Below are 56,002 nucleotides of genomic sequence, written 5' to 3' on the forward strand. Positions count from 1 at the left end.
CGCTGCCCCTGGTCCGGGTAGTGGTGGCCCTCCACGTAGGGCGCGAGCACCGATCGCTGCGCCTCCTTGATCTGAAGGAACAGGGGATCGTTCGCGTTGTCGCCGACGAACAGCGCCATCAGGCACATCGTCCCGACGGATCCGACGCCGACGACCTTGCGGGCGATGTCCTGGAACCGGTACCGCTGCACCAGTTGCCGCCGATCCGGAGCAAGCGTCTCGAGATAGTCCGAGTAGGCGTCCGTCAGCAGGCGGGTGGCCTCGACGTGCCGCTCGTAGGGCAGCCGCACGATCAGCGGCGGCTCCTCCTTGATCCGCCACCCGACTTCGGTCTGCTGCGCGAACCGTTTGAGTGCGCCGAGCTGGGTGCGCCGCTCGGCCTTGGCGAGCGCCGCATTCGCGACGCTGAGTCTGGACTTCTTGTACTCCCCGCGCACGGACTCCAGCGCCGCTTCGACCTCGATCCGCGCGTACCAGATGTCGAGGGCCGTCATGGTCGCCGCGCGGCGCATCAACTCGCTGTACGACTGGACGGCGGATTGGACAGCGGATCGGGCGTCGGCGACGGTGTGACCGTTGTCGAGAGCGGCGATGACGAGCGAGGCCGCGAGCCGCTTGACGTCCCATTCGAACGGTCCCCGGTGCACCTCGTCGAAGTCGTTGAGGTCGAACACGAGTCGCCGGTCGGGGGCGGCGAACAACCCGAAGTTGGCGAGGTGGGCATCACCGCAGGCTTCGACGAGCAGGTCGGTACGGGGCCCGTGCGCGAGATCCCACGCCATGATCCCGGCGGACCCGCGGAAGAACGTGAACGGCGAGACGAGCATCCGCTCGTAGCGCAGCGGAACCAGCTCCTGCACGCGCAGCGTGTTCTGCTGTTCGAGTACGACGACGGGGTCCGGGCGGTCGGCCGCCGGCTCCCACTGGGCATGGGACGTCCGGGGAACAGTCGCGCGCATGGCCTTACCGGCCTTGCGGCGCTCGTCGACGGGGACTGGATGTGCGTACGCCGGACCCACCATCGACAGAGGATACCGCCGCCGCCGCGTTCCGCGCCTGTTCGGCCACGGCGGGTCACCCGGCCAGTGCCACGCCCCCGGTCGAGATGCGCAGCGCGGTGACGAGGTCCCGGTACAGCTCGTCGGAACCCATGAGCTCGGCGTGCGTGCCACGGGCGCGGATGCGTCCGTTGTCCATCACGAGGATGGTGTCGGCGTCGATGACCGTCGAGAGCCGGTGCGCAATGGTGACGACGGCACCGGTCTGCGCCAGTTCGTTGATGACGTCCTGGATCGCGGCCTCGGTGCGGCCGTCGATCTGCGCGGTCGCCTCGTCGAGCAACAGCACCTCGGGCTGCCGCACGATCGCGCGGGCCAGTGCGATGCGCTGCCGCTGACCACCGGAGACGTTCGTCGAGGTGAGGTCGGTGTCGAGCCCGTGCTCCATCGCCCGGACCGTGTCCTCGAGGTGGACGGCGCGCAGCGCCGCCCAGATCTCGTCCTCGGTCGCTTCGGGGTAGGTGAACTGCACGTTGGAGCGGATGGTGCCCGGCACCACCGGAGTCTCCTGCTCGACGTACGCGAGCCTGGCGCGCACCTGGTCGAACGGCAGCTGACTGTACGGCGTGCCGTCGAGGAGGATCTCACCGTCGTCGGGATGGAGGAAACGCAACAGCAGGGAGAACATGGTCGTCTTGCCGGCACCCGAAGGTCCGACGATGGCGGTGTGGCCGCGTGCGGGAATCGCGAGGCTGACGCCCTGCAGGGCCGGCTCGGAGCCCGGCGCGTACCGGGCCGTGACGTCGACGAATTCCAGTACCGGAGGCCCGGATTCGGCGTCGCGGACCGGCAGCGCGACGACCACCGTGTCGCCGTCGCCGGATTCCTCGACCTCCATGTCGTGGACTTCCCGGATGCGTGCTGCTGCGGCGATGCCGGCCTGGATGGTCGCGAGGTCCGCGGCGAGCTGCGCGACCGGCGGAGCGAGCTGGAACGCGTACAGCAGGAACGCGATCAGCCCGGACACCTCGAGCGCGCCCGCGCCGACGCGCCACGCACCGAACGCGAGGCTGCCTGCGATGGCGAGTTGCATTCCACCGCTGACGACTGCCCACACCACCGCACCTCGGCGAGCCGCTCGCACACTGTGACGTCGGGACTCGCGGGCGTCGATCATGATCCGCTCGGCCTCGCGGGACTCCGCACGGGACGACTTGACGGTGCGAATCGCATGGAGCGCGCCCTCCAGTCCGCCGCCCAACTTGCCGACCGATTCCTGGGACAGCCGCTGCGACCTGCCCATCGCGGGCATCAGTACCGCAGCCGCGGTTCCGACGATCACCAGTCCACCCAGCGTGACGAGGAACAGCACCAGGTCCAGCGTGGCCATCAGGACGAGCGTGCCGACGATCGACACCGTCGCGAGGACGAGCTGGGCGAGTGCAGTGGAGGTGGCTTCTCGCAGCAGGACGGTGTCCGAGGTGACGCGGGTGACCAGTTCACCGGAGGGCCGCTTCGCGATGCTCGCGACGGTGGCACGGAAGTAGCGCCGGACCATCGACTCCCTCGCCTCGAACACGACGCGCGCGGCGAGCGCACCCATCAGATTGTGGTAGACGAAGCCGATGATGCCCGCCGCCGCGAGTACCGCTCCGAGGATCACGGCAGGCGTCACGATGCTCTCGCCGCGCGCGAGTGCGTCGAGGATGACCTTGATCAGCATCGGCATCGCGAGGCCCGCGGCGGCGAACAGGAGTCCGAGGATCATCCCGACCAGGAGCGACCAGCGGTTCGGCCGGATGAACGTCCACAGCAGCCGAGCGTTCGGCCAGGATCGCTTCGCGGATGAGTCAGACATACCCATAGTGGTACATCAGTGTCCCATTTGAGTCAACAGATGTTTCTTTTGGAACCTTTCCACTGCTAATGTGAATTCATGACGACCTCGGGAACGACCGAATCGGGCACCAAGGCCCGAACCCGGCGAGCCATTCTCGACGCCGCCGTCGACGTATTGAGCAAGAACCACGCCGCCCCGCTGAGCGAGATCGCCACCGCCGCCGACGTGGGACGCAGCACCCTGCACCGCTACTACCCGGAGCGGGGCGACCTCGTCGCAGCACTCGGCGATCACGCCCTCGACCAACTCGACGCCGCGCTCGTCCGCGCTCGCCCCACCGAGGGACCGGCGGACGCCGCCCTTCGGCGAATGAGCCACGAGTGCTTCGAAATCGGTCCTACGCTTGCACTCGTGTACGGCGACCCCCAGGTGTTGTCGAACGCGGCGTTCTGGATCCGCCTCGACAGCGCCGACCAGCCGCTCATCGACCTGCTCGAGCGTGGTTTCGCCGAGAACACCTTCACCAGCGACCTCCATGTCCGCTGGATCCGACGGATGCTGTGGTGGTGTCTACTCACCGGGTGGGAGGCGTTCAATCACGAGCAGTACTCCCGGACCGAGGCGCTCGAGGCGATCGACGAGACCGTCGCCCGTCTCACCGGCACCCGGTAGGGCCCTGCCGGGCGAGATCCGTTTCGTGCCAGCGGTTCGCACGAGGACGTTGCACTCCACGCGGAGCGCTGGCTTAATCTGAGTACGCGCGTAGTCAGAATGGGCCGCGGCGCCGGAACGGGGGGACGATGCGGAGGATCGAGACGTTGGGAGACCTGCTCTCCCCGTTGGGGAGCACGATCAACTCGGCGAACGTGGTCATGCAACTGTCGCTGGCCGGGGTCGGCCAGGGCGTCGTCGACAGCACCGTCGACACCGGGCGCGCCGACCTGCACCCGGTGAAACGGGCACGTACCACGTCGGTGTACCTCGCCGTCGCGCTGTACGGAACCGAAGCCGACCGCGCATTTGTGCACGATGCGGTTCGCGCGATCCACACCCGCGTCGTCTCGGAGCCGGAAGCCTCGGTCGCATACAGCGCCAACTCGCCGAAACTCCAACTCTGGGTGGCGGTGTGCCTGTTCAAGTACTTCGTCGACCAGTACGAGTTCCTCCACGGACCGCTCACCGACGACGAGTTCGAGCGAGTCCTGCGTGCCGGGCACACCCTCGGCACCACCCTCAACGTCCGGCCCGAGCAGTGGCCGTCGACCCGGCTCGAGTACGACGAGCAGTGGAAGATCGGCCTGGACACCATCTCCATGACCGACGAGGTCCGCGACTACCTGCGTGACCTGTGCAATCTGAAGTTCCTCGAGGTCCGCCTCGGACCCCTCGGCCGCGCAATCCATTCGGTGCTCGGCCGACGCTTCGAACTCATCACCCGCGGGGCGCTGCCGCCGGAGTTCCGCACACTCATGCACTACTCGTGGACGGATCGCGACCAACGCGCCTTCGACGCCTACCTCCGGCGGATGCGGATCCTGCATCGCCTGACGCGCCCGTTGTGGCCGTTGCCATGGCAGGTGTACCTGCTCGACATGCGACTTCGTCGCAGACTCGGCCGCCCGGTGTTCTGACGGCCCGGTCCACGGTCGGGACTCAGCGGTTCCAGTCGCCGAGGCCGTCGGTGCCGCTGAGGGTGCCACCCGAGGTGTTGACGACGATGACCGGATCGCCCTTGCGTGCGTTCTCGAAGAACCAGCGCCCGTCCTCGGTGCTCACGTTGAGGCACCCGTGGCTGACATTGGAGTATCCCTGCTGCTGCACCGACCACGGTGCCGCGTGCACGAAGATGCCGCTGTAGGAGAGGCGCGTCGCGTACTCCACGTAGGTGCGGTAGCCGTCCGGCGAATCGACCGGCACCCCGTACGTGGACGAGTCCATGTACATGTCGCGGTGCTTCTCCCCGACGATGTACGTGCCGTTCGGCGTTTCGTCCCCGGGCTTGCCGAGCGAGGTCGGCATCGTCTTCACCACCTCACCGTTGCGGGTGACGGTGATCTGCTTGGTCGCATCGTCCGCGGTCGTCACCACCGCGTCACCGATCGAGAACGCGGACCGCGAACCACCGGCCTCGACGACGACCTCGGTGTGCGCCGGCCAGAACTCTGCCGGGCGCCACCGGACCTGACTGTTGCTCGTCCAGTAGAACTGCCCGTCGACCTTCGGCGTGGTGGTGATCCGGATGGCACGTTCGGCGACCGCCCGATCGCCGATCGACTCGTCGAACGTGACGATGATCGGCTGCGCGACGCCGACCACCTCCCCTTCGGAGGGGTTGAGCCGTGGCGCGCTGAAGTTCGCGGGCCCGATGGTCGGCTCCGCCGGAGCGGGCGCAGGCAGACCGGGGATCTGCGGCAGCGTCACACCCGGCTGACCCGGGATCTCGGTCGGCAGTTCGAATGCGGGCAACTCCGGACCACCAGGGAACAGGGGAACCGCCGCGGCGGGCGCCGCGACCGCGACCGTCATCGCCGTGACACCGACCATGGTGGCAGCGAACCGCCGTCCCCGGCGACCTGCGGCGGCGTTCCGACCGAGCGAGCGTGTGCGCATTGAATCCCATCCCCGTGCAGCAGTTCACGGCTCCGCGTTGCCGGAGCGGACCCATTAACACACGGTGGGACGGCGTTTGGCGAATAAGGTGACCCGGATCCCACGTTCCCGGCGGTGCAGAACGCGGAACCCCGGAAGGTCAGCCGTCAGGCGACGCCTGCCCGCCGGGCAGCGGACCGGACCTGGAAGGCGCCGACGATGAACAGCACGCCGAACGCGAGGGCGAAGATACCGACCAGCCACATCAGACCCGTGATGCCGGAACCGGGCCAGATCACCAGGATCAGGCCGAAGATCAGCGCGATCGCGCCGGCGACCATCGCGCCGATCCACTGTCCACCGTTCGCCATCACCTGGAACGCGCCGATGATCTCGAGGATGCCGACGAGGATCGCCCAGAAGCCCATCAGGTAGGCGAACGCGAGGGCGGTGAGGTCGGGCCACACGAACAGGACGACACCGGCGGCCACCGAGACCAGAGCACCCGCCAGCCACCAGACCCAGCTCATCACGACCTTGCGGGCCTGGATCGCGCGGACCGCGGAGATGACGCCGTCGACGATCCAGAAGATGCCGACGACGACGATCAGCGCCTTGACGGTCACGTCGGGCCACACGAGCGCGACGATGCCGAAGATCACGGCGATGATGCCGCGGATCAGCAGCAGCCACCACACGTCCTTGGCGATGCGCAGAATCGCCTCGTTCGTGCCGACGGTCGGATTTTCAGTCATGGAAACCTCCGCGCGCCTGGGGGTGCACCCGCACCCGCTCATCTGCGAGCCTACTTCCGGCCACGCCGAATCGCGGCGCGAAAACGCCTACTTCCGGTCACGATCCCGGCTGGGCTGGACCCGTTTCGGCTCACCGGGCATCTTCGGGAACTGCGGCGGATACGGCAGGTCCCGCAGGCCGTCCGCGAAGTCCTGCTCCGCCCGCTCCAGCAGACCGTCGAGGGAGTGTGCGACGGCGTCGATTCCCGCGGCCGGGTCACCGCGACGCGCCAGCAGGTCGGGGACCGTCGCGATGGTGAAGTCGTCTGGTTCCACGTCGGCGAGCTCGGCCCACGTGACCGGCGTGGACACCGTCGCTCGCGGGGTCCGGCGCACCGAGTACGCCGACGCGACCGTCTTGTCCCGGGCGGTCTGGTTGTAGTCGACGAAGATCCGGGCGCCGCGCTCCTCCTTCCACCACGCGGTGGTGACACGCTCCGGCGCACGGCGCTCGAGTTCACGCGCCAGGGCGATCGCGGCGTGCCGGACGTCGATGAAATCCCACAGCGGTTCGATCCGCACGTACACGTGCACGCCCCGCCCGCCGGACGTCTTCGGATATCCGATCAGCCCGAGCTCGTCGAGCAGCGGTGCGAGCAGGTCGAGCGCGACGGCCCGCGCCTCCGCGAATCCGGTGCCGGGCTGCGGGTCGAGGTCGATGCGCAGTTCGTCGGGACGGTCGACGTCGACGGACCGCACCGTCCACGGGTGGAAGGTCACGTTGCCCATCTGCGCCGCCCACACGATGTCGGCGGGATGCCGGACCAGCAGCGCGTCCGCGGTGCGGCCGTTCGGATTCGTGACGGTGCACGTCCCGATGTGCTCGGGCCGCTTCGCGGGAATCCGCTTCTGGTACACCTCTTCTCCGTCGATCCCGTCGGGAAACCGTTGCAGGTGGGTCGGCCGGTCCCGGAGCGCGGTCATGATCCCGCCGTCACCGAACAGGGCGATGGTCCGGTAGTACTCGGCCAGATGCCGTTTCGTTCCGCCGTCGGCACCGAGCTCCGGGAACATCACCTTGTCCGGGCTCGACAGGCGGACGGCGATGCCGTCGACGTCGAGTTCGATCGCAGGCGCTTTCGCCGCCATCACTTGCCTCCCGCGAGGACGTCGGCCAGGTCGTAACGCACCGGCACCTCCAACTGGTCGTAGGTGCAACTGCTGGGCTCGCGGTCCGGACGCCAGCGCAGGAACCGGGCGGCGTGCCGCAGCCGGTCCCCTTCCATCTGGTCGTAGGCGACCTCCACCACAAGTTCCGGGTTCAGCGGTACCCACTGCCGGTCCCGGCCGGCCGCCCATCGGGTGGCCTCACCGTCGTGGACGACGTCCTCACCGACGCGGTGCCGGTCGAGGATCTCCTGCATCTCGATGCGCTTGGCCGCGGTGAAGGCCGACGCGCCACCGATCATCCGCACGTCGCCGTCGGCGTACAGACCGAGCAGCATGGATCCGATTCCCGGCTGGCTCTTGTGCGGCCGGTAGCCGATGACCACACAGTCCGCGGTGCGCGAGTGCTTGACCTTGATCATCTCTCGCTTGTTCGGGACGTACTTCCCGGCGAGCTTCTTGGCGACCACTCCGTCGAGTCCCGCGCCTTCGAAGGTGTGGAACCAGCCGGTGGCGACGTCCGCGTCGGTGGTGGCGGTGGTGACGTGGCACGACCGGCCGTCACCGGCCGTTCCGGAACCGCCGACGACGTCGAGGAGTGCGGCGCGGCGGTCCGCGAAGGGCCGGCCGGTGAGGTCGTCGTCGCCGAGAGCGAGCAGGTCGAAGCCGATCAGCTGCGAGGGGGTCTGCTCGGCGAGCAACGCGACCCGGCTCGCGGCCGGGTGGATGCGTTCGGACAGCGCTTCCCAGTCCAGACGCGTGCGACCTCCGGTTTCCCGTGGAACCACGAGTTCGCCGTCGAGGACGCACCGCTCGGGGAGCTCCACGCGAACGGCGTCGAGCATCTCCGGGAAGTAGCGGCCGAGGTCCTTGCCGCTGCGTGAGCCGAGGACCACCTCGTCACCGTCACGAAAGACGATGGCGCGGAACCCGTCCCACTTGGGCTCGTACGACCACACGGCGCCCTCGCCGGGCGGCTGCTCCGGAACGCCGGCGGCGGCCTTCGCGAGCATCGGTTGCAGGGGCGGGCTCAGGGGGAGGTCCACTCCCCCATCCTGACCCACCCCGAGACCGTTGGCGAGGTGGCGCGCGGTCGTCCGGAGTCACGGGGCGAGGCGGTCACGCCGGGTCGAGGCGGAAACCCAACTTCACCGTCACCTGCACGTGGGCGACCTTCCCGTCCACGATGTGCCCTCGGGTTCCGACCACCTCGAACCACTCCAGGTTGCGGACCGTCTCGCTCGCTCGCGCGACCGCCTGCGCGATGGCGTCGTCGACGCCCTTCGCCGACGACCCGACGACCTCGGTGACGGAGTACACGTGATCGCTCATCGGTCTTCCTCACTCTCGGTGATGCCAGACCGTTTCAGCGTAGGCCCGGACCTCTTGCCGAACAGCCCGAACGTGTGGTCAAGTTCCGGGCGACAATGCGCAAAACACCAACATGAGGGGGACACCCGTGGAGAAGCTGAAGAACTACGGACTGCTGGTCAAGTACCTGGTCAGCACTCAGTGGAAGAAGATCACCGGTAAGGGTCAGCAGCAGGGCTAGTGCGCCTCCGGCGCCTGTGAGTGGTCTTCGCCCTGCGCGGGCGAACATCACGCACAGGCGCAGCAGCGCCTCACAACCAGCCGCGACGTTTGAAGATCGTGTACAGGCCCACACAGATCAGGGCCATCAGACCGAGCGCGAACGGATAGCCGCCCGCCCAGTGCAGTTCCGGCATGTTGTCGAAGTTCATGCCGTACACGGTGCCGATGAGCGTGGGCGCGAACAGGATCGCCGCCCACGCGGACACCTTCTTGATCTCCTCGTTCTGCGCGTAGCTCGCCTGGGTCAGCGCCGACATCTCCTCGTTCTGCGTCTGCGAGACCAGCGTCGCGTTGACGGTGAGGATGTTGCCGAGCAGCTGCCGGAAGCCGTCCGCCCGCTCGACGACCGTCGTCGCATGGTCGGTGACGTCACGGAGGTAGCGCTGCAGTTCCTCGTCCGTCTTGTACTTCTCGAATCCGGCCGACAGCCCGGACAGCATGCCGAGCAGCGGCTTGGTCGCGCGCTGGAACTCGATGACCTCACGGGTGAGCTCGTAGATGCGCCGCGAGACCTTGGGGTCGCCGCTGAACACCTCGGTCTCGATCTCGTCGATGTCGTTCTGCAGTCCCGCGACGACGGGTGCGTATCCGTCGACAACGGCGTCGAGAATCGCGTAGAGCACCGCTTCCGGGCCCAGTCGCAGCAGCTCTGGATCGTTCTCCATGCGGGTGCGGACGGCGGAGAGATCAGGCGACTCGCTGTGCCGCACCGTCAGCACGAACGTCGGTCCACAGAAGACGTGCAGCTCACCGAAGTCGACGCGCTCGGTCTCGTCGACGTACCGCGCAGCGCGGAGCACAACGAACAGGGTGTCGCCGTAGCGTTCGAGCTTGGGGCGCTGATGCGCGACGATCGCGTCCTCGACGGCGAGTTCGTGCAGTTCGAACTGCTCGGCCGCGGCGAGCAGTTGCTCCTCGGAGGGCCGGTACAGCCCGATCCACGCCATCGACGAGGCATCGGGCAGGCTGCGCAGCGCCTCGGAGAGGTTGGACGGCGTCTCGATCCGCACGCCGTCCCGGTAGACGGCGCTGTTGACGACACTCGCTTCGATGGGCACCGTCACGGGCCGCGACGGCGGCGTCGGATGCGGAGCCATCGAGTGCTCGGGCACGAGCGAGTCACGCGTCGGGTCGGCGGCGCGGCGGGGCAGCAGAGGGCGGAGGGATCGCATGTCACGCATGGTGATGACGGCTTTCGCGGAGGTCGGTAACACGGACGGCCCATGACGAGAAGGGCGGTGTGGTTGACGCGAAATCGCCGCTGCGGGAGAGGAGGAAACTGCCTGGTTCAGCGACGACTTCGGCAGATACTCGGAGGTTGACTCGTCATTGCAAGCCTCACCTCCTCGTGTCACGCTCCGACTGCGACAGACGCATTCGGCGCTCCTGAATCCTCGGGTACCCTACCGCGGCGCCACACGCGCCACCAATCAGACAAATCACGCCCACCGTCCCAGCATGCGGAACAGTTCGATCCACCGCGCAGCGAGTCACGAGGACTCGCCGGGCGAGAAACGGATCGATCGACCTGTCCGCGCGGTCAACAGTCAGCTATTCGAATGGACCCTCCGGAATTCTCGGCCATTCTGGACGCTTGACCTACTCGTTCCCACTACGCTTCGGCGATGACTTCCACCATCAACACGCAGGGCGGTCTCGCACGTCTTGCCACTGTCATTGGCGGCGCGGTCGTGGCGATGTTCCTGGCAGTCTCTGCCGTGCTGATGCCTGCGTCCGCGCACGCGGACCCCACCGTGATCCAGTACTCCGCCGACAATTCCACCTGGGGCGGCATGGAGCAGATCCCGGCGCTGTCCGGCGAACTGATCCCCGGCTCCGAATCCACCAGCACCTTCTGGGCAAAGAACACGACCACCCAGGGTGGACGCCTCCAGGTGTACCTCGGCAACTGGACCACCTCCGCGAACATGCAGGCCTACGTTCGAGCCGAGATCAACGACGAGACCGGCACGACAGTCGCCCTGGTCAACGATGTCGCCGCACCCGGCACCGAACTCAAGAGCATCCACCTGAACCCGGGCGAGACGGCCAAGGTCCTCCTCGTGGTCGGCATGCCCCTCGACGCCGGCAACGAGTCGCAGAACGGCACCGTCGATCCCGACTTCGCGCTCGACTTCGAACTGGACCCGGCGGCGGCCGCGACCACCACCGCGATCACGGGTGTCACGTCCGCGACCGTCGGAACTCCGGTCGACCTGACCGCCACCGTCACGCCTGCGGGCGCGACCGGCACCGTGCAGTTCAAGGACGGTGCCACCGACCTCGGCGGACCCGTCACGGTGACCGCGGGTGTCGCGACGTACAGCCACACCTTCACCGCCGCGGGCGTGCACGACATCACGGCCGTCTACTCGGGCGACTCCGGGTTCGCGACGTCGACGTCGGTCGCCCACCAGGTGACGGTGACCGATCCGGTGAAGGTCGCCACCAGCATCGCGATCTCCGGCGGAAGTGCCGTCAACAACGGCACCAACATCCAGCTGACCGCGACAGTCGTCCCGAACGCCGCCACCGGCTCTGTCCAGTTCACCGACAACGGCGTCAACCTCGGCGCCCCGGTCCCGCTGGTGAACGGCACGGCGACAGTCAACCGGTCCTTCGGCGTCGACGGTGAGCACCTCATCGTCGCGAACTACCTCGGAAGCGCGACCCACGCGGCGTCGACCTCCGCCCCGCACACGGTGACGGTGTCGAGCGTGACGCCCGAGCCCGGTGGCACCGGATCGGCAGGCTCGACCGGCTCCTGAGCGGCCGGCCTGCGTACCTGACGCTCGAAGGCCCCCAACCCATTTCCCGGGCTGGGGGCCTTTCGCTGTCCTGATCGCCGCCGAGCCCGCCCCCGTACAGCTTCCCGAACAACCCATCCGGTCCGCCTGAGCGACCGAAGGCGTCATTCGGAAGGAACGCGCGAGGGGTGACCTTGCCAGTCCGGCACACAGGTACTCAACGCCGAACTCCTGTGTGCCCACCGCAGAGCGGGTGTGCACACAGGAGTTCGCTGCCTTCAGGTGGGGCGTGATTCCGCTCAGTACGGGCGGTGGTGTCCTTCGATCCGGGGCATCACGATCGTGTCCGCATCGTCCGCCGGGTACCGGTCCTCCTCCGCCGTACCCACGGCGGGATCGTCCTTCCGACGAGAGCGCTCCCGGTACGCGCCGACGAACATCGCGCCGGCATACACGAACAGTCCACCGACAACGACGGACACCATGACTGCGCGCTGCTGACCGGTCACGACGTTGTTGACGTAGCCGAGGTACGGGACGCTGTACCAGACCTTTCCCCGGATCTGCTCCACCACAACGGGATTCTTGTCACGGGAGGGATTCGCGTCACCCTGGGTGACGAAGGTGCGCACGCCCTTCGAGTTCTGTCGCGACTCGATGATCCGGTGGGTCACCACCTCGGGGTCGCCGGACTCCTTCTGGAACGTGATCGCGTCCCCGACGCCGAGGGTCTCCGGATCCTGCGGCTTCACCACGATCAGCGTCCCCGGTGGATAGGTGGGACGCATCGAACCGGTGAGCACGGTGTAGGGCGTCGATCCCGTCAGACGAGGCACGACGATCGTCAGGGCCAGGATCGACAGCACCGCCAGGAGCGCGAACCAGGAGACGATGCTCTTGACCCACCCCCACACGCCGAGATCGGGGGTGTCGCCTCGCACCGTGTCACTCATCGAATCTCACTTCACTGCTGGGACCGCGCCGAGAAGGTGAACGTCGCGGTGGTGCTCTGACTCGGTGGCGCTGCCGCCCCGACGGTACCCCTCAGGCACAGCACTTCGGTGGCACCCGGCGGCACCGTCCGCTCGGCGAAGCTCGCGCCGATCAGTGCGCCTGCGTAGAGCTGGGTGGCGCCGGTCGGATTGCCGCTCGCCGGGCAACTCGACTCGGACGCGACGGTCGAGGCCGTGAGATCCAGCGGCACAGCAGGGTTCGACTGCGTTCCGTTCAGCAGCCGGTACGTCATCGGAACGTTGCCGGAGTTGTAGACCGTCACCGGGGCCTGCGCGTAGCCGCCGGGGAGCAGGTTCGCGCCGGCGAGCGCGGTGAACGGATAGGAGCTCAGCCCCTCGCCACCGACCGACAGGTCGAGAATGCCCGAGCGGATGGTGCCTGCGTCGACGGACTGGGACTGCGTCCACAGGGCTCCGGTCTGCTGTGCGGAAAGCAAACCGACCCCGACGACGGCGGCGCCACCGACGAGCAACCAGCGAGTCTTGTTCGACATGGTGACTACACCTGCTTCAGGGAGATCGTGAAGTTGGACAGGTCCAGTTGCGCGGTCTGTGCCACCGCACCGGCCGTGGCCGGATCGAACGTGAACACGACCTTGACGTCGACCGTCTTGCCGTTGTGCGCCGGGGTCACCACGGCGCCACCGGTGTTCGACGGCAGGGACACCCCATTGGTGGTCGCGGTGACCGTGGTCGCCATGGCGGCCTTGAGGGCCGGATCCCCGGTGATGGCACCGCTGTCGGCACCGAGGTTCGCCACCAGATTGGTGCCCCTGGCCGTGACGACGAACCTGGCGGTGTAGGTGACGACGTCACCGGGAACGGCACGATAGCTGGCGACGTCGATCGCGCCGTGCTGGTCGGTCCATGCCGGGGCGCCGGACGCGGCCAACGCGAGACTGCCCGCGCCGACACTGCCGCCGACTCCGCTGCCACCACCGTTGAACGCGGCCATGGTGCCCGCACCGCCGGCGAGCAGGACCGTCGCGGCACCCGCCGCGATCGCGCCCTTGATCTTCGAGTTCATCTGTTGGTCAGCTTTCGTCGGACCCCGTGCGGGGCAGAGGAATACGACAGCATCCGCGCAACCCCCTAGTTGGTGACGAGTACGGCGATCTCGGCGGGGACGTCGCCCGACGACGGATCCACGGTCGTCGCGGAGCCGGAGGCCGCATCGACAAGAGTCAGCGTGTCGCCGTCGATGATCCACAGCTGGTCCGCACCGGACGCCCACTGCGCGATCGCCTTCCTGCCGACGGTTCCGCTGTACACCTGGGAACCAGACTTGTCGGTGATCGTCGCGGTCGTGCCGTTCACCGTCGCGGTGTACCGGCCCGACGTGGAGACGTTGGAGATCGCCAGGTCACCGGACGGCGCCGAGACCGCAGGTGCGTCATCGGTCGTGGTGACGGGCGGCGTGGTGGTGGGCTCGGCGGTGGTCGTGGTGATGACCGCTGCTGTCGAAGTGGATTCGACGGGTGTCGACGTTGGCGCGGTCGTGGACGGTGCGGTCGTTACCGGTGCCGCGCTGGTCATCTCGGTCGTCGGCTCGACCGTGGTCGACGGTGCAGGCACGGTGGTCGCGGCGACAGCCTCGGGCGAGGGCATCCGCATCGCCGCCATGCTCGTCTCGGCGGTCACGCCGAGGGACTGCGGGTTCTCGCCGCTCGGGTTGGGGACGTTCGACTCGCCACCGGAGCAGTAGGTGTCCCAGATCGTCGATGTCCATACACCCTGACCTCGCCACCCGGTCGACACGTTCGGCCCGTTCTTGGTGTGCACCTCAAGAATCCAGCCCTTGGCTGTGTCGTCGAAGTTGACCTGCTTGGAGGTCGCCGTTCCGACGTCGTAGGTCGTCTTGACCTCGTTCGGATTGTTGTCGCGGCGCACCTTGACCACGTACTGATAGGGCACGCCGAGTGGCGTGTTACCGAGGCTGGTCCACGAGATCTTCGCGTCCCGGAATCCGGCGGAGCCGACGTTGCTGCAACTCGTGCTCGTGACCACCGGCGTCGGGTAGAAGTTCGCGTTCGCCGTGAACGAGCTGCCCGCAACCGCCGTGTCCGTGAACGCTGCGCTGGTGCCGACGGCTGTCGCACCGAGCGCGGTTACGCCAACCGCGCCGAGCACCATCAAGGTGCGTGCAGGCAGGAAGCGCCGGATCGTGAAGTCGGCGGTCCGAAGCTGCTCGGTCGGGCCGTCGAAGCCGCTGTGGGCGTATGCAACCGGCTGCTCGACAGCCTCGGGACGGTCAGGGGTTCCGCCCTGATTCGAGTCCGTGTCGTCATCGTCGGTGCGCTTCGACGCCGGGCCGAATGCCAGCACCATGAGCCCGCCGACGAATGCGCCACCGAGGAAGATCGCGGTGGGTGAGGACAACCACGACACGGCGTAGCCGAGCCCTGGCACGCTGGCGAACACGCGGTCGGCCTCGGTCACCGTGTACGGGGTGATGTCGGCGTCCTTGTTGGCGTCGCCCTTGAGGATCAGCACCGCTCCGGCGCCGTCCGCGGCGACGACATCCTGGATCCGGTGGGTGATGCGGGTGCCCTGCTCGTTCTCGACACTGACCACGTCACCCACGGCGAGGTCGGCCGCAGGCATCGCCTTCGACAGCGCGAGGGCGCCGGTCGGGATGTCCGGGGACATCGAACCCGAACGGAAGACGAGCGGCTTGATGCCGAACAGGAAGGACGCGGCGGCGGCGAGCACGCAGATCAGGCCGGCGACGGCGCCGACATTGAGGGCGATCTCACGACCGCGTGAGCGGCCCGACGTGGGGGCGTTCTCGTGAATTGGCATGGCGCGCTCAGGCCGTCGTCGCGTTGAAGTTGAAGGAGGTGTTCACAGTCTGGCTCTGCACCGTGGTCGGCGCTGCCGCGTCGAGGGTCACCTGGAAGCACAGGGTTTCACTGCCGCCGTTGGCGAGGGAGCGCGCGGTGGGGATCAGGTTGGCCGTACCGCCGGACACCAGTGCGACGTTGTTGGCGATCACGGTGCCGCCGCTGCAGACGGTGCCGTTGGACGTGCCGGTGGAGACGATCACCTTGAGGTACGGCGCGAGTGTGGACGACGTCGCCGCGGCCGCCATCGTGTAGTTGAACGAGGTGGTGCCCGTGTTCTGCACCGGCAGCGTCGCCGCGACGGACGCGCCCGGCATCATCCCGGTCTTCGTGAGCGAGGCGAACGCGTACGCGCTCGGGTTGCCCTGGTTTCCATTGAGCTGCAGGTCGATCGACCCGGTCGAGAAGACACCCGAGGTGGCGGTTGCGGAGTCACTCCACGCCGCGAGGGTGCCGATCGCGCCGAGACCGAGGACGATGCCAAGCGAGGCGATGGCCCGCGGCCGTCCGCCCGACAGCAGCGACCGCGCGCGGGCACCGAACCCTGACGGAGTACTGGAAACCTCAGGACGCGACATGCGGTGAGCCTTTCGTGCGTGGGTCCAGCGGGCGCGGCGCGCCGGGCGGAAGTCGTTGGGGTGACGCGGTGTTCGTGAGGGCACCGGCCGGACGATCCGGATCGGGGTCGGACCGGCCGGCCGGTGCGTTCACGGCTCGCCTCGAGGGAAGGCGAGAGGTGTCGAAGTCCTACTGCTGGGTCAGGGTGACGGTGAACTCGGACAGGTCCGCGTCCACGTTCTGGAAGTCCGTTCCGGTGGCGTCGAAGTTGAACGTGACCTGCGCCTGGACGACCTGTCCGTCGTTGGCGTCGGTGACGACGCCGCCGGCGAGCGGGGCGCCGTTCAGCGTGACGGCGACCGCGGGGTCGAGGGCCGCAGCGAGGTCACCCGAGATGGAGCCCTCGTCGACGTCGAGGACGGCCTCGAGGTTGTCGCCGGCAGCACCGATCTTGAAAGCCGCGTTGTAGACGATCTCGTCGCCGGGCACCGCGAGGTACGACGCGATGTCCGCGACGGCCTGGCCGTTGACGGTCCACCCGGTGGAGCCCTCCTGCGTCAGCGTCAGCTTGCCCGAGTTGATCGCGCCGCCGGCGACGTTCTCCGATGCATTCCAGGCCGCCATGGTTCCGGCACCGCCCGCGAGGAGGAGGGCGGCCGCGCCTGCGGCGATGGCGCCCTTCGTCTGCTTGTTCATCTGCGCTCAGCTTTCGTCGGACCCCGCTGGGGTCTGGTGAATCGATGTGCGAATCAATTACGTGCGCCCACGTATTCATGGGTGCGGATTCGTGCGTGTCCGTGCTCGTTCTCCGGATCGCGATGGGTCGTTCGTTCGGCGCCCGAGAAAGCGTTGTTGGTTGGTGCCGTGCTCGCGATGCGAAGTGTCTATCACGCCAGCGAATCGCGCCGACGCGGAATCAGGTCATTCGTCCAGATGAATTTGGGCAATCGTCCAGGTTGTAACTTCATCCAACGTCCTCACGCGCGGGATCCATCGCAGAACTGCAGGTTCGCATTGCCAGCGGCGACGACAACTCACCCCAGGGACGCACCCGGCCGGCGACCGCGACGGCCGGATCAGCCCCCGTCGCGCCGGCGAGAATGCAAGAACTGCGTATCGTTCACGCTGCAGGGCAAACGATTCGCTAATGCCCGGCAATCCTCACTCCGTATGAAAAGACGCAGGCTCTCGCCATCTCGGGCGGCACCGCGGTCAACAAGGACACCAACATCATGCTGACCGCGGCGGTGGTCCCGACCGCCGCGACCGGCGTCGTCCAGTTCCGCGACAACGGCGCCGTCCTCGGCGCCCCGTCGCCCTGGTGAACGGTGTCGCGAAGATCAACCGTTCCTTCAACGTCGACGGCGAGCACGTCATCGTCGCCGAGTGCCTGGGCAGCGCCGCGCACGCCCCGTCGGTGTCCGCGATGCACACCGTGACGGTCACGAGCGTCGCCGCCGAACCCGGCGGCATCGGCTCCGCGGGATCGCTCGGCGGCTGATCCGGCGCCGTCCCTGTGCGCACATCCGGTAGTGGGTGCTCGCAGGAGCGCACACAGGGCCACGCGCTCACGCCCGAATCTCGAAGAGCAGGACGAAGTCACACCATCTGTCACACCTTTCGCATCGGGCCCGGCTGTCCGAAGTGGCTGCTACGGTTTTCAACGACCCTTTTCGCATGAACGGCGCCCGGTGGGTGCGCGACACGCACAGCGAGGAACACCGTGGCCGAATCGTTCGCGGGGGCCGCCGAAGCACCGGCTGCCCCGAATTGTTCACATCCCCGCCGCATCGGCATCGTGGAGGACCACGAGTCCGTCGTCATGGGGCTCAAGGCGATGCTCGCCGACCAGTCGGAACTGACCATCGTCGCGTCGGCGCCGACCGTCCCCGAACTGCTCGCCACGGGCAGCGAACTCGACCTCGTGATCCTCGATCTGCGGCTCGCCGACGGGTCGTCACCGAAGACCAACGTCGAACAGCTGCGTGCCGTCGGCGTCGAGGCGCTCGTGTTCACCAGCGCCGAGGACCCGTATCTCGTTCGCCTCGCCGCGAAGGCCGGCGTGCTCGGGGTGCTCCGCAAGTCCGAACCGACTGCCACCGTGATCGCCGCCATCACCGCCGCCGCGAACGGCGAGCAGGTCGTGACGACGGAGTGGGCAGCCGCGATCGACGGCGATCCCGGACTGCAGGACGTCGGTCTCAGCCCGCGCCAGCGTGACGTCCTGGCGCTGTACGCATCCGGGGAGAAGGCGGCCCGAGTCGCCAGCCTCACCGGGCTCGCCCCGCACACCGTGAACGACTATCTGGGCCGGATCCGCGCCAAGTACGCGGAGGCAGGCCGACCCGCCCGGACCAAGACCGACCTGTACAAGCGGGCCGTAGAGGACGGCTGGCTCCCGATCCCCACCCGCGATCAGCCGAAGTGACCACGGCGGTGGGCCGGTGCCGCGATGCCGGAGACCGCATCCTGCGACTGTTCGCGGCGTTCACCTGCTCCGGCTACCTCTTCTATCTCTGCCTGCTGCTTCCCTCGATCATCGGGCAGGCCGAGCGGTTCGAATCGTGGTGGACGCCGGTCGCGGTGACAGCCGTGTTCGGCACCGGGTTCCTGTTCGGTTTGTCCACGCTGGTATCTGACGGCACCGTCGTCCGGGCGACCGGTGGCCTCGCCGCGATCACCTATCTGGTCGCCGTCGCGACCGGGCTGTGGGCCTGGCACGGCCCCGCCCTGACCGACGGGCAGGGGGTGTGGCTGTCCGCGTTCCCGGGCGTCGCGAGCCTCGCCGCCGCTGCCGCATGGCGACCGGTGATCGCGTTCGGGCACATGATCGTCGCCTGCGCAGCCGTCCAGTACTTCAACTCGGTGGCCCGCGATCCGGAAGTCACCAGCGCGTTGGTTCCCGACATCGCCTTCGCCGTCATGTTCTGCTCACTGGTCGTCGGTGCCGCAGTGATGGCGCTGCGCACCGGCCGGATCGTGGACTCCACCCTCGACGCCACCCACGCCACGGCGGCAGCGGCGGCCTCCAGGTATGCGCGCACGGTGGAACGGGAGCGGATCGACGCGATGATCCACGACGGCGTGATGTCGACACTCCTGCTCGCCTCGCGCCACGGTGCCACGCCCTCCCTCAGCACCCAGGCCGCGAAGACACTGCGACAGTTCGACGCACTGCGGGCCGGTCCCGCGTCCGACGAGCGCTTCGACGCGACGGAGATCGTCACCCATCTGAGGATCGCGGCGGGCGATGTCGACGAGGGCCTCGCGCTTGACATCCGCCGTGCCCCCGGGGCGGAGGCGCTGACCATGCCCGCCGACGCCACCCGGGCCATCGGTGCCGCCCTCGCCGAAGCCCTCCGCAACAGCATCCGGCACGCGGGTCCGGATGCGGATCGGTCGGTGACGGTGACCCTCGCCGCCGACGGCCTCGACGTCGAGGTCACGGACACCGGGCGCGGATTCGACCCGAAAGCGGTTCCACCGCATCGGCTGGGCCTCGCCGTGAGCATCACCGGCCGGATGATCCAGCAGCCCGGGGGCAGCGTCCAGATCGACTCTCGTCCGGACGACGGCACCCGCGTCCGCCTCGGATGGAGCCGAGCGTGAGCCCCGAACGGCTTCGCGGTGCCCGTGACGTGCGCGCGCTGATCGGAATGACCAGTCCCGCTGCCAAGGCGATGGTCGCGTTCTACGCCGCGGCGTGTGCGCTGTTGGCCGTCGCCTCCCGCGACGGGGTCTCCGCGTTCTGGCCGATCTGCGTTGCGCTCGTCGTGTGTGTGCTCGGTGCAGTCGCGTTGATCCGGGTGCCGGGCGATCCGGTGCCGCTGCGCTACTCGATCGCCCTGGCCGCAACGGGACCGATCGCGTGCGGGCTCGTTCTCGGCGTGCTTCCGGTCCCCATTTCGAGTCCGCTACAGATCTGGCCGCTGGGAGCGATCACCGCGATCTACGCCTTCATGGGCGTCCGCGGCCGGACAGATTTCGCGTGGCTGGGGATGCTCGCGACGATCGCCACCTGCGTCGTCTGGGCGACGCTCACCGGACAGGGGCCGGCGTACGGGCTCGCGATGTCCATCATCAACGTCGCACCGCTGCTGATGTCGACGTTGTTCGCGTTCACCATCCGCCCCGCCGCCCGGAACATCTTCGCGCTGCGCGAGCAGACCACCCGCCGCGCCGCGGCCGAGGCCGCGGACTCGGCGATCCTCGAGGAGCGCGACCGTCAGCTACGACGGCTCGACGAGTTGGCGCGGCCGATCCTCGAACGCATCGCGGCGGGCGAACCGCTCGACGAGCAGGACAGGTTGGCCTGCCGGCTGCTGGAAGCGCACCTGCGCGACGGCGTGCGTGCCCCGATCCTGGTCGATCCGGCGGTCGTCGCCGCGGCACGGGCAACGCGGGCACGGGGCATCGAGGTGGTGCTGCTCGACGACGGCGGTATGGACGCGGTGCAGCCGACGGTCCGGAGGCGATTCCTGGACAGTGTCGCCGACGCCCTGAACGGCAGCGAGGGCGGCAAGGTGACGGTCCGCGTGCTACCGCCCGGCCGCGCCGTGATGGCGACAGTTCTGTGTAGTTCACCGCGAGGCGACCACCGCACGGAGTTCGGGCCGGACGGCCACGCGGTCACACACTCCGATCGCCCGGACCAGGACCACCGGGCGGCAGTTCAACAAGAAGGGGACCGGACCGAGGGTGATCGGGCGGCCTCGCGCGCGTGAGATGCCCCCAGTTCTACGGGCACGGAAATCCTGTCTCGTCGGTGTCGGCCGCGCCGCATACGCTCGTCCAGGAATCCGGCGGACCGGTCGGACACCTTCTCCACCCGCGCGCCTCGGGAGCTGCCATGACCTTCGCCTCGATCGACCATCTCCGCCGTCCGATGGTGCATCCGGCGTCCAGGGAACCCCACCCCATGTCTCGGGGACTGCGGCGTCCGCATCTGTCCCCGCGCGAGATCGAGGTGCTTCTGCACTGGCTTCGCTGCGATTCCAAGAACGAGGTCGCGGCGGGCCTCTTCCTCTCGATCGGGACGGTCAACACCCATCTCGCACGGATCCGCGCGAAGTACCGCGACGTCGGCCGCTCGGCTCCGACGAAGGCGGCACTGGTTGCGCGCGCGGTTCAGGACGGGCTGATCGAGCTCCACGAACTGTGACCACACGACAATCGGGCCGGGCCCGGTGACCACCACGATCAAGCCTGCCGGCCGAATCGTGTCGGCCGAGGACCGGATCGTCCGTACTTTCGCCGCCTTCATCGGGGCCGGCGCCCTCCTGTTCGCGGTCCTGCTCGCACCGGGCGCGGTCAACCTGTCGCCGATCATCCCGTCGTGGTGGACAGCGCCCGCCGCTGCGGTCGTGGTGGTGCCGATGGTCGCGTTGTGGCCCGCGTCGCGCGCGCGCGATCCGAAGTGGATCGGGCGCTGCGCGACGACTGCCGCGGTCGGGTATCTGGCCGCACTGGTGTCGTGGATCCTGTTGGTCGACGGTCACATCCCCGCGAATCGCGACATCTGGCTCGCGACGTTTCCGGGCCTGATCACGATGGCGACGGCACTGCGGTGGCGGCCGGCTGCGAGCCTGGCCTACCTCGTGGTGAGTGCGGGCACCTCGGAGGTGCTCCGGTACGTGACGCGCGACGATCAGCAACAGGTCGTGCTGCCCGTGGAGATCGTGTCGATCATCGTGTTCTGCGGCCTGTTCGTCGTCACCACCATCGCCGCGCTGGCGACCGGCCGGGCGCTCGACCGGGCCATTCTCACCTCCGCGCAGCACTCTGCGACGTCGGCCGCCAGCGCCGCCCGCGGGGTCGAGCGGGCACGCTTCCACGCGCTGGTCCACGACCGTGTGATGTCGACGCTGCTGGCGCTCTCCCGCCTCGGAAACACACCGGACCTGCGCCAGCAGGCCGTCACCACCGTGACCGAACTGGAGCGGCTCCGGGACAGCGACGTCACGAACGAAGACATGGACGTGCATACAGCGGTCGGGTTGATCCGGGCATCTCTCGTCCAGGTCGACGGCGACGTCCCGGTCGAGGTGGAGATCGCGCCCGCGGCGACCGCGGTGCCACGGGCCGCTGCCCGCTCGATCGCATCGGCGGCCGCGGAGGCCCTCCGCGACAGCTTCCGCCATGCCGGCCCCGACGCCGATCGCATCATCGTCATCGACGCCTGCATCGGACGTCTGCGAGTGATACTTGCGGACAACGGAACAGGGCGCAGGCCCCGTCCGGCATCACGGTTCGACGTGGATGCCCCCTTCGATCTGAGTGCGCGAATGGCACGCGCGGACGGCTGCTCGTACGCCCAGCGCTCGACCCCGGGGAGGGGAACACAGGTCGTACTGGCGTGGTCGGCGCCCACCCCGGAAGGAGAGACCCGATGAGCACCCGACGCGCACGGACCGCGGCCGGGTCACGGGACATCCGCACCCTGCTGTGGATGGACCGCCCTGTCGCCAAGGTGGCGGCCATCGCTTTCGGCCTGAGTCTGACCGTTCGAGCCACCGTGTACATGGACGACTCGCACCAGCTCTGGCCGCTTGTCGTCGCGCTGGCACTGACGACGTCGGGCATCCTCGCAATCGTCATGGTCCCGGGAGATCCGTTGCCCACGACCGCGGCGCTGCTCCTCGCCGCACTCGGCCCGGTCACCTGTCTGCTCGTGTTGCCTCAGATACCGGCGGATCAGTGGATCATGAGCGACATCTGGCATCTCCGGGGCGTCACGGTGATCCTCTGCTTCATGGCGATTCGCGGCCGGCCCTGGTATGCGGCCGCAGGTGCTGCACTGTCGGTCCTCGCCTTCACCGTGTGGAGCGCGACCACCGACCAGGACACGGGCGAAGGTGCGCGGACCGCGGTCGTCATCCTCGCCCCCGTCCTGATCGCCCTCCTGGTGGCCGCCGCGGTCCGGCCGATGGCCGAGCTCGTGTTCGCCCTGCGCGAGCGGGAGATCGAGCGTGCCGCCGACGAGGCGATGACGGAGGCCGTCACGTCCGAACGCGAAGCCCAGCTCCGGTCACTGGACTCCTCCGCTCGACCACTGCTCGAAGCGGCCGCCGCCGGTTCCGAATTCACCGACGACGACCGCGAGCGATGTGCGTTGCTGGAGGAGCGTCTACGGGACACCCTGCGCGCGCCGGTGTTCGCGACCGACGACACCCTGCACCGGGCCACTTCCGCAGCTCGCCGTCGCGGCACTCAGGTGGTCCTGCTCGACGAGGGTGGACTCACGGACGAGGCCCTCGCCGCTCCCGTCCGCATCGCCCTGATCGACGAGCTCGACGCGACGACCGGCGGGACGGTCACGGCGCGGGCGCTTCCCCCCGGCCGTGACACGTCCGCGACGATCGTCATCGAGGTCGGCGACCGGGTCCGGCGCGTCGAGTTCGACGCCGTCGGGGAGGTCCGCGTCGAGGTCAGGAACGGTGACGTCCCCGACCTCGACTATCAGGCGGTGCGGTCCATCGTGGGGGCCTGATTCGCCGGGTGGCGGTCAGTTCCCGGGTCCCTCGAGAATCGTCACGCCCGCGACTGCCGTCGGGCCACCGAGGGTGTGCGCCAACCCGATCTGCGCACCGTCGACCTGGTTGACCGCGGTACCGCGCAGCTGCTCGAACAACTCGACGCACTGCGCGACGCCGGTCGCTCCGGGCGGGTGCCCCTTGGAGATGAGGCCGCCGCTCGGGTTCACCGGCAGCGAGCCGCCCACCTGCGTGGCCCCGGTTTCGGCGAGCTTGAAACCCTCGAAGCGCTCGGCGAAGCCGAGGTCCTCGTAGCTCATCAGCTCGATTCCGGTGAAGAAGTCGTGCACTTCGGCGACGTGGATGTCGGCGGGAGTCATCCCGGCCATCCCGAACGCCTGCTTGGCGGCTCGCCTCGTCGCCGGGAACGTGGTCATGTCCCGCTTGTGCTGGTGCATCACCGAATCCAGGCCGAGTCCGACGCCGCGGACCCACACCGGCCGGTCGGTGTACCTGCCGACGACGTCCTCCGCAGCGAGGATCACCGCAGCGGCACCGTCGCTCTGCGGCGCGCAGTCGTACACGCTGAACGGGTCCACCACCGTCGGCGCCGCCAGGGCCTCGTCCATGGTCAGGTCGATGCGCAGCCGGGCACGCGGATTGTTCAGGCCGTTGCGGTGGTTCTTGACCGCGATCATCGCGAGATGCTCACGGGCGGCCGGTGATTCGTGAAGGTAGCGCTGGACGTGCAGCGCGAACCCGGCCGGGGCGACGAGACCGAGCGGGTAGTCCCACGCCATGTCTCTGGTCATCGCCTCCCACTCCCACAGCATGTCCTTCGACGCGGACTCGCGGATCTTGTCCGCGCCGATGACGAGGGCCACGTCGCAGGCTCCGGATGCGATGCCGAAGAGTGCGTTCCTGATGGCGTCGTGCCCTGTGGCGCAGGAGTTCTCAACCCTCGTGACGGGAAGCTCCGGCAGCCCGAGGCTGTCCGCGAGGATCCCCGACGGGAACCCGTCGGGGGTGCCCATCGCACCGAACCAGGCCGCCTGGACGTGATGCTTGTCGAAGCCCTTGTCCACCGTTGCCGCGCAGTCGGCGAACGCCATCGGCAGCAGGTCCTTGATGCCGTGGGAGAAGTGCTCGGCGAACGGCGTCATGCCCGCGCCGACGATCGCGACCTTCCTCATGCCGCCCCCTCCAGTTCCTCGATCTCGCCCGGCTCGAACGCATACCCGTAGTCCGGAACACCGGACCGCAGCGCGACACGTCTGAGCACGAGTCGTCCGCGGTCACCGATCGCAACGGAATTCGGTTCGGCGCCCGTCACCTTCACCAACGCCCGGACGTCCACTCCGTCGAGCTCGACGATTGCGAGCGAGTACGGAGTCTTGAGCCCCGGCACCGGAATACGCACCGTCACAGCGGTGTACACCGTGCCGACACGGGGCAGGGGCACCAGTTCGTACTCACTGCTCAGTGCGCCGTCGTCACCGATGCGGTACCGCGGCGGAAAGTCCAGGGCTTCGCTGCCGAAGTGCCGTCCCGCCTCCCATCGCACCTTCGCCTCGAAGGCCCGCTCGTAGGCGGCGAGCGAGATCGGGATGTCCGAGCCGGGAACGTACGTGCAGGGTGCGCTCGGCCGAGCCGCCGGCTCGCGGCGATGGATCACGACCTCTCCCTCCGCGACCGAGATGCCGGACAGGCTGGCCTGTTCCACCCCCACGAGGGGGCCGGTGTCCCCGGACTCCGCCATCGCGGCGAGCGCGAACAGGCCCGAGCTCGCGCCGGTCGTCGGCAGGGGTGCGGGTGTTCCCGCGCAGAGGTCGACCGCCTGCTCGTGGCCGACGCCCGCGACGGCGACCGGGGTGTCCATCCAGGACGCCCTGAGCGAGGCCAGGAAGCCCCGCTCCTGGAGCAGCCGCGGATCGCCGTAGTCCCGCACGTCGCCCGCACTCCCACGGGTGCGAACGGGAAGGCTGCGGGCGACCCGGCCTGCGGCCCGCACCTGCATCCCGTGGTCAGCGGTCACGGCGGCGGCGGCACCCGCGGGCGCGGTGTCGACCCCGATGACGAGCGTCCGCGGGCGAGCGGAGCTGAGAGTGTCGAGTGTGGCAGGAGCGCCGCCGAGTCGCTCGGTGACCTCCAGTTCCGGGTCGAGGCCGAGCCCGGCCAGCAGGACCGCGGCGTTGCTGCTCTCGAGCAACGGCAGGTCCCGGCTGACGAGCACGACGAAGGACACCGGAGCGCCGCTCCGCAGGGCGGCGCGGCCGGCTTCGACGGCGAGGGTGATCGCGTCCTCGTCGTCGCCGGGTACCCGCGTCTCCGGTGTCCCCCAGCACGGCAGGTAGGTGCCTATCGAGGCGATGTAGGGCATGTCGACCTCCGATCTAGGTGACCGCGCCCGCGGCCTTCAGTGCGATGATGCGGTCCCAGTCCAGGCCCGCCTCCAACAGGATCTCCTCGGTCTGGGCCGCGAACTCCGGCCCCGGCCCCGTCTCCGCCGGGGTCTCGTCGAACTGCACCGGATTGGACACCAGTTCCAGCTCTCCGGCCTTCACGAGATAGCCGTTGGCGCGGATCTGCGCGTCGTCCGCCACCTGGACCGAGTCCTGGATCGGCGCCCACGGCCCGGCGAGTGTCGCGAACCGTTCCGTCCACTCGGACAACGTCCGGGTGGCGAGCACCTCCCGCAGGATCGCCACGGCCTCGGGGGTGTTCGCGGCGAGGGACTCGGCGTCCGCGAACCGCGGGTCGTCGACCAGTTCCGGCCGGTCGACGTGCCTGCACACGTCGGGCCAGAACCGCGCCGCCTGCAGCATGACGAAGGCCAGGTAGCGGCCGTCCGAGGTGGCGTAGATGCCGGAGAGCGGGTTGGTCGGGGCACCGTGCGCACCCGGCACCGGTGCGACCATCGGCTGGTCGAGGCGCAGTGACACGGCGACGCCGTGCCCCATCGACCAGAGCCCGCTGCCGAGGAGCGACACGTCGACGACCGAGGGCTTCCCCGTTCGTTCCCGACCCAGCAGTGCAGCCGCGATCCCGCCCGCGAGGTTGGTTCCGGAAATGGTGTCGCCGAACGCCGGGCCGGGCGGGCTGATCATCCCCTCCACACCGGGAGGCGTCAGGGTGGCCGCGATGCCGGCGCGGGCCCAGAATGCCGTCATGTCGTAGCCGCCCTTGGACGCCTCGTCCCCGCGCGGCCCGAGCGCGCTGCCGCGCGCGTAGATGATCGACGGATTGACCGCACGGATGTCGTCGACGTCGATGCGGAGCTTCGCGCGCACCTGGGGTAGGAAGCTCGTCAGGAACACGTCCGCACCACGGACCAGCTCCGTCAGAACCTCGTACCCCTCGGGGTTGGCGATGTCCAGACCGACACTGCGCTTGCCTCGATTGGCATGCTCCACATTGGGATTCGGGTCGCCCTCGACCCGGAGCGGCCCCACCTGACGCAGGCCGCGTTGCGGGTCGCCGGTGACGGCGTGCTCGATCTTGACCACGTCGGCACCCCACTCCGCGAGCACCGCGCCCGCCGAGGGGACGAAGCCGTACATGGCGACCTCGACGACGCGGATCCCCTCGAGCGGCCTCACGACTTCACCGTCGCCGCAAAGGTCTTCGTCTCGAGGAACTCCTCGAAGCCCGCCGTTCCCATCTCACGGCCGATTCCCGACTGCTTGAAACCGCCGAAGGGGACGTCCGGAGTGAAGTAGTTGCCGCCGTTGATGCTGAAGGTTCCGGTTCTGATCCGGCGTCCGACGGCGATCGCGCGCTCCTCGTCCTTGCCCATCACGCCTCCGGAGAGTCCGAACGCCGAGTTGTTCGCGATGCGGACGGCGTGGTCGTCGTCGTCGTACGGGATCATCGCGAGGACCGGGCCGAAGACCTCCTCCTGCGCGATCTCGCTGTCCGGGTCGACGCCGGCCAGCAGCGTCGGGGTGTAGAAGAAGCCCGGGGACACCTTCTCGCCGCCGGTGACGAGGGTCGCGCCGGCCGCGACGGCGCGCTGGACGAGACCGTCCACCTTCTCGCGCTGGCGCTCGGTGATGAGCGGCCCCATGTACGTTCCCTGGTCGCCGGGGTCACCGTAAGTGATCCGCTGCAGATTGGCCGACACGAGCTCGGCGAAGTGGTCGTGCTGCGTGCGCGGGACGAGTATCCGGGTGGTCAGTGCACAGCCCTGACCGGCGTGCGAACAGATGCTGAACGCCGCGAACATCGCCGCCATCGCGACATCCGACTCCTCGAGGTCGTCGAGGACGATCAGTGCGGACTTGCCACCGAGTTCGAGGAACACGCGCTTGAGCGTGCCCGATGCGGCGGCCATGATCTTCTTGCCGACCACGGTCGACCCGGTGAAGGTGACGACGTCCACGTCGGGATGGGTGGTCATGGTCTCGCCGACCGCGACGTCCGAGGAGGACAGGACGTTCACGACGCCGGCGGGGATGTCGGTGTACCGAGCGATCAGTTCACCGAGGGCCAGGGTGATCAGCGGGGTGTCGGGAGATCCCTTGAGCACCACGGTGCATCCTGCTGCGAGTGCGGGGGCGAGCTTGGCGAGGGCGAGCTGGTTCGGGTAGTTGTACGCGGTGATCGCGGCGACGACGCCGGCCGCCTCCTTCTCGACCCAGCGACGATGCTGCTGGCCGCGCACCTCGATCTCGCCCATCTCCTCGCGGAGCGGGTAGGTGCGGAGCAGGTCGGCGTAGTAGCGGACGATCTCGATGGGCGCGGCGAGCTGGTTCGCGTGGGTCAGCATCCGGGTGGCGCCGACCTCGGTGATCGTCAGTTCGCGCAGCTCCTCGATGTTGTCGAGGAGCGCCTTGTGCAGCTGGTCGAGGCAGTGGATCCGGAACTCGACGTTCGTGGACCAGTCGGTGGTGTCGAACGCGCGACGGGCGGCGGCGATCGCCACCTCGGTCTCTTCGACGCCCGCGTCGGGGGCGTACCCGACGACGCCCTCGGTGGCCGGATCGATCGACGTGATCGTGCGCTCGGTGGTGATCAGGTTCCCGTCGATGAGCAGGTGCTTGCGCACGCCGGTCAGGGATTCCCCGCCGACCGCCTGCACCGTGTCCTGAGATGCCATCCCGTCTCCTACGATTGTCTCGAAAATCCCATTCTCACTTGAGAGAATTACGATACGTTCTGCGAGAACATTAACACTAGCTCCACGAACGACCGAGAGAAATCGACGCACTCGCAGTGCCGCCGATCTGGGAAACCACAGGCCGCCGACCTTGCGGTCGTAAGAAATTCGAGAGTATGGTTCTCGCAATCGGAAGGGAGATTCTTGTGATCGAGACCAGAGCCATCCGCCCGGCGTTGGGCGTGGAAGTCACCGGCGTGGAAGACCTCAACGACGAGCGAGTCATCGCGCAGTGCCTGGAGGCCCTGAAGTGGCGCGGCTTCCTGCTCATCCGGGGACTGAACCTCGACGACGAGGCTCAGCTCGCGTTCAGCCGTCGGCTCGGAGAGGTGCGCACCCCGGCCCCCGGCCAGGAGATCTTCGTCGTCTCACTCGACCCGGCGAAGAGCCGGTCGGCGGAATACCTCAAGGGGACTTTCGAGTGGCACATCGACGACACCACGCACGACGTTCCCGCGAAGGCGACCATGCTCACGTGCAGGCACACGGCCATGGTCGGTGGCGGCACCGAGTTCGCCAGTACCTACGCGGCATACGACAATCTGCCCGAGCGTGACCGCAAGCGCTACGAGGGACTGCGCGTGGTGCACAGTTTCGCCGCGACCCAGCGCCTGGCGAATCCCAACCCCACCGAAGAGCAGCTTGCGATGTACAGCACGATGCCGACCCACGAGTCGTCACTGGTCTGGACGCGCCAGGACGGCCGGAAGTCCCTCGTCATCGGAATCAGCGCGGACCACATCGTCGGAATGCGGCCGGACGAGAGCCGCGAACTCCTCGACGAACTGCTCGCGTGGACCACCCAGGAGCAGTTCTGCTACGCGCACCAGTGGGAGGTCGGTGACGTCGTCATCTGGGACAACACCGGCATGCTGCACCGGGCACTCCCCTACGACCCGAAGTCCGAGCGCACCATGCACCGCACGACGATCGCGGGCGACGAGGCCTGGTCATGAAGACAGCCGTCGTCACCGGCGGCGCATCCGGCATCGGGCGTGCGATCGCGGATCGCCTGCGCGCCGACGGATGTCACGTCGCCGTTCTCGACATCACCCCGAGCGACGACGATTTCGTCCACACCGCCGACGTCACCGACCGCGGCCAGGTCGAGGACGCACTGACGGCGATCCGGGCGCAGATCGGACCGATCTCGATTCTCGTGAACGCAGCGGGACTCGACGGCTTTCAACGCTTCACGAAGCTCGGCTTCGAGGAGTGGAGCCGGGTGATCAACGTCAACCTGAACGGCGTCTTCCACTGCATCCAGGCCACCCTCCCCGACATGATCGACGCCGGCTGGGGCCGCATCGTCAACATCTCCTCGTCGAGCGCGCAGTCCGGGCAGCCGTTCATGGCCCACTACGTCGCCGCGAAGTCCGCGGTGAACGGGCTGACGAAGGCACTCGCACTCGAACTCGGCCCCCGCGGAGTCACCGTCAACGCGGTTCCACCCGGATTCATCGACACACCGATGCTGCGCAAGGCGGAAGAGCAGGGTCTCCTCGGCGGCACCGTCGAGGACCACATCCAGCGGACGCCCGTCCGCCGTATCGGACGCCCCGAGGACATCGCCTCGGCCTGCGCGTTCCTGGTGTCCGAGGAGGCCGGGTACATCAACGGCCAGATCCTCGGCGTCAACGGCGGCCGGAACACCTAGATCAAGACCGAATCCACCCCCACCAGAAAGGAACTCGAGCCATGGGTCGTGTAGAGGGAAAGGTCGCGTTCGTCACCGGCGCCGCACGCGGACAGGGCCGCAGCCACGCGGTCCGGCTGGCCGAGGAGGGCGCCGACATCATCGCGGTGGACCTGTGTGAGGACATCTCGTCCATGGGATACCGGATGGCCACCCAGGAGGACCTCGACGAGACCAGCCGACTGGTCGAGAAGCACGGCCGTCGCGTCGTCGCGATCAAGGCCGACGTCCGCGAGGCCGACCAGATGCGCAAGGCCGTCGAGCAGGGCATCGCCGAGCTCGGCAAGCTCGACATCGTCGTCGCCCAGGCCGGTGTCGCCGGCATGAAGGGCGAACCGGCCGTGCAGGCGTGGTGCGACGTGGTGAACACCAACCTCGTCGGCACCATGAACGCCGTCCAGGCCGCGCTCCCCCACCTGAGCGAGGGCGCCTCCATCATCGCCACCGGTTCCCTCGCCGCGATGATGGACATCAGCAAGACCGACCAGCCCGGCAAGGATCTCGGCGGCGTGGCCTACGTCTTCTCCAAGCGGGCCCTCTCGCAGTACATCCACGAGCTCGCAACCCATCTGGCGCCCCGCAAGATTCGCGCCAACGTCATTCATCCGACCAACTGCAACACCGACATGCTGCAGAGCGAGCCGATGTACCGGTCCTTCCGGCCCGACCTCGAGAACCCGACCCGCGCCGACGCCGAGCCCGCCTTCCACGTCCAGCAGGCGATGCCCGTGCCGTATGTCGAGCCCGAGGACATCAGCAACACCGTCCTGTTCCTCGCATCGGACGAGGCAAAGTACGTGACGGGCATGCAGATGCGCGTCGACGCAGGCGGCTACCTCAAGTGGTACGACTACCACATCTGAGCCGAATCAACTTGTGACAAGGAGGAAGTCAGTGAAGGTGCAGGTGGACTCCGATCGCTGCCAGGGACACACCCTGTGTGCCATGGCCGCACCGGACGCATTCGAGCTCAGTGACATCGACGGCCACTCGACACCCGTCAGCGAGGTGGTTGCACCGGATCAGGAGGACGGTGTCCGCGAGGCGGCCCGCTCCTGCCCCGAACAGGCAATCTCCATCACCTGACAGACCGACCCGAGATCGCCCTCCCCCCCGAGTCCCCCGGAGAGGACACGCCATGAGCGTTGATGACGTCGTCGCCGACGACCATCGCAAGAAGGCCGTCAGCTACCACTTCGACCGCCACAGCCCCGAGTACCCCGAACAGTTCCTTCCGATCACGCTCGACATGCACTCCAAGTGCCCGATGGCGTGGACGGACACCCACGGCGGACACTGGGTGGCGGCCGGCAGCGCCGAGGTCTTCGAACTCGCTCGCTCGGCCGAGGTCTCCAACGACCACGATATTCACGGTAAACGTCGTGGCTACAAGGGAATCTCGATTCCCACCGCGGAAAGGGCGTCGGGGGTCCGGGGCGGAATTCTCGAGATGGACGAGCCGGAACACCGTGAGTTCCGGGCCGTCCTCAATCCCTACCTCTCGCCCGCCGCGGTGACGCGCTGGGTTCCGTTCATCGACGAGGTCGTCCGCGCCGCGATCGACGAGAAGATCGAGTCCGGTCGGATCGATTTCGTCGACGAGCTCGCCAACATCGTCCCGGCGGTGCTCACCCTGGCCATGCTCGGTGTCCCGCTGAAGAAGTGGGAGATCTACAACGAACCGGTCCACGCCGCCGTCTACACCCCGCCGGACTCGCCCGACATTCCCCGGATCGCGGAGATGCACCGGACCATGGGCATCGACCTGCTCACGAACATGTTCGAGATCCGCGAGAACCCGCGTCCCGGCCTGATCAACGCCGTCAACCACGCAACCATGAACGGCGAGAAGCCGGACGACATGGAGCTTCTCGGGGTACTCAGCCTCATCATCGGTGGCGGGTTCGACACCACGACCGCGCTGACGGCCCATGCCCTCGAATGGCTGTCCGAACACCCGGAGGAGCGGACCCGCCTGTCCGCCGAGCGTGACGGCATGCTCGATTCCGCGACCGAGGAGTTCCTGAGGTTCTTCACCCCGGCCCCCGGGGACGGACGGACCATCTCTGCGGACTGCGAGCACGCCGGTACCCGGTTCAAGGAGGGAGAGCGGCTGTGGCTGTCCTGGGCGATGGCCAACCGTGATCCAGCCTTGTTCCCGGACCCGAACGACGTCGATCTGGAGCGCACCGGCAACCGGCACTTCAGCTTCGGTCTCGGCATCCACCGCTGCATCGGATCGAACGTCGCGCGAACGGTGTTCAAGCGGATGCTGGTCGCCGTCCTCGACCGGATGCCCGACTTCCGGTGCGATCCCGCCGGCGCGGTGCACTACGACTCCATCGGCGTCATCCAGGGAATGCGCCACCTTCCCGCCACCTTCACCCCCGGCCCCCGTCTCGGTGCTGGTCTCGAGGACACCCTCGACGCGCTTCAGAAGCTGTGCGACGAGGAACGACTCGCGGAACCGCTCGCACTGCGGCGGGCCCAGGCGGCGGACGGTGACTGACTCTGCCGTCGCGGAGCCGACGCGGCAGGGGGACGACCGGGCACCTGCGTCCGGTCGCCCTCTTCCGCTGCTCACCGACCAGAACCGCTTCTTCTGGACGTCGGGTGCCGACGGCGTGCTCCGCGTGCAGGAATGCCTCTCCTGCGCCGCCCTGATCCACCCCCCGCAGCCTGTCTGCCGCTACTGCCGCGGACACGCCATGGGCGTCCGGGTCACCACCGGTACGGCCACGCTGATCGGGTTCACGGTCAACCACAGATTCCCGCTTCCCGGTCTCCCCACGCCGTTCGTGATCGCTCAGGTCGCACTCGACGACGATCCACGGGTCCGGTTGACCACCAACGTGATCGACGCGGAGCCGGACGAACTCACACTGGGCATGCGTATGGAGGTCGCCTTCGAGCAGGACGACGACGTGTGGTTGCCACTGTTCCGGCCCTCTCCCGACCAGACGCGGACCGGAACCCTGCCCGACGACGCGATCCAACCGGACCAGTTCCCCCGACACGTCCGGCCGATGGCCACCACCTCGAAGTTCGAGGACGCTGTCGCGCTCACCGGCATCGGGATGTCCGAGATCGGACGCCGGTTGATGCGGTCGCCCCTGGAACTGACCTTGGAGGCGTGCGAACGCGCAGTCGCGGACGCCGGGCTGACGCTGGACGACATCGACGGGATCTCCAGCTACCCCGGTGGGGGCCAGGTCGGCGGCTTCGGCGAGGGCGGCGTGATGACGGTCGAGGCAGCCCTCGGACTTCACCCGACGTGGCACAACGGCGGCATCGAGACCTTCGGGCCGAGCGGATCGGTGATCGCCGCGATGACCGCGGTCGCCAGCGGCCTGGCCCGGCACGTCCTGTGCTACCGGACGCTCTGGGAATCCACCCACGGGGAACTGACGAAGCGGGGCGACCTCCCCCGCGCGACCGCGGCAGGCCGAACGCCGAACTGGCTGCTGCCGTTCGGGGCGACCTCGGCCGCCCACACACTCGCACAGAACGCCCAGCGGCATTTTCAGCGATACGGCACGACACGGGAGACGCTCGGCTGGATCGCGCTGAATCAACGCGCGAACGCGGCGCTGAACCCCACCGCGATCTACCGCGACCCGATGACCATGGACGACTACCTCGGTGCTCGGCCGATCACCACCCCGTTCGGCCTGTACGACTGCGACGTCCCCTGCGACGGCGCGGTCGCGGTGATCGTCTCCGCGGTCGAGACGACAGGCGACCTCGCGAAGCCCCCGGTGCTGGTCGAAGCCGTCGGCACCCAGATCGTCGAACGCATCGAATGGGACCAGAGCACCCTCACCCACGAGCCGCAGGTACTCGGTCCGGCCGCGCACATGTGGTCACGCACCTCGCTGCGCCCGGACGACGTGGACGTCGCCGAACTGTACGACGGCTTCACGTTCAACTGCCTGTCGTGGATCGAGGCGCTCGGCTTCTGCGGCATCGGCGAAGCGAAGGACTTCCTCGACGGCGGCACCGCGATCGCGCGGGACGGTGTGCTCCCGCTGAACACGCACGGCGGTCAGCTCTCGCACGGCCGCACGCACGGGATGGGCCTGTTGCACGAGGCGATCTCCCAGTTGCGCGGCGAGGCCGGCGCCCGCCAGGTGTCCGACGCCCGCGTGGCCGTGGTGAGCAGCGGCGGACTGACGCCGGGTGGCGTCCTGCTCCTGCGGAGCGACCGATGACCGTCACGCTGAGCGACCGGGTCACGAGCGCTCCGATTGCCACCGTCCCCTCTCGTCGGGTCGTCGACGTGGACGGGATTCCGATGTCCGCGCTCGTCGCCGAGGCTGCGGAGCCGGTCGCGGTGATTCTCGCCCTGCACGGCGGGGCAACCGATTCACGCTACTTCGACTGCCCGGGACATCCTCGTCACTCGTTGCTCCGGCTCGCGGCGACGTTGGGGTACACGGTGATCGCGCTCGACCGGCCGGGCTACGGCGCATCGGCCGAACACGGCGACGAGGTCGCTCCGGCCGACCGCCGCGTCGACCTGGGGTTCGGCGCTGTGGAGCGACTGCTCGACGGACGCGATGTCGGCGCCGGCGTTTTCGTCTGGTCCCACTCGGCGGGCTCCGAACTCGCCACCCGCATCGCGGCCGGACGCCGCGGGATCGGGGGCAGGAAACTGCTGGGGCTCGAGCTGTCCGGGACCGGGCTGGAATACCAGCCGAGTGTTCCGTCGGCGCTGGGAACCAGCGCCCGCGACTCACCCTCGGATCTGGTCCGGGAACTGCTGTGGACGCCCGAGCACCTGTATCCGGGGGAGCTCGTCGGCGGCGCACCGATCAGGTCGGCGACGCCGGCCTACGAGCCCACCGTCGTCGCGCAGTGGCCGCGTCGGACGTTTCGCGCGACCGCGGCCGAGGTCCGGATACCGGTCCGGTTCACCGCCGCCGAACACGAGAAGGTCTGGCGGGCCGACCCGCCCGCGCTGGAGGAGATCCGGTCGATGTTCACGGCCGCTCCCCGGGTCGAGATGCACACCCAGCTCGGGGGAGGCCACAACCTCAGCCTCGGCCATGCGGCTCCCGCATACCACCTCGACGTACTGGCATTCGTCGAGGAGTGCATCGCAGGCAGAGATCGGGCCACCGGGACCGATGCACCGAATTCGTTCAGGAGAGAGGGGAACTGACCCGTGGAAGCCTACGACGCCGCACTGCTGGCGATTCGACTCGTCCTCGGGGCGACCATGATCGCGCACGGAGTCAATCACTGGGTCGGAGGGGGGCGGATCGCCGGGACGGCGCGGTGGTTCAGCGGCCTCGGACTGCGGCACGGCACGGTGCAGGCGTGGGCGAGCGTCGTCACCGAGATCGGCGCGGGTGTGCTGCTGGTGCTCGGCCTGCTCACGCCGTTCGCGTGTGCGGCGACTGTGTCGGTCATGTTTGTGGCGGGCTTCCTCGCCCACCGGCCGAACGGATTCTTCGTCTTCCGGGACGGCTACGAGTACGTCCTCGTCCTCGCCGTGGTCGCGGTGACGCTCGCGGTCCTCGGCCCCGGCGAGGCATCGGTGGATGCGGCCCTCGACATCGCCGTCACCGGGTGGGAGGGGGGTGCGATCGCACTCGGCCTCGGTGTGGTGGCCGCCGCGGGACTGATCGGAACGTGTTGGCGCCCGGAACCGTCCGGCGCGAGTGACGAGAAGGCAGAGGTGGAGGCGTGATGACACGGGTCGGATTCATCGGACTGGGACTGCAGGGCGCTCCGATCGCGCGTCGGATCGTCGACGCCGGACACCCGACGACACTGTGGGCGCGTCGCCAGGCATCCCTCGACCCGTTCGCCGACACCGCGGCGAAGTCCGCAGGCACACCCGCCGAACTCGCGGCCGAGAGCGATGTCGTGTGCCTGTGTGTGGTGGGCGACGACGACGTCCGGCAGGTGCTCGGCGGACCGGAGGGCGTGTTCGCCGGACTCGGAGCGGGCGGAACCGTCGTCGTGCACAGCACGATTCACCCGGACACGTGCCGTGAGCTCGCCGAGACAGGGGCAGAACTGGGTGTGTCGGTCGTGGACGCCCCGGTCAGCGGTGGCCCCGCCGCGGCCGCCGAGGGTCGCCTGCTCGTGATGGTCGGCGGCGAGGACGACGTGGTCGCCCGATGCCTGCCGGTGCTCGAGTCGTTCGCCGATCCGGTGGTTCATCTCGGTGGCCTCGGCTCCGGCCAGACGGCGAAGTTGCTCAACAACCTGCTTTTCACCGCGAACCTGTCGACCGCATACACCACGCTGACACTCGGCGAGGCGCTCGGCGTCGACCCGGACCGTCTCGGTGAGGTGCTCGCCCACGGAACCGCGAACAGCTTCGCGGCGGGCCGGGTGACGTCGGCGGGCGGCACGCTCGACCGCATCGCGTTCCACGCAGGCGATCTGCTGCGCAAGGACGTGCGGCTGATCGCCGACCTGGCCGGATCCGTCTCGGCAACACCGGGAGTCGTCCTCACCGCCGCCGACGCCACCCTCGACATCATGGAGCGTCCGCGATGACGCGCATCGGATTCGTCGGCGCGGGCCGGATGGGTGGCCCGATGATCCGCCGTCTCGCGGCGGCAGGCCACGAGGTACGCGCGCGAGCCGGCACCGCCGACAAGGAACGGGTCGTGACCGAACTCGGGGCCGTCCCGGTCGCCGACGCAGCCGCCGCGGCGGACGGCGCCGACATCGTCGTCGTCTGCGTGTTCGACGACGATCAGGTCAGGCAGGTCTGCCTCGACGGTCCGCTGCTGACGGCGATGAGCGCGGGCTCGACCCTGGTGGTGCACACCACCGGCAGCCCGGACACCGTGAGGTCCATCGCCGAGGCCGCCCGCGGGGTGGGCGTCACCGTCGTCGACGCTCCCGTCAGCGGCGGTCCCCACGACATCGCCGCCGGAACGCTGACCGTCTTCGCGGGCGGCGACGCAGCAGCCGTCGACGTGGCTCGCGCGGCACTGGCCGCGTACGCGGATCCCGTCGTCCACGTGGGCGGGACGGGTTCCGGTCAGTGCGTGAAGCTCGTCAACAACGCGTTGTTCGCAGCGAACATCGCGTTGCTGGGGGACGCGGTCCGGCTGGCGGGTCAGCTCGGGGTCGACGAGGGCGCACTGTTGGGCGCGCTCCTGCACGGGAGCGGCGCGAGCCGCGCGCTCGACGGTGTGGCGAGACGCGGCTCGGTCGCGTCGTTCACGGCCTCGGTCGGCGAGTTCCTGCGTAAGGACGTGTCGGCGGTGCGCCATGCGGTGGCCGATCTCGGCGGTTCGCTCGGGCTGCTCGACGAGGTCGTCGGCACGCAGTGGCCCCGTACCGATACGGCAGCAACGTCCGACCGAAACCGGCCGGACGACGATCACATCGCGGCCGGGGTGCCCGATGTGCGATCAGTGAGGTGATCCATGGCAGGACGGGTAGAAGGCAAGGTCGCGTTCATCACCGGCGCGGCGCGAGGTCAGGGGCGCAGTCATGCGGTCCGGCTGGCCCAGGAGGGTGCCGACATCATCGCGGTCGACATCTGTAAGCAGGTCCGGGAGAACATGGTCATTCCGACCGCGACGTCCGACGATCTGGCGATGACCGCCGACCTGGTCAAGGAGACGGGCCGTCGCATCGTCACCGCCGAGGTGGACGTCCGGGACTTCGATGCGCTCAAGGCCGCGGTCGACAGCGGCGTCGAGCAGCTCGGCCGACTCGACATCGTGGTCGCGAACGCGGGCATCGGCAACGGCGGGGACACGCTGGACAAGACCAGTGAAGAGGACTGGCAGGAGATGATCGACATCAACCTGTCCGGCATCTGGAAGTCCGTGAAGGCGGCCGTGCCGCACGTGATCGCCGGCGGCAACGGCGGATCGATCATCCTCACCAGTTCGGTGGGCGGCCTGAAGGCGTACCCGCAGACCGGTGCCTACATCGCCGCCAAGCACGGGGTGGTCGGTCTCGCCCGCCTCTTCGCGGTCGAGCTCGGGCAGCATTCGATCCGGGTCAACTCCATCCATCCGACGAACGTGAACACTCCGATGTTCATGAACGAGGGAACGATGAAGATGTTCCGTCCCGACCTGGAAAACCCGGGCCCGGACGACATGGCGATCGTCGCGAAGCTGATGCACGTGCTGCCGATCGGCTGGGTCGAGCCCGAGGACATCAGCAATGCCGTCCTGTTCCTCGCCTCCGACGAATCCCGTTACATCACAGGACTTCCGATGACGGTGGATGCGGGCAGCATGCTCAAGTGAACGGATGTGTGGAGGTCCAGGGCTCCCGTCCCCTGGACCTCCACACCGACGCGCGAAGGAGTGGGTCAGCGTGCGGAGACGACGAGCCGGATCAGCTGGCAGAGACGAGGAGCGAACGGCCGGGCGGCCGGAGGAGGTCGACACGGAACGCCTCGGTCGGCGCGACGGTGTCCACCGCGCACCCCGCCGCGGCCAGGGCCTGCGCCTTGAACACGCGTGCGGCCATACTGAGGCGGTGCTCGTCGGGCGCGAATCGGTCCTTCAGCTCGTCCGGACAGGACTCGCCCCACACCGTCACGTCCATCCCCCCACCCTCCTTCTCGTACCCACCGCCGAGCACGTCGAGGATCTCGCGCCGGACCCGCTCGTCGCTGGCGATCAGGTCGGAGCAGACGGCGAGAGCCTGCGGAAACGGCTCCGACACGTTCGCGTAGGCGGTGTCGAGGTCGAGCACACGAGCCCCGAGGATCTCGAGTGCGCGGGTGTCGGGATGGTCCGCGACCAGGACCAGGACGTCCCATCCGGCGCTCACCCTGTCGAAGATGCACCCACCCGCGGTGCGCACGACGTCGCAGACGCTCGACCCGACGAGCACCATGCGGTGCCTCAGCCGGTGCCTGCGAGCGTGAGCTGTTGACTGAGCGACCGCATGTACTCCGTGAAGACCTGATGTATCGGTATCGAGCGATCGAGCAGCCATAGCGTCTCCATTCCGTTGAGGAAGGCGATGACCTCCACCGCCTTGGTGGCCGGGTCGACGTCTCGCCGGTACTTGCCGGCGCGCTGTCCGCGCCGGATACCGGTTTCGACCGTGTCGACTGCGACCCGGGATCTGTGGAGAAGGCGGTCGTGAAGGGGTGCATCCGGTTCCAGGTTCTCGATCAACAGAACCGTGAACAGGCCTACCACGTCGGGGGATTCGTCGAAACGGTGCAGGACCCCCGACAACTGCGCCAGGAGGTCTCCGCTACGGCTCGCGTGTGCCAGATCGTCGGCGTCACGCGCGTCCGCAACCGCGTTGAGCAACTGCTCCTTCGATTCGAAATGGTGCAGGAGTCCCGCGGTGCTGACTCCTGCGTTCTTGGCGATCTGAGCTAGCGACGTGTTGCGCCACCCGTTCTGTACGACCAGCCGCTGGGCAACGGAGACGATCCGTTGTCTGCGATCCTCTCCTTTGGCAAGTTGCGCTGCGTACGGTCGTGGCACGGGCGGTCCCCTTCGGTCCAACCAACCAACTGAGCACACAGTAGGTTGGATCTGCGATTGTGACAAGAGTCATAAATCTGTCTAAAAACGTCTTGAATCACACTTTGTCAAAGGTTCATGGACTTGGCGATGATCACCTTCATGACCTCACTCGTTCCCGCGTAGATGCGCGCCACTCGGGCATCCGTGTACAGCCGGGCGATCGGGTACTCGGTCATGTAGCCGTAGCCACCGAATAGCTGCAGACACCGGTCCACCACCCTGGCCTGGACCTCGGTGCAGAACAGTTTGACGCGGGCGGCGTCGGCGCCGGACAGCTCACCGTCGACCAGATCGAGCACGCCGCGATCCAGCATCGCCTGAGCGGCCTCGATCTCCGCGGACATCGCCGCCAGCTCGAACTTCGTGTTCTGGAAGGACGCCACCGGAGTCCCGAACGCCTTGCGCTCCTTGACGTAGTCGACGGTCGTCGCGACCGCGGCACGAGCCTGCGCGACCGATCCGACCGCGACGGTCATCCGCTCCTGCGGAAGGTTGCGCCCGAGATACCGGAACGCCTCGCCCTCCTCACCGAGCCTGTTGGCGACCGGCACCCGGACGTCCTGGAACGACAGTTCCGCGGTGTCCTGCACCTTGCAGCCCATCTTGTCGAGCTGCCGACCCCGCACGAAGCCGGGCATGCCGTCCTCGACGACGAGCAGGGTGAGACCCGCACGGCGGTTGTCCGGGTCGGTCGAGGTCCGCGCCACGACGATCACGAGGTCGGCGAGGATGCCTCCGGTGATGAACGTCTTCGCGCCGTTGACGACGTACTCGTCGCCCTCCCGCCGCGCGGTGGTCCGGATTCCGGCGAGGTCCGAACCGGTCCCCGGTTCCGTCATCGCGATGGCGGTCAGCAGTTCGCCGGCGGCCATCCCCGGGAACCACCGCGAGCGCTGCTCCTCGTTCGTGTACTCCAGGAAGTACGGCAGGATCACGTCGAGTTGGGTTCGCACCGTGCTCAATGTGACCAGTGCGCGGGCCGCCTCCTCCTGCAGCACGACGTTGTATCGGAAGTCGGGGATTCCCGCTCCCCCGTACTCTTCCGGGATCGCCATGCCGAGCATCCCGAGCGATCCGAGCCGGCGGAAGATATCCCGGGGCATCCGGCCGGCCTTCTCCCATTCGGGATAGTCGGGGACGACGTGCTTCTCGATGAAGTCACGCGCCAGCTTCCGGAACGCCTCGTGGTCTTCGCCGAAGACTTCTCTGCGCATCGCTCTCCCTCTCAGGCGAGTTCGACGAGTGTGGCGTTGGCGGTGCCCCCGCCCTCGCACATGGTGAGCAGGCCACGGTGAATTCCGTTGCGCTGCATGTGGTTGATCATCCGTGTCATCAGCACCGCGCCGGACCCTCCGAGGGGGTGACCGAGTGCGATCGCACCGCCGAGCGGGTTGAGCAGTTCCGGGTCGGCACCGGTCTCGGCGAGCCACGCCAGCGGCACCGGCGCGAATGCCTCGTTCACCTCGAACACCCCGACGTCGGACAGGTGCACGCCCGCCTTGCGCAGAACCCGATCGGTCGCGGGAATCGGACCGGTCAGCATCAGGACCGGATCGGAGCCGACCACGGCCCCGGCGACGTACCGCACGATCGGCGTCAACCCCAGTTCGCGGGCGCGCTCTGGAGTGGTGACGAGTAGGGCAGCGGCACCGTCCGAGATTTGCGACGAGTTGCCCGCGTGGATGACGCCGTCCTCGCGGAACGCGGGCTTCAGGCCGGCGAGCTTCTCCACCGTGGTGCCGCGTCGGATGCCCTCGTCGGCGGACACGACACCGTTCTCCGTCGCCACCGGGACGATCTCGCCCTCGAAGGCACCGGAGTCCTGTGCGGCGGCGGCGCGCTCGTGGGAGAGCGCGGCGAACTCGTCGACGCGGGCGCGGGTGAACCCCCACTTGTCCGCGATGAGCTCGGCGCCGATGCCCTGGTTGAATCCGACGTCGCCGTATCGGGCCAGCGCCCTCGGGCCGTAGGGCACACCGGAGGCGCGCGCCGAGCCGAGCGGGACCCGGCTCATCACCTCGACTCCGCCTGCGACGACGACGTCCTGCTGTCCCGACATGACGGCCTGTACCGCGAAGTCGAGGGCCTGCTGACTCGACCCGCAGGCCCTGTTGACGGTCGTGCCGGGGATGCTCTCGGGCCAGCCGGCGGCGAGGACCGCGTAGCGGGCGACGTTGCTCGACTGGTCGCCGATCTGCGACACGCAGCCCCACACCACGTCGTCGACGACGGTCGGGTCGATCCCGGTCCGGGCTGCGAGGGCGACGAGGACGTCGGCCGACAGGTCCACCGGGTGCACGCCGGACAGGCCGCCGTTGCGCTTGCCGACGGCGGTCCGGACCGCGTCGACGATCACGACTTCACGCATGCTTCTCCACTCTCGGTACGGCCCACCGTCCGGTGAACCGGGGGTGACGCTTCTCGGCGAACGCCGCGTACGCCTCCGGGGCGTCGGCGGTTCCGAAATTGACTGCCTGTGCCCGCGCTTCGTTCGCGAGTGCGTCGCGCAGGGTGCGGTCGGCGCCCTCGTTGAGCAGCGCCTTGGTCTGGGCCAGCGCGACCGGAGGTCCCGCGACCAACCGGTCGGCGAGATCGTCGACGTACCCGTCGATCTCCGCTTCGGGAACCACCCAGGTCACCAGATTCAGGTTCCGGGCCTGCTCGGCGTCGACGGTCTCGGCGAGCAGCGCGAGACGCTTCGCCTGCTGCAGCCCGACGAGCTTGGGCAGGAGCCACGACCCGCCGAGGTCCAGGGACAGGCCGCGGCGGGAGAAGATCTGGGAGAACGTCGATCCCGGTGTCGCGACGACGAAGTCGCAGCCGAGAGCGAGGTTCCAGCCCGCGCCGACCGCGACCCCGTTCACCTTTGCGATCGTCGGCACCGGCAGTTCGTGCAGGAGCAGTGCGACGTCGGTCAGCAACCGCATCTTCGCGGTCGGGTGTGCGTCGGAGATCTCCGCGAGGTCGGCGCCCGAGCAGAACGCGCCGCCGGCACCGGTGACGATCACCGCACGCACGGTCGGGGTGTCGCGGACCTCCTGCAACGAATCTCGCAGCGCCACCCACAGTTCCGGGTTGATCGCGTTGCGGCGGTGCGGCCGGTTCAGGGTCAGGGTGCGGACCCCGTCCCGGTCCTCCACGTCGAGTCCGGCCGCCGCGGTCACGCCCCGCCGCCCGCCTGCGCCGGACCGATGACGCCGCGCGCACGCAGCTCCTCGACCTCCGTTCTGCCGAGCCCCGCGTCCGCGAGGATCCGGTCCGTGTGTTCACCGAGCCCCGGGACGGCACCCATCGGTGGGTCGAAGCCCTCGATCACCGGGGGCGGCAACAACGCCGGGATGGTTCCGTTGGGCGTGTCGATCTCCCGCCAGCGGTCCCGGGCGGCGAGCTGCGGATGCTCGAGGACCTCGCTGGCGAGGTTGTACCGGGAGTTGCCGATCGCCGCCGCGTCCGCCGTCTTCTGGATGAACGCCAGGTCGTGGCGGGCGCACCAGTCGGCGATCTCCGCGTCCAGGACGTCCCGGTGCTGCACACGGTCCGAGTTGGTGCGGAACCGCGGGTCGTCGGCGAGGTCGTCGCGGTGCAGGATCTCGCGGGCGAACCGCTGCCACTCCCGGTCGTTGGTGGTGCCGAGCACCACCGTCTGCCCGTCCGCGGTCGGGTACGACCCGTACGGTGCCACCGCCGGTGAGCTCATCCCCAGCGGCTGCAGATCGACACCCGAGTGACGGGTGTAGTTCAGGTGGTAGCCCATCATCTCGGCCATCGTGTCGAACAGGCTGATGGTGACGGCCGGAGCCGGCCCACCGACACCCTTGCGGCTGTACAGCAACGCCATGATCGAGAGTGCCGCGTACAGGCCGGAGGTGACGTCCGCGACCGGCGGCCCCGGCTTGGCGGGCTCGTCGGGGCGTCCGGTCACCGCGCACACTCCCGACTCCGCCTGGACGAGCAGGTCGTAGGCCCGCTTGTGGGACAGCGGCCCGCCCGCCCCGAAACCGTCGATCTCGAGGGCGATCAGGTTGGGGTGGCGCTGCGCCAGATCCGCCGGTGACAGCCCGAGCCGGGCGGTCGCCCCGGGTGCGAGGTTCGAGACGAGCACGTCCGCCCGGTCGAGCAACCGGTGCAGCAGGTCGATCCCGTCCTGCGACTTGAGGTCGAGGGTGATCGACTCCTTGCCCCGGTTGACCCAGACGAAGTGCGCGGCCATGCCGTTCACGACGTCGTCGTAGTCGCGGGCGAAGTCACCGCCCTTGGGGTTCTCCACCTTGATCACCCGGGCCCCGAAGTCGGCGAGGGTGCGGGTGCACATGGGCGCGGAGACGGCCTGTTCCAGGGCGACGACCGTCACCCCGTCGAGCGGGCCTGTCGAGTTGGAGGTCACTAGATCACCATGCCACCGTCCACCGGCAGAACCTGGCCGGTGACGAAGGAGGCGGCGTCGGAGGCGAGGAAGACGAACGCGCCCGCGACCTCGGACGGCTCGGCCCAGCGGCGCAGCGGGATCCGGGCCAGCATCTGCTCGGAGAACTTCTCGTTCGTGCGGATCGTCTCGGTCATCGGCGTCGCTGCCAGCGGCGCGAGCGCGTTCACGAGGATCTGTTTGCGCGCCAGCTCGCGGGCGAGCGACTTGGTCAGGCCGATGATGCCCGCCTTGGCACCGGAGTAGTTGACCTGGCCGAGGGTGCCGGTGATACCGGCGGACGAGGTGACGTTGATGATGCGGCCGGTGCCGTCCGTCGGCAGGAACGGAAGCGCCGCCTGCGAGCACTGGAACGCACCGAGCAGGTGGATGTCGAGCATCCACTGGAACGCCTCCACCGTCAGGTCCGCGAACATCGCCGGTGCGGTCGCGCCTGCGTTGTTCACCAGGATGTGGAGGGTGCCCTCGGTGAACCCGGCCGCCCGCGCGACCGCCGCGTCGGCCGCCGCGCGATCACGGACGTCGAGACCGACGGAGTCCGCCTTGCCGCCGTTCGCGGCGATGCGCTCCGCAACGACCGCGGCGGCGTCGGCGTCGATGTCCGTGACGAGCACGGCCGCACCCTGGGCGGCGAGGGCATCGGCGACGGCGGCGCCGATGCCGCCCGCCGCCCCGGTCACCAGGGCGGAACGCCCGGTGAGATCGAACAATCCGTTGCGGTCGACCATCAGTAGCTCCTCGGGAGGCCCAGCACGTGCGAGCCCAGGTAGTTCAGAATCATTTCCTGGCTGACCGGTGCGATGCGCATGACGCGCGACTCCCGGAAGTAGCGGGCGACGTTGTACTCCTCGGAGTACCCCATGCCGCCGTGGGTCTGCAACGCCCGGTCCGCGGCGGTGAAGCCTGCGTCCGCGCAGAGGTACTTGGCGGTATTCGCCTCACGTCCACAAGGCTTTCCGTTGTCGTAGAGCCACGTTGCCTTACGCAGCATCAGCTCCGCGGCGTCGAGGTGGGCGAGGGAGTCCGCGAGCGGGAACTGCAAACCCTGGTTCATGCCGATCGGCCGGCCGAACACCTCGCGCTCGTTGCCGTACTTGACGGCCCGGTCCAGTGCGACCCTCCCGATGCCCAGTGCCTCCGCCGCGATGAGCATGCGCTCCGGGTTGAGACCGTCGAGGAGATACTCGAATCCCTTGCCCTCCTCACCGACCCGGTCCTCCACTGGCACCCGGAGGTCGTCGATGAAGAGTTCGTTGGACGACACAGCGTTTCGGCCCATCTTCCGGATGGGACGGATGTCCACGTGCGCCCGATCCAGGTCGGTGAGGAACAGTGTCATGCCGTCGGTCTTCTTCGACACGTCCTCGATCCGCTGGGTGCGGGTGAGCAGGAGGATCTTGTCGGATTCCATCGCCTTGGAGATCCAGACCTTGCGTCCGTTGACGACATAGTGGTCGCCGACGCGTTTCGCGAACGTCCGGATGCGGCTGGTGTCCAGTCCCGCCTCTGGTTCGGTGACCCCGAAGCAGACGTGCAGTTCACCGCTGGCGACCCGGGAGAGGGTGCGCTGCTTGAGGTCCTCCGACCCGTGCACCACCACCGGATGCATGCCGAAGATGGACAGGTGGATCGCGCTGGCGGCGTTCATTCCGCCACCGGATCGGGCCACCTCCTCGAGCAGGAGGGTCGCCTCCGTGATGCCGAGTCCGTGGCCTCCGTACTCCTCCGGTGTGGTGATGCCCAACCACCCGCCGTCGGCGAGTGCCCGGTAGAACTCCGTCGGAAACTCGTGGGCGAGATCCTTCTCCATCCAGTAGTGATCGTCGAACTTGGTCAGCAGGGACGCGACCGAGGATCGGATCAGTTCCTGATCCTCGGTCAGTGCGAAGCTCATTCCACTCACGTCAGGGTCCTTGTCAGTCCGAGGCGGGCAGCACCTTGGCGGCCTTGACCGCCAACGCGACTCCGGCCAGCGTCAGTTCGCCCGTGCCCGCCGCCGTGCACAGCACCTCGACCGTCTCGTTCGCATCGACGTACCGCTTGCCCAGCAGCGTCACCGCACCCGCTGCCGGTGCCCCGGCAGGACGGCCGCCGGCGGCGGCGACCATCGGGCTGCCGCCGCACGAGAGGTCCGCGATGCCGTCGGACGGGGCACGCACGACGATCACCCGGGTCGTGCACACGGTGCTGGCGAGCTGGTCGCCGGTTCGGAACGTGGTGGCCATGGTCAGTCCTCTCCGTTGGTGTCTGCGCCGGCCCGCAGGCTCAGCTCGTACGACTGTCGGGCCATCCAGAACCGCAGGAAGCCGGTGATCGAATGGCGCAGGTACAGCGCCGCACCGACGATCGCGACGGAGATTCCGATAAGTCCGATCACGATCGCGTCCCGCTGCACCAGCGGGTCGGACGTGTTGTGGGACATGAGGTAGGCGATCACGCCGAGGACCGGACCGAGGATCATCCCGGCCGCCCCGACCCGCAGCCAGAGGGCCGACCGGCCCGCTGCCGGGTCGGGGATCTTCAGTTCGGCCAGTTCCCGTGAGAACCGGTCCGCTCGTGGCTGTGTCGATGTCATGCGTTGCTCCCTAGGTAGAGGCCGGCGAGTTCGGTGCGGAACTCCTCGTCCGGGGCGCCCTGGTGCTGCACCCTGCCGCGAACGAGTACCGCTGCGTGTTCGGAGATGTCGAGGACCGTGGCCGCGAACTGCTCGACCACCAGAACGGCGACCCCCTGTCGAGCGATCTCGGCGACCTGCTCGTAGAGCTGGTCGACGACCAGGGGTGCCAGGCCCATCGACAGCTCGTCCAGCATCAGCACCGCGGGATCCGTTGCGAGACCGCGGCACAGGGCGAGCATCTGCTGCTCGCCACCGGACAGCGTCCCGGCAGTCTGCGCAGCCCGCTTGCCGAGGATCGGGAAGCGCGAGTAGGCGACCTCCTCGATCTCGTCCCTGGACTTCCCGGTGAAGGTCATCATCAGCAGGTTGTCCCGGACGGACAGGTTCGGGAAGACGCCGCGTCCTTCGGGGATCAGACAGATGCCGAGTCGGGCGAGGTCGCGGGCGGCCGCCCCGGTCACGTCACGGCCCCCGATCACGAGTTGCCCGGAGGCGACCGGGTGGACGCCCGCGGCGACCTTGAGGGCCGTCGTCTTCCCCGCGCCGTTCGGGCCGAGGAGGGCGACGATCTGCCCCGGCGCGACACTCAGGTCGATTCCGTGCAGGACGGTGATGTCGTCGTAGGCGGCGCGAACTCCCCGGAGTTCGAGGATCGCGTTCACGACTGCCCCAGGTAGGCCGCGAGCACGGCCTCGTCGCGCCGCACCTCGGCGGGGGTGCCGACGGAGATGACGCGCCCCAGGTCCAGGACGTGCACGGTGTCGCAGACGTTCATCACCAACTCCATGTCGTGTTCGACGAGCAGCACCGCGGTCCCGTCGTCGGCGAGGGACCGCAGCAGTGCGGCGAATCGCTCGGTCTCGGCCGCGTCCTGCCCGGCGGCGGGCTCGTCCAGCAACAGCAACGTCGGTCGCACCGCGAGCGCCCTGGCCACCTCGACGAGGCGCGCGGTGCCGGTGGAGACCGAGTCCGCGGACACGTCGGCCACCGCCTCCAGTCCCAGACGCTCGACGATCTCGGCGACCACACGGTGGGCGTGACGCCGGTCGGGGCCGAGTTCCGCTGCCACGAGCAGGTTGTCGCGGACGGAGAGCCGACCGAACAGCTCCAGGCGTTGGAACGTTCGGGCCAGTCCGTGCCGCGCCCGCCGGGCCGGGCCGGCGCGCGTGACGTCCCGGCCGCCGAGCACGACCTTCCCGGTGACGGGGCGCCGGAGACCGGACACGACGTCGAAGAGCGTGCTCTTGCCCGCCCCGTTCGGACCGATCAGGCCCGTGACCCGTCCCGCCTCCGCGGTCAGGGTGACACCGTCGAGTGCACGGTTGCCGCCGAACACCACGGCGATGTCGTCAACCTCGAGTAGCGATGGCACGATCGAGCACCTCCTCGTCCTCCGGCCTCCACGGCCGTTCCAGGCCCCACCACTCCACCGGCACCTCCGGCTCCCGTGACGGGCGGTGCCGCGCTGTGCCCCACCACAGCGCGGCCAGCGCTCCGACGACGAGACCGCCGAAGAACACGTAGCCGTTGAACAGGTCGGCGAGACGGCCGAGCCACATCACCACCGCCCAGCCCGCCAGCACCGACATGACCAGCTGGTCCCGCAGGGTGTCCTCCCAGCTCTTGCGGAGCAGCGAGATCGCGCCGTGCTGGACTGCGGGAGCACCGAACGCCACACCCGCCAGACCCGGAACGACGTGCATGAAGTTCTGGGTCAGCGGCCAGATCGCGACGATCGCGTTGAACGGGCCCGCCAGCATCGTTCCCGTCCAGAGGCCGTTGCCGACCGCCCCGAGTCCGCCGAGCACGGCGATCAGGAAGATCGACAGTCCCATCACGAAGTTGAACTGGTCGGCCGTCACCGACTGCAGCTGCATTCCGTACAAGGCACCGCCCAGTCCGGCGATGCCCGCCGAGATCGCGAAGACCACGACCTTGCTCAGCAGCAGGCTGCCACCGAGCGTCGCATACGCCGCTTCGCTGTCCCGCAGGGCGATGAGTCGACGACCGAGGATGCCCCGCCGGAGCCCGGCCACGGCCAGCGACGCCAGTGCAAGGCAGATCGCGGCGAACACCGTCGTCTTCGCCGGGGTGTCCACCTCGAACCCGAACAGACTGGGGCCCACCAACTCCACCGAACCCTGATCGAAGATCGTGACCTCGGTGCCGAACACGGTGAACGACGGAAGGGTGAAGATCCAGCGGTCCATGATCACCGCGAACGCCGCGGTGCCCAGTGCCAGGTAGATCCCTGACAGCCGTAGCGCGGGCAACGCGATCACCGCACCCACCACCGCCGTGATCAGGATGGTCACCAGCAGCGCCCACCACTGCCCGTCGGCACCGAAGCGAGCACACACGATCGCGCCGATGCCCGCCATGCTCAACTGACACAGGGAGATCTGTCCCGCATAGCCCGCGAGAGGCGCGAAGGACAGCCCGATCACACCGATGGCGAAGATCTGACCGTAGGTGACCAGATCGGCCTCGCTCACCACGGTCGCAAGAACGACGCCGAACGCGACGACCACGCCACCGAAGGCCACGGTTCCGCGCATGGTGGGCAACGGGACCCGGCTCAGCTGCCGGTCCCGGCCACGAAGTTGCCCGTGCGGGAAGAGCAGCAGCGCGAGCAGCAGCAGGATCGCCGGCGCCGCGATCCGAAGGCCCGGCAGGTACGCGTTCTGCGGCAGGTAGCCGGTCAGGTACGACTCGAGACAGCCGACGACGACGGCGCCGACGAACGTCATCGGCAGGCTTCGCAGCCGGCCGAAGATCGCCGCGGCGTACGCACTCACGATCAGCAGCGAGAGCTGGGTGGCGTCGAGCGCGATGGTCGGCGCGATGAGGATGCCGCCGACGGCAGCCAGCTCGGTTCCGAGGATCCACGCCACCCGATTGGCCCGGACCGGGTCGGCGCCGGTGAGACCGACGAGCCCGCGGTCATCGACGGTGGCACGCATCTCCGTGCCGGTCCTGCTGCGGGTCAACAGTATTCGCAGACCGATCGCGACCGCCACGGCGACGACCATGGTGAGCACCTGATGCCAGGTGATCGTCACCTCACCGATGCGGATCGGCGTCGACGACGCGAAGAACTTCGGCAACGACCGGGCCTTGTTGGGGTCCCAGATCCAGCGGGCGAGCGCAATGAGCGCGCTGAGCAACGCGATCGTCATCACCATGCGTTCGGCCTCGCCCAGTGCCTGTACCGGCCGCATGGCCCGCTCGACGAGCAGGGCGAACGCGGGTGCGAGGACGAGCAGGACGGTGGCCAGCGCCAAGGGCGCCGGCCACCCCCATCCGATGCTCAACTGCCAGTACGTGAACGCGGCCATCATGCCGGTGGCGCCGTGCGCGAAGTTGAACACGCCGGTGGTCGTGTAGGTGACCACGAGTCCGCTGCCGATGATCGCGTAGATCGCGGCCGCACTCAGGCCGACGATCCCGAAGGCGATGAACTGCTCCATCTCGGGCCTACTGAACGTCGTTCATGCTCTTGCCGACGTCGGCGAGAGTCAGCGGGCGGCCGTAGTCCTTCGTGTACTTGTAGGGCTGGACGTCGCAGCGGTACAGACCGTTGTCGGGCTGGAAGTCCGCGGCGGTCCACCCGTCGGGGGTCGCCTCCTCGACGTTGAAGCAGGGCTGGGGAACGGTCGGGTTGGACAGGTCCACCGGAGCCTGCAGGCCGCCGCCGGTCCACGCCGTCTCCTTCGCCGCGTTCGCCAGGAGGCACGCGCGGGTGAGGTCGTCGCCGCAGGCGCCGGCCGACTTGGCGAACAGCAACCACGAGGACATCGCGCGCAGTCCGGGCAGGGTGATCTGCGCGTCGGGCGCGTACTTGTCGAACATCTCGATCACCTGCTGCGTCGCCGGGTTGTCGCTCTCGAGCGGCGCCACGCCGCCGAGGTCCGCGAAGTTGTTCTGGGCGTCCAGCGAGTTGCCCGCCAATTCGAGGAACGACTGGTTGTAGGCGTTGCTGTTGGCGTCGATCCAGTCCAGCTTGTAGTCCATGCCGGTGAGGACGTCCTCGAGCTTCGCCAACTGCTTGAAGTCGCCGTAGAAGATCAGGCCCTTGACACCCTTCGACTTGATCGTCTGCGCGTAGGGAGTCCAGTCGGCGACGCCCGAGGCCGGGTACAGGTCGTTGTAGACGAACGTGCCACCGGCGGCCTCGGTCGCCTCGATCGCCTGGGCGCCGAGGATCGACGTCACGGGCGAGTCGCCGTTGATGATGCCGACCGCGGCACCCGAGCCGGGGAATCCCTCGGTCATCAACCACTTGCGGTAGCCGTAGTACGGGTCGTAGCCGTTGACCTGCGTCGGTGCCGCACTGATCTCGAGATCCGCTCCCGCGGACTGGATCTGGGCGATCTGAGCGGGGAAGCTGGGGAGCAGGCAGTTCAGCCGTTCCTTGACCCCGAGTCCGTCGAGCGCCGATCCACCGCCGACGAGCGCGAAGTCGTCGCGGCACGCCTCGATCATCCGCTGACGGACCTCCATCAGCTTCGAGTCACGCACCGTGTAGGCGATGGTGCGCCCGTTGATTCCTCCGGCCTCGTTGCACCAGGACGTGAACACCTTCGCGGCGTCCGCGAACTCCGAGTTCTTGGTGAATCCCATGTCACTGAACACGCCGACATTGATCTCGTCCGCGGTCACTCCGGTCGCGGACGCGGTGGACGCGTCGCCCGGTCCGCAGACGTCACTGAGGTCGCCGAAGTCCCCGGACGCGACGGACGTGCCGCCGTCGCCGGCCCCCTCCTCGGAACCCGAGCCACTCTCTCGTCCACTACACCCTGCTACCAGCAATGCCATCGCCGCGAGGGCGATGACTGCCTTCTGTGGTTTCACCTGGTTCTCCTCCGCTGGGCCCGTCTCCGGGCGGTGTGATCGGGGGCCGTCCACCGAACCTGCGATCCGCGTCGTGATGCCACCACCACCGGATGCGCTGCTCTCGTAGATGGAAACTAGCCTCTCCTGATTGGAGAATCAACGAAAACGGGTAATTGCCTCGCCGCGTCAGTCGCGGCAGGCGTGGCAGCCGTCGGACCTGCGCCTCGTCGATCCCTCGACTCGATCGACGCGGACAGGCAGCCGATCCTCGGCCGGCCACCGTTGACTGGAACAGATCCGCGTGAAAATGTACTGTGCAGAAATGAGAATGCTATTCTCACAGTGAAAGGAGGTGAGGCATGGGACTGGCACCGCTCCCCGCCGACGAGTGGGACGACGACGTCCGCAAGGCACTGATGGGCATGCTTCCCCGGGACAGACAGAATCCCGAGGGGGCAGGCATCGCACTGGCCACCCTGGTACGTCACCCGGACCTGACCCGGGCATTCCTCGGCTTCAGCGTCCATCTGCTCTTCCGGAGCACCCTCTCCGACCGGCTGCGCGAACTCGTCATCCTGCGGGTGGCGCACCGGCAGGACTGCGCGTACGAGTCGGCGCACCACACCGACCTCGCTCGGATGGCCGGCCTCACCGACGCCGAGATCGAAGCGGCCCGCCTCGGCAAGTCGGACGTCGCTTTCGAGCAGGTGGTTCTCGGCGCCGTCGACGAACTGTTCGACAACTCCAGGCTTTCCGATCGGACCTGGGCGGCACTCGGCGAGCACCTCGACGAGAAGCAGCTGATGGATTTCGTCTTCACCGCCGGCTGCTACTCGATGATGGCCCTCGCCTTCAACTCATTCGGCATCGAGCCCGAGCACGAAAGGTAGACCCTTGCCCCACTTCGCAAAGCCAGCCGTAGGCAGCTGGACCGAGAACTGGCCCGAACTCGGCACCGAACCGGTCGACTACACCGACTCGATCGATCCCGAGCAGTGGAAGCTCGAGCAGCAGGCCATCTTCCGCAAGACGTGGCTGCACGTCGGCCGTGTCGAGCGGCTCCCGAAGACCGGCAGCTACTTCACCCGCGAGATGCCCTCCGTCGGGACGGGCACCTCGATCATCATCGTGAAGGACAAGGACGGCACCGTCCGCGCCTTCTACAACATCTGCCGACACCGCGGCAACAAGCTGGTCTGGAACGACTATCCCGGAGAAGAGGTCTCGGGTAGCTGCCGCCAGTTCACCTGCAAGTACCACGCCTGGCGGTACGACCTGAAGGGCGACCTGACGTTCGTGCAGCAGGAGGACGAGTTCTTCGACCTCGACAAGCAGGACTACCCGCTGCGGTCCATTCGCTGCGAGGTGTGGGAGGGCTTCATCTTCGTCAACTTCGACGACAACGCCGGACCGCTGGTCGACTACATGGGTGATTTCGGCAAGGGGCTCGAGGGCTACCCGTTCCACGAGATGACGGAGGTCTACAGCTATCGCTCGGAGATCAAGGCGAACTGGAAGCTCTTCATCGACGCGTTCATCGAGTTCTACCACGCGCCGATCCTGCACATGAAGCAGGCGACCAAGGAGGAGGCCGAGAAGCTGGCCAAGGTCGGGTTCGAGGCCCTTCACTACGACATCAAGGGCATCCATTCGATGATCTCGTCCTGGGGCGGGATGTCGCCGCCGAAGGACCTGAACATGGTCAAGCCGATCGAACGGATCCTGCACAGCGGACTGTTCGGACCGTGGGACCGACCGGACATCAAGGGCATCCTTCCGGACGAGCTGCCGCCGGCCGTCAACCCGGCCCGGCAGCCCACCTGGGGTCAGGACTCGTTCGAGTTCTTCCCGAACTTCACCCTGCTGCTGTGGGTTCCGGGCTGGTACCTCACGTACAACTACTGGCCGACCGGTGTCGACTCGCACATCTTCGAGGCCAACCTGTACTTCGTGCCCCCGAAGAACACCCGTCAGCGGCTGTCCCAGGAACTCGCCGCGGTCACGTTCAAGGAGTACGCACTGCAGGACGCGAACACCCTGGAGGCCACGCAGACCCAGATCGGTACCCGGGCGGTCACCGATTTCCCGCTCTGCGACCAGGAGATCCTGCTGCGGCACCTGCACAAGACCGCAGGCGACTTCGTCAACAAGTACAAGGCCGAGCAGGGCAACACCGATACGAACGGGAGCGCCGCACATGTCTGAAACAAGTTTGCTGCCCGCCGAGTTCGCGGACCTGGAGCGGTTCGCGGACTGGATCCTCGCGACCGAGCCGGAGCGCTACGCGAAGCGCCTCGCTTCCTCCATGGACGAGATGCAGGACCTCTACGACGTCGGCATGGAGCGCCTCGAGGACGTGATGGTCTACCTCGACGCCCGGTTCCCGCTGCACGACATGCCGGACGACGCGAAGCGCCTGATGCACCTGATGCAGTCGGTGGTGATGGTGTCGTTCCCGATCGAGGTGTGGAAGCAGCCGCGGGTGCTCGACAGCGGCGCCGCCTGGGTGGAGATCACCCGCGAGCCGGTGGTCTGATCCGATGCTCACACTGCGCGCGGCCGGGGTTCTCGACATCGACACGGGCGAGATCGTCAGGCCCGGAATCGTTCACGTCGACGGCGATCGCATCGTCGGCCTCGGCGACACTCGCCCCTCCGGGGTGGGCGGCGAATCGGAGGACGAAGTCGTCGATCTCGGCGACCTGATCCTCATTCCGGGTCTGATGGACATGGAGGTCAACCTCCTGATGGGCGGGCGCGGAGAACATCCCGCGAAGTCACCCGTCCAGGACGACCCTCCGCTCCGCATGCTGCGCGCAGTGGGCAACGCACGGCGCACGTTGCGGGCGGGCTTCACCACCGTCCGCAACCTGGGCCTGTTCGTCAAGACGGGCGGGTACCTGCTCGACGTCGCACTGATGAAGGCGATCGACGCGGGCTGGATCGAAGGCCCCCGGATCGTGCCCGCCGGCCACGCGATCACACCGACCGGAGGGCACCTCGATCCCACGATGTTCGCGGCCTTCGCTCCCGGCATCATGCAGCTGACCCTCGAGGAGGGCATCGCGAACGGTGTCGACGAGGTCCGCAAGGCGGTGCGCTACCAGATCAAGCACGGCGCGCAGCTGATCAAGGTGTGCGTCTCCGGTGGCGTCATGTCCCTCACCGGGGAGCCTGGCGCACAGCACTATTCGTTCGACGAGCTCTGCGCGATCGTGGACGAGGCGCACCGGAGGGGGTTGCGCGTCGCATCGCACACGCACGGAGCGGAGGCCGTGAAGCAGGCCGTCGAGGCCGGGATCGACTGCATCGAGCACGGATTCCTCATGGACGACGAGGCAATCGCGATGCTGGTGAAGAACGAGACCTTCCTCGTCCCGACCACGCGACTCGCCGACGCCATGGACGTCTCACACGCGCCGCCGGAGCTCCAGGAGAAGGCGGCGATGATGTTCCCGCGCGCCCGCAAGTCGGTGAAGGCCGCGTACGACGCCGGGGTGAAGATCGCGGTGGGCACGGATGCCCCGGCGATCCCGCACGGCAAGAACGCGGACGAACTCGTCGCCCTGGTCGAGCGAGGGATGCCGCCACTCGCCGTGCTGCGCGCCGCGACCGTAACCGCGGCGGAACTCATCAACGCCACGGACCGTGGGCGCATCGCAGAGGGACTGTTGGCCGACATCGTCGGCGTCCCGGGCGATCCCACGCAGGACATCACGGTCACCCAGAACGTACGTTTCGTCATGAAGGGCGGAAAGATCCATGTCGACAACCGATGACCTGGTCGAGATCAACCAAGTGCTGGCCCGGTACGCGGTGAACATGACGAAGGGCGACGTCGACGAGGTGATGGGGGTGTTCACTCCCGACGGCACCTACAGCGCATTCGGCGACGCCTTCACCCTCGACCAGTTCCCGGACCTCGTGGCTGCGGCTCCGAAAGGGCTGTTCATGGTCGGCACATCGCTGGTCGAACTCGACGGGGACACCGCCACGGGCACCCAGCCCCTGTGTTTCGTCGAGCACTCCACACACGACATGCGCATCGGGTACTACAACGACACCTACGTGCGCACGGCCGCCGGCTGGCGACTGCGCACCCGGGCCATGACGTTCATCCGTCGCAGCGGCGTGCACGACTCGGGCATCCCGCACGCGTTCGAGGCCCCGACCGTATGACGGGCGTTCGGACCGACTCGGCCGGGGCGGGCACCCTTGTGCCCGACCGGG

At 68.2% G+C, this 56,002-nt stretch carries 58 protein-coding genes (1 of these 58 running past the window's edge); 26 read left to right on the forward strand and 32 right to left on the reverse strand.

The features are described 5' to 3' along the window. Both ACFSJG_RS20030 and ACFSJG_RS20035 read right to left on the reverse strand, forming a co-directional pair. Positions 1 to 1,022: the 5' portion of a DUF2252 domain-containing protein gene (locus ACFSJG_RS20030; RefSeq protein ID WP_378486993.1), read on the reverse strand. The gene continues 340 nt to the left of window position 1, outside the view; only the first 1,022 of its 1,362 coding nucleotides appear in the window; it begins with the start codon at positions 1,020 to 1,022; its stop codon lies beyond the left edge, outside the window. Between the two features lie 52 nt (positions 1,023 to 1,074). After that, positions 1,075 to 2,856, reverse strand: coding sequence for an ABC transporter ATP-binding protein (locus ACFSJG_RS20035; protein ID WP_378486994.1), 1,782 nt, complete (start codon positions 2,854 to 2,856; stop codon positions 1,075 to 1,077). 78 nt (positions 2,857 to 2,934) lie between these two features. On the opposite strand from ACFSJG_RS20035, the gene ACFSJG_RS20040 reads away from it, so the two are divergent. After that, positions 2,935 to 3,510, forward strand: coding sequence for a TetR/AcrR family transcriptional regulator (locus ACFSJG_RS20040; RefSeq protein WP_378486995.1), 576 nt, complete (start codon positions 2,935 to 2,937; stop codon positions 3,508 to 3,510). 128 nt (positions 3,511 to 3,638) lie between these two features. Then, entirely contained in the window at positions 3,639 to 4,469 is an 831-nt protein-coding gene (locus tag ACFSJG_RS20045) for an oxygenase MpaB family protein (protein ID WP_378486996.1), read from the forward strand. 22 nt (positions 4,470 to 4,491) lie between these two features. On the opposite strand, the gene ACFSJG_RS20050 is transcribed toward ACFSJG_RS20045, so the two are convergent. From ACFSJG_RS20050 to ACFSJG_RS20075, 6 genes are all read right to left on the reverse strand, one after another. Continuing rightward, a complete protein-coding gene (locus tag ACFSJG_RS20050; RefSeq protein ID WP_378486997.1) occupies positions 4,492 to 5,382 on the reverse strand; it encodes a L,D-transpeptidase in 891 nt (296 codons plus the stop codon). Between the two features lie 212 nt (positions 5,383 to 5,594). Continuing rightward, entirely contained in the window at positions 5,595 to 6,182 is a 588-nt protein-coding gene (locus ACFSJG_RS20055; protein ID WP_378486998.1) for an HdeD family acid-resistance protein, read from the reverse strand. A gap of 87 nt (positions 6,183 to 6,269) precedes the next feature. Further along, entirely contained in the window at positions 6,270 to 7,310 is a 1,041-nt protein-coding gene (gene ligD, locus ACFSJG_RS20060; RefSeq protein ID WP_378486999.1) for a non-homologous end-joining DNA ligase, read from the reverse strand. Continuing rightward, positions 7,310 to 8,374: an ATP-dependent DNA ligase gene (locus ACFSJG_RS20065; RefSeq protein WP_378487000.1), complete on the reverse strand. Its 1,065-nt coding sequence runs from the start codon at positions 8,372 to 8,374 to the stop codon at positions 7,310 to 7,312. Before ACFSJG_RS20065 ends, ligD begins: the two co-directional genes overlap by 1 nt. Positions 8,375 to 8,447: 73 nt before the next feature. Then, positions 8,448 to 8,660, reverse strand: a complete 213-nt coding sequence (locus ACFSJG_RS20070) for a dodecin (RefSeq protein WP_378487001.1) — start codon at positions 8,658 to 8,660, stop codon at positions 8,448 to 8,450. Positions 8,661 to 8,950: 290 nt separating this feature from the next. Next, positions 8,951 to 10,102: a magnesium and cobalt transport protein CorA gene (locus tag ACFSJG_RS20075; protein WP_378487002.1), complete on the reverse strand. Its 1,152-nt coding sequence runs from the start codon at positions 10,100 to 10,102 to the stop codon at positions 8,951 to 8,953. 444 nt (positions 10,103 to 10,546) lie between these two features. Here ACFSJG_RS20075 and ACFSJG_RS20080 point away from each other — a divergent pair, with 444 nt between their 5' ends. Next, positions 10,547 to 11,689 (forward strand): Ig-like domain-containing protein, encoded by a 1,143-nt coding sequence (locus tag ACFSJG_RS20080; protein ID WP_378487003.1) that lies wholly within the window; start codon positions 10,547 to 10,549, stop codon positions 11,687 to 11,689. Positions 11,690 to 11,967: 278 nt separating this feature from the next. On the opposite strand, the gene ACFSJG_RS20085 is transcribed toward ACFSJG_RS20080, so the two are convergent. The 6 genes from ACFSJG_RS20085 to ACFSJG_RS20110 all read right to left on the reverse strand — a co-directional run bounded on the left by ACFSJG_RS20085 (position 11,968) and on the right by ACFSJG_RS20110 (position 16,778). After that, on the reverse strand, positions 11,968 to 12,621 hold the full coding sequence (locus ACFSJG_RS20085) for a signal peptidase I (RefSeq protein WP_378487004.1): 654 nt from the start codon (positions 12,619 to 12,621) through the stop codon (positions 11,968 to 11,970). 11 nt (positions 12,622 to 12,632) lie between these two features. Then, the gene (locus tag ACFSJG_RS20090) at positions 12,633 to 13,175 is read right to left on the reverse strand and encodes a hypothetical protein (protein WP_378487005.1); all 543 of its coding nucleotides are present in this window, start codon (positions 13,173 to 13,175) and stop codon (positions 12,633 to 12,635) included. A gap of 5 nt (positions 13,176 to 13,180) precedes the next feature. Then, complete coding sequence (locus ACFSJG_RS20095; RefSeq protein WP_378487006.1) at positions 13,181 to 13,708, reverse strand: alternate-type signal peptide domain-containing protein; 528 nt, start codon at positions 13,706 to 13,708, stop codon at positions 13,181 to 13,183. A 65-nt stretch (positions 13,709 to 13,773) separates the two neighbouring features. Continuing rightward, on the reverse strand, positions 13,774 to 15,483 hold the full coding sequence (locus ACFSJG_RS20100) for a S24/S26 family peptidase (RefSeq protein ID WP_378487007.1): 1,710 nt from the start codon (positions 15,481 to 15,483) through the stop codon (positions 13,774 to 13,776). 7 nt (positions 15,484 to 15,490) lie between these two features. Next, positions 15,491 to 16,102: a SipW-dependent-type signal peptide-containing protein gene (locus tag ACFSJG_RS20105; protein ID WP_378487008.1), complete on the reverse strand. Its 612-nt coding sequence runs from the start codon at positions 16,100 to 16,102 to the stop codon at positions 15,491 to 15,493. 169 nt (positions 16,103 to 16,271) lie between these two features. Next, positions 16,272 to 16,778 (reverse strand): alternate-type signal peptide domain-containing protein, encoded by a 507-nt coding sequence (locus ACFSJG_RS20110; protein ID WP_378487009.1) that lies wholly within the window; start codon positions 16,776 to 16,778, stop codon positions 16,272 to 16,274. Positions 16,779 to 17,403: 625 nt separating this feature from the next. On the opposite strand from ACFSJG_RS20110, the gene ACFSJG_RS20115 reads away from it, so the two are divergent. From ACFSJG_RS20115 to ACFSJG_RS20145, 7 genes are all read left to right on the forward strand, one after another. Then, complete coding sequence (locus tag ACFSJG_RS20115; protein ID WP_378487010.1) at positions 17,404 to 17,583, forward strand: Ig-like domain-containing protein; 180 nt, start codon at positions 17,404 to 17,406, stop codon at positions 17,581 to 17,583. A 321-nt stretch (positions 17,584 to 17,904) separates the two neighbouring features. Further along, positions 17,905 to 18,510, forward strand: a complete 606-nt coding sequence (locus ACFSJG_RS20120; protein ID WP_378487199.1) for a response regulator transcription factor — start codon at positions 17,905 to 17,907, stop codon at positions 18,508 to 18,510. Next, the gene (locus tag ACFSJG_RS20125) at positions 18,507 to 19,691 is read left to right on the forward strand and encodes a sensor histidine kinase (RefSeq protein ID WP_378487011.1); all 1,185 of its coding nucleotides are present in this window, start codon (positions 18,507 to 18,509) and stop codon (positions 19,689 to 19,691) included. The genes ACFSJG_RS20120 and ACFSJG_RS20125 overlap by 4 nt, the downstream gene beginning before the upstream one ends. Then, positions 19,688 to 20,806 (forward strand): hypothetical protein, encoded by a 1,119-nt coding sequence (locus ACFSJG_RS20130; protein ID WP_378487012.1) that lies wholly within the window; start codon positions 19,688 to 19,690, stop codon positions 20,804 to 20,806. Before ACFSJG_RS20125 ends, ACFSJG_RS20130 begins: the two co-directional genes overlap by 4 nt. A gap of 125 nt (positions 20,807 to 20,931) precedes the next feature. Then, positions 20,932 to 21,243 carry a response regulator transcription factor gene (locus ACFSJG_RS20135; RefSeq protein WP_378487013.1) on the forward strand — a complete coding sequence of 104 codons (312 nt, stop codon included), beginning with the start codon at positions 20,932 to 20,934 and terminating at the stop codon, positions 21,241 to 21,243. 25 nt (positions 21,244 to 21,268) lie between these two features. Continuing rightward, entirely contained in the window at positions 21,269 to 22,474 is a 1,206-nt protein-coding gene (locus ACFSJG_RS20140) for a hypothetical protein (protein WP_378487014.1), read from the forward strand. Next, positions 22,471 to 23,571: a hypothetical protein gene (locus tag ACFSJG_RS20145; protein WP_378487015.1), complete on the forward strand. Its 1,101-nt coding sequence runs from the start codon at positions 22,471 to 22,473 to the stop codon at positions 23,569 to 23,571. The genes ACFSJG_RS20140 and ACFSJG_RS20145 overlap by 4 nt, the downstream gene beginning before the upstream one ends. A gap of 15 nt (positions 23,572 to 23,586) precedes the next feature. Here the strand turns inward: ACFSJG_RS20145 and ACFSJG_RS20150 are convergent, their stop codons facing one another. Genes ACFSJG_RS20150 through ACFSJG_RS20165 form a run of 4 tightly spaced genes read right to left on the reverse strand, consistent with a single transcriptional unit; the run spans position 23,587 to position 28,652 of the window. Beyond that, positions 23,587 to 24,747 (reverse strand): thiolase C-terminal domain-containing protein, encoded by a 1,161-nt coding sequence (locus ACFSJG_RS20150; RefSeq protein WP_378487016.1) that lies wholly within the window; start codon positions 24,745 to 24,747, stop codon positions 23,587 to 23,589. Then, on the reverse strand, positions 24,744 to 25,934 hold the full coding sequence (locus ACFSJG_RS20155) for a Zn-ribbon domain-containing OB-fold protein (protein WP_378487017.1): 1,191 nt from the start codon (positions 25,932 to 25,934) through the stop codon (positions 24,744 to 24,746). Before ACFSJG_RS20155 ends, ACFSJG_RS20150 begins: the two co-directional genes overlap by 4 nt. 13 nt (positions 25,935 to 25,947) lie before the next feature. Beyond that, complete coding sequence (locus tag ACFSJG_RS20160) at positions 25,948 to 27,153, reverse strand: CaiB/BaiF CoA transferase family protein (protein ID WP_378487018.1); 1,206 nt, start codon at positions 27,151 to 27,153, stop codon at positions 25,948 to 25,950. Next, entirely contained in the window at positions 27,150 to 28,652 is a 1,503-nt protein-coding gene (locus ACFSJG_RS20165; RefSeq protein WP_378487019.1) for an aldehyde dehydrogenase family protein, read from the reverse strand. Before ACFSJG_RS20165 ends, ACFSJG_RS20160 begins: the two co-directional genes overlap by 4 nt. A 206-nt stretch (positions 28,653 to 28,858) precedes the next feature. Between ACFSJG_RS20165 and ACFSJG_RS20170 the strand changes: the two genes are divergently transcribed. The 11 genes from ACFSJG_RS20170 to ACFSJG_RS20220 are packed head-to-tail and all read left to right on the forward strand — an operon-like array spanning position 28,859 to position 38,648. Continuing rightward, on the forward strand, positions 28,859 to 29,668 hold the full coding sequence (locus tag ACFSJG_RS20170; protein ID WP_378487020.1) for a TauD/TfdA dioxygenase family protein: 810 nt from the start codon (positions 28,859 to 28,861) through the stop codon (positions 29,666 to 29,668). Further along, complete coding sequence (locus ACFSJG_RS20175; RefSeq protein ID WP_378487021.1) at positions 29,665 to 30,369, forward strand: SDR family NAD(P)-dependent oxidoreductase; 705 nt, start codon at positions 29,665 to 29,667, stop codon at positions 30,367 to 30,369. Before ACFSJG_RS20170 ends, ACFSJG_RS20175 begins: the two co-directional genes overlap by 4 nt. Before the next feature lie 41 nt (positions 30,370 to 30,410). After that, positions 30,411 to 31,271, forward strand: a complete 861-nt coding sequence (locus ACFSJG_RS20180; protein ID WP_378487022.1) for a mycofactocin-coupled SDR family oxidoreductase — start codon at positions 30,411 to 30,413, stop codon at positions 31,269 to 31,271. Between the two features lie 31 nt (positions 31,272 to 31,302). Continuing rightward, the gene (locus ACFSJG_RS20185; protein ID WP_378487023.1) at positions 31,303 to 31,494 is read left to right on the forward strand and encodes a ferredoxin; all 192 of its coding nucleotides are present in this window, start codon (positions 31,303 to 31,305) and stop codon (positions 31,492 to 31,494) included. Positions 31,495 to 31,546: 52 nt separating this feature from the next. Continuing rightward, positions 31,547 to 32,917, forward strand: a complete 1,371-nt coding sequence (locus ACFSJG_RS20190) for a cytochrome P450 (RefSeq protein WP_378487024.1) — start codon at positions 31,547 to 31,549, stop codon at positions 32,915 to 32,917. Then, entirely contained in the window at positions 32,910 to 34,619 is a 1,710-nt protein-coding gene (locus ACFSJG_RS20195) for a thiolase C-terminal domain-containing protein (RefSeq protein ID WP_378487025.1), read from the forward strand. Before ACFSJG_RS20190 ends, ACFSJG_RS20195 begins: the two co-directional genes overlap by 8 nt. Next, on the forward strand, positions 34,616 to 35,572 hold the full coding sequence (locus ACFSJG_RS20200; protein WP_378487026.1) for an alpha/beta hydrolase: 957 nt from the start codon (positions 34,616 to 34,618) through the stop codon (positions 35,570 to 35,572). The genes ACFSJG_RS20195 and ACFSJG_RS20200 overlap by 4 nt, the downstream gene beginning before the upstream one ends. A 3-nt stretch (positions 35,573 to 35,575) precedes the next feature. Next, complete coding sequence (locus ACFSJG_RS20205) at positions 35,576 to 36,103, forward strand: DoxX family protein (protein WP_378487027.1); 528 nt, start codon at positions 35,576 to 35,578, stop codon at positions 36,101 to 36,103. Then, entirely contained in the window at positions 36,103 to 36,924 is an 822-nt protein-coding gene (locus ACFSJG_RS20210) for an NAD(P)-dependent oxidoreductase (protein WP_378487028.1), read from the forward strand. Before ACFSJG_RS20205 ends, ACFSJG_RS20210 begins: the two co-directional genes overlap by 1 nt. Further along, a complete protein-coding gene (locus tag ACFSJG_RS20215) occupies positions 36,921 to 37,805 on the forward strand; it encodes an NAD(P)-dependent oxidoreductase (protein WP_378487029.1) in 885 nt (294 codons plus the stop codon). The genes ACFSJG_RS20210 and ACFSJG_RS20215 overlap by 4 nt, the downstream gene beginning before the upstream one ends. A 3-nt stretch (positions 37,806 to 37,808) precedes the next feature. Then, positions 37,809 to 38,648: a mycofactocin-coupled SDR family oxidoreductase gene (locus tag ACFSJG_RS20220; protein WP_378487030.1), complete on the forward strand. Its 840-nt coding sequence runs from the start codon at positions 37,809 to 37,811 to the stop codon at positions 38,646 to 38,648. Positions 38,649 to 38,739: 91 nt separating this feature from the next. Here ACFSJG_RS20220 and ACFSJG_RS20225 read toward each other — a convergent pair whose 3' ends face one another. The 14 genes from ACFSJG_RS20225 to ACFSJG_RS20290 all read right to left on the reverse strand — a co-directional run bounded on the left by ACFSJG_RS20225 (position 38,740) and on the right by ACFSJG_RS20290 (position 51,754). Beyond that, positions 38,740 to 39,258 (reverse strand): hypothetical protein, encoded by a 519-nt coding sequence (locus ACFSJG_RS20225; protein ID WP_378487200.1) that lies wholly within the window; start codon positions 39,256 to 39,258, stop codon positions 38,740 to 38,742. Further along, positions 39,255 to 39,854 (reverse strand): TetR/AcrR family transcriptional regulator, encoded by a 600-nt coding sequence (locus ACFSJG_RS20230; RefSeq protein WP_378487031.1) that lies wholly within the window; start codon positions 39,852 to 39,854, stop codon positions 39,255 to 39,257. The genes ACFSJG_RS20225 and ACFSJG_RS20230 overlap by 4 nt, the downstream gene beginning before the upstream one ends. A gap of 107 nt (positions 39,855 to 39,961) precedes the next feature. Then, complete coding sequence (locus ACFSJG_RS20235) at positions 39,962 to 41,110, reverse strand: acyl-CoA dehydrogenase family protein (RefSeq protein ID WP_378487032.1); 1,149 nt, start codon at positions 41,108 to 41,110, stop codon at positions 39,962 to 39,964. Positions 41,111 to 41,121: 11 nt separating this feature from the next. Beyond that, the gene (locus tag ACFSJG_RS20240; RefSeq protein WP_378487033.1) at positions 41,122 to 42,264 is read right to left on the reverse strand and encodes a thiolase family protein; all 1,143 of its coding nucleotides are present in this window, start codon (positions 42,262 to 42,264) and stop codon (positions 41,122 to 41,124) included. Continuing rightward, positions 42,257 to 43,060: an enoyl-CoA hydratase/isomerase family protein gene (locus ACFSJG_RS20245; protein WP_378487034.1), complete on the reverse strand. Its 804-nt coding sequence runs from the start codon at positions 43,058 to 43,060 to the stop codon at positions 42,257 to 42,259. The genes ACFSJG_RS20240 and ACFSJG_RS20245 overlap by 8 nt, the downstream gene beginning before the upstream one ends. Next, positions 43,057 to 44,280: a CaiB/BaiF CoA transferase family protein gene (locus tag ACFSJG_RS20250; protein ID WP_378487035.1), complete on the reverse strand. Its 1,224-nt coding sequence runs from the start codon at positions 44,278 to 44,280 to the stop codon at positions 43,057 to 43,059. The genes ACFSJG_RS20245 and ACFSJG_RS20250 overlap by 4 nt, the downstream gene beginning before the upstream one ends. Further along, a complete protein-coding gene (locus ACFSJG_RS20255; protein WP_378487036.1) occupies positions 44,280 to 45,047 on the reverse strand; it encodes an SDR family NAD(P)-dependent oxidoreductase in 768 nt (255 codons plus the stop codon). The genes ACFSJG_RS20250 and ACFSJG_RS20255 overlap by 1 nt, the downstream gene beginning before the upstream one ends. Next, entirely contained in the window at positions 45,047 to 46,213 is a 1,167-nt protein-coding gene (locus ACFSJG_RS20260) for an acyl-CoA dehydrogenase family protein (protein ID WP_378487201.1), read from the reverse strand. The genes ACFSJG_RS20255 and ACFSJG_RS20260 overlap by 1 nt, the downstream gene beginning before the upstream one ends. Before the next feature lie 22 nt (positions 46,214 to 46,235). After that, positions 46,236 to 46,544, reverse strand: a complete 309-nt coding sequence (locus ACFSJG_RS20265; protein ID WP_378487037.1) for a hypothetical protein — start codon at positions 46,542 to 46,544, stop codon at positions 46,236 to 46,238. A 2-nt stretch (positions 46,545 to 46,546) separates the two neighbouring features. Next, positions 46,547 to 46,894, reverse strand: a complete 348-nt coding sequence (locus tag ACFSJG_RS20270; protein WP_378487038.1) for a hypothetical protein — start codon at positions 46,892 to 46,894, stop codon at positions 46,547 to 46,549. Continuing rightward, the gene (locus ACFSJG_RS20275; RefSeq protein ID WP_378487039.1) at positions 46,891 to 47,598 is read right to left on the reverse strand and encodes an ABC transporter ATP-binding protein; all 708 of its coding nucleotides are present in this window, start codon (positions 47,596 to 47,598) and stop codon (positions 46,891 to 46,893) included. Before ACFSJG_RS20275 ends, ACFSJG_RS20270 begins: the two co-directional genes overlap by 4 nt. Beyond that, on the reverse strand, positions 47,595 to 48,308 hold the full coding sequence (locus ACFSJG_RS20280; RefSeq protein WP_378487040.1) for an ABC transporter ATP-binding protein: 714 nt from the start codon (positions 48,306 to 48,308) through the stop codon (positions 47,595 to 47,597). The genes ACFSJG_RS20275 and ACFSJG_RS20280 overlap by 4 nt, the downstream gene beginning before the upstream one ends. Beyond that, positions 48,286 to 50,406 carry a branched-chain amino acid ABC transporter permease gene (locus ACFSJG_RS20285; RefSeq protein WP_378487041.1) on the reverse strand — a complete coding sequence of 707 codons (2,121 nt, stop codon included), beginning with the start codon at positions 50,404 to 50,406 and terminating at the stop codon, positions 48,286 to 48,288. The genes ACFSJG_RS20280 and ACFSJG_RS20285 overlap by 23 nt, the downstream gene beginning before the upstream one ends. Before the next feature lie 7 nt (positions 50,407 to 50,413). After that, complete coding sequence (locus ACFSJG_RS20290; RefSeq protein ID WP_378487202.1) at positions 50,414 to 51,754, reverse strand: ABC transporter substrate-binding protein; 1,341 nt, start codon at positions 51,752 to 51,754, stop codon at positions 50,414 to 50,416. A gap of 377 nt (positions 51,755 to 52,131) precedes the next feature. Here ACFSJG_RS20290 and ACFSJG_RS20295 point away from each other — a divergent pair, with 377 nt between their 5' ends. From ACFSJG_RS20295 to ACFSJG_RS20315, 5 genes are read left to right on the forward strand one after another with little or no spacing between them, the layout of a single operon-like run. Then, a complete protein-coding gene (locus ACFSJG_RS20295; protein ID WP_378487042.1) occupies positions 52,132 to 52,662 on the forward strand; it encodes a carboxymuconolactone decarboxylase family protein in 531 nt (176 codons plus the stop codon). Between the two features lie 4 nt (positions 52,663 to 52,666). Then, positions 52,667 to 53,977, forward strand: a complete 1,311-nt coding sequence (locus ACFSJG_RS20300) for an aromatic ring-hydroxylating oxygenase subunit alpha (protein WP_378487043.1) — start codon at positions 52,667 to 52,669, stop codon at positions 53,975 to 53,977. Further along, positions 53,970 to 54,308 (forward strand): hypothetical protein, encoded by a 339-nt coding sequence (locus ACFSJG_RS20305; protein WP_378487044.1) that lies wholly within the window; start codon positions 53,970 to 53,972, stop codon positions 54,306 to 54,308. The genes ACFSJG_RS20300 and ACFSJG_RS20305 overlap by 8 nt, the downstream gene beginning before the upstream one ends. Before the next feature lie 4 nt (positions 54,309 to 54,312). Further along, positions 54,313 to 55,551 (forward strand): metal-dependent hydrolase family protein, encoded by a 1,239-nt coding sequence (locus ACFSJG_RS20310; protein WP_378487045.1) that lies wholly within the window; start codon positions 54,313 to 54,315, stop codon positions 55,549 to 55,551. After that, on the forward strand, positions 55,535 to 55,951 hold the full coding sequence (locus ACFSJG_RS20315) for a nuclear transport factor 2 family protein (protein WP_378487046.1): 417 nt from the start codon (positions 55,535 to 55,537) through the stop codon (positions 55,949 to 55,951). The genes ACFSJG_RS20310 and ACFSJG_RS20315 overlap by 17 nt, the downstream gene beginning before the upstream one ends. Positions 55,952 to 56,002: the final 51 nt, after the last annotated feature.

This window comes from Rhodococcus gannanensis (genome assembly GCF_042681175.1).
GTDB lineage: Bacteria > Actinomycetota > Actinomycetes > Mycobacteriales > Mycobacteriaceae > Rhodococcus_G > Rhodococcus_G gannanensis.

Coding starts and splice junctions, on each gene's coding strand:
- ACFSJG_RS20290 (WP_378487202.1), bottom strand. CDS start 51,754: ATGGCATTGCTGGTAGCAGGGTGTAGTGGACGAGAGAGTGGCTCGGGT.
- ACFSJG_RS20145 (WP_378487015.1), top strand. CDS start 22,471: ATGAGCACCCGACGCGCACGGACCGCGGCCGGGTCACGGGACATCCGC.
- ACFSJG_RS20150 (WP_378487016.1), bottom strand. CDS start 24,747: ATGAGGAAGGTCGCGATCGTCGGCGCGGGCATGACGCCGTTCGCCGAG.
- ACFSJG_RS20255 (WP_378487036.1), bottom strand. CDS start 45,047: ATGGTCGACCGCAACGGATTGTTCGATCTCACCGGGCGTTCCGCCCTG.
- ACFSJG_RS20200 (WP_378487026.1), top strand. CDS start 34,616: ATGACCGTCACGCTGAGCGACCGGGTCACGAGCGCTCCGATTGCCACC.
- ligD (WP_378486999.1), bottom strand. CDS start 7,310: ATGGCGGCGAAAGCGCCTGCGATCGAACTCGACGTCGACGGCATCGCC.
- ACFSJG_RS20055 (WP_378486998.1), bottom strand. CDS start 6,182: ATGACTGAAAATCCGACCGTCGGCACGAACGAGGCGATTCTGCGCATC.
- ACFSJG_RS20265 (WP_378487037.1), bottom strand. CDS start 46,544: ATGGCCACCACGTTCCGAACCGGCGACCAGCTCGCCAGCACCGTGTGC.
- ACFSJG_RS20315 (WP_378487046.1), top strand. CDS start 55,535: ATGTCGACAACCGATGACCTGGTCGAGATCAACCAAGTGCTGGCCCGG.
- ACFSJG_RS20295 (WP_378487042.1), top strand. CDS start 52,132: ATGGGACTGGCACCGCTCCCCGCCGACGAGTGGGACGACGACGTCCGC.
- ACFSJG_RS20050 (WP_378486997.1), bottom strand. CDS start 5,382: ATGGTCGGTGTCACGGCGATGACGGTCGCGGTCGCGGCGCCCGCCGCG.
- ACFSJG_RS20305 (WP_378487044.1), top strand. CDS start 53,970: ATGTCTGAAACAAGTTTGCTGCCCGCCGAGTTCGCGGACCTGGAGCGG.
- ACFSJG_RS20085 (WP_378487004.1), bottom strand. CDS start 12,621: ATGAGTGACACGGTGCGAGGCGACACCCCCGATCTCGGCGTGTGGGGG.
- ACFSJG_RS20075 (WP_378487002.1), bottom strand. CDS start 10,102: ATGCGTGACATGCGATCCCTCCGCCCTCTGCTGCCCCGCCGCGCCGCC.
- ACFSJG_RS20270 (WP_378487038.1), bottom strand. CDS start 46,894: ATGACATCGACACAGCCACGAGCGGACCGGTTCTCACGGGAACTGGCC.
- ACFSJG_RS20285 (WP_378487041.1), bottom strand. CDS start 50,406: ATGGAGCAGTTCATCGCCTTCGGGATCGTCGGCCTGAGTGCGGCCGCG.
- ACFSJG_RS20100 (WP_378487007.1), bottom strand. CDS start 15,483: ATGCCAATTCACGAGAACGCCCCCACGTCGGGCCGCTCACGCGGTCGT.
- ACFSJG_RS20165 (WP_378487019.1), bottom strand. CDS start 28,652: ATGGCATCTCAGGACACGGTGCAGGCGGTCGGCGGGGAATCCCTGACC.
- ACFSJG_RS20070 (WP_378487001.1), bottom strand. CDS start 8,660: ATGAGCGATCACGTGTACTCCGTCACCGAGGTCGTCGGGTCGTCGGCG.
- ACFSJG_RS20090 (WP_378487005.1), bottom strand. CDS start 13,175: ATGTCGAACAAGACTCGCTGGTTGCTCGTCGGTGGCGCCGCCGTCGTC.
- ACFSJG_RS20215 (WP_378487029.1), top strand. CDS start 36,921: ATGACGCGCATCGGATTCGTCGGCGCGGGCCGGATGGGTGGCCCGATG.
- ACFSJG_RS20235 (WP_378487032.1), bottom strand. CDS start 41,110: ATGCGCAGAGAAGTCTTCGGCGAAGACCACGAGGCGTTCCGGAAGCTG.
- ACFSJG_RS20135 (WP_378487013.1), top strand. CDS start 20,932: ATGACCTTCGCCTCGATCGACCATCTCCGCCGTCCGATGGTGCATCCG.
- ACFSJG_RS20080 (WP_378487003.1), top strand. CDS start 10,547: ATGACTTCCACCATCAACACGCAGGGCGGTCTCGCACGTCTTGCCACT.
- ACFSJG_RS20175 (WP_378487021.1), top strand. CDS start 29,665: ATGAAGACAGCCGTCGTCACCGGCGGCGCATCCGGCATCGGGCGTGCG.
- ACFSJG_RS20035 (WP_378486994.1), bottom strand. CDS start 2,856: ATGTCTGACTCATCCGCGAAGCGATCCTGGCCGAACGCTCGGCTGCTG.
- ACFSJG_RS20045 (WP_378486996.1), top strand. CDS start 3,639: ATGCGGAGGATCGAGACGTTGGGAGACCTGCTCTCCCCGTTGGGGAGC.
- ACFSJG_RS20040 (WP_378486995.1), top strand. CDS start 2,935: ATGACGACCTCGGGAACGACCGAATCGGGCACCAAGGCCCGAACCCGG.
- ACFSJG_RS20110 (WP_378487009.1), bottom strand. CDS start 16,778: ATGAACAAGCAGACGAAGGGCGCCATCGCCGCAGGCGCGGCCGCCCTC.
- ACFSJG_RS20240 (WP_378487033.1), bottom strand. CDS start 42,264: ATGCGTGAAGTCGTGATCGTCGACGCGGTCCGGACCGCCGTCGGCAAG.
- ACFSJG_RS20190 (WP_378487024.1), top strand. CDS start 31,547: ATGAGCGTTGATGACGTCGTCGCCGACGACCATCGCAAGAAGGCCGTC.
- ACFSJG_RS20210 (WP_378487028.1), top strand. CDS start 36,103: ATGACACGGGTCGGATTCATCGGACTGGGACTGCAGGGCGCTCCGATC.
- ACFSJG_RS20180 (WP_378487022.1), top strand. CDS start 30,411: ATGGGTCGTGTAGAGGGAAAGGTCGCGTTCGTCACCGGCGCCGCACGC.
- ACFSJG_RS20105 (WP_378487008.1), bottom strand. CDS start 16,102: ATGTCGCGTCCTGAGGTTTCCAGTACTCCGTCAGGGTTCGGTGCCCGC.
- ACFSJG_RS20155 (WP_378487017.1), bottom strand. CDS start 25,934: ATGCCCTACATCGCCTCGATAGGCACCTACCTGCCGTGCTGGGGGACA.
- ACFSJG_RS20095 (WP_378487006.1), bottom strand. CDS start 13,708: ATGAACTCGAAGATCAAGGGCGCGATCGCGGCGGGTGCCGCGACGGTC.
- ACFSJG_RS20220 (WP_378487030.1), top strand. CDS start 37,809: ATGGCAGGACGGGTAGAAGGCAAGGTCGCGTTCATCACCGGCGCGGCG.
- ACFSJG_RS20120 (WP_378487199.1), top strand. CDS start 17,905: ATGGGGCTCAAGGCGATGCTCGCCGACCAGTCGGAACTGACCATCGTC.
- ACFSJG_RS20310 (WP_378487045.1), top strand. CDS start 54,313: ATGCTCACACTGCGCGCGGCCGGGGTTCTCGACATCGACACGGGCGAG.
- ACFSJG_RS20260 (WP_378487201.1), bottom strand. CDS start 46,213: ATGAGCTTCGCACTGACCGAGGATCAGGAACTGATCCGATCCTCGGTC.